The 40,822-nt window shown below is 64.8% G+C and carries 37 protein-coding genes, 1 tRNA gene and 4 pseudogenes (2 of these 42 running past the window's edge); 15 read left to right on the forward strand and 27 right to left on the reverse strand.

Annotated elements, in window-relative coordinates; genetic code table 11:
* The 3 genes from PE061_RS04580 to PE061_RS04590 form a co-directional block, all read left to right on the forward strand.
* Positions 1 to 1,155, forward strand: partial view of an LLM class flavin-dependent oxidoreductase gene (locus tag PE061_RS04580; protein WP_271257985.1) — the 3' portion only. 174 nt of this gene lie to the left of the window's left edge; 1,155 of the gene's 1,329 nt are visible here — the last part of the coding sequence; its start codon lies beyond the left edge, outside the window; its stop codon occupies positions 1,153 to 1,155.
* Between the two features lie 12 nt (positions 1,156 to 1,167).
* Positions 1,168 to 2,055 (forward strand): alpha/beta hydrolase, encoded by an 888-nt coding sequence (locus tag PE061_RS04585; RefSeq protein ID WP_271257986.1) that lies wholly within the window; start codon positions 1,168 to 1,170, stop codon positions 2,053 to 2,055.
* Between the two features lie 113 nt (positions 2,056 to 2,168).
* A complete protein-coding gene (locus PE061_RS04590) occupies positions 2,169 to 3,323 on the forward strand; it encodes a homogentisate 1,2-dioxygenase (protein WP_271257987.1) in 1,155 nt (384 codons plus the stop codon).
* A 99-nt stretch (positions 3,324 to 3,422) separates the two neighbouring features.
* Here PE061_RS04590 and PE061_RS04595 read toward each other — a convergent pair.
* Positions 3,423 to 4,782, reverse strand: a pseudogene (locus PE061_RS04595) (IS3 family transposase).
* Between the two features lie 44 nt (positions 4,783 to 4,826).
* Entirely contained in the window at positions 4,827 to 5,678 is an 852-nt protein-coding gene (locus PE061_RS04600) for an aldehyde dehydrogenase family protein (protein WP_271257988.1), read from the reverse strand.
* A 574-nt stretch (positions 5,679 to 6,252) separates the two neighbouring features.
* On the opposite strand from PE061_RS04600, the gene PE061_RS04605 reads away from it, so the two are divergent.
* Together PE061_RS04605 and PE061_RS04610 are read left to right on the forward strand one after the other, a co-directional pair.
* Positions 6,253 to 6,687, forward strand: a complete 435-nt coding sequence (locus tag PE061_RS04605) for a hypothetical protein (RefSeq protein WP_271257989.1) — start codon at positions 6,253 to 6,255, stop codon at positions 6,685 to 6,687.
* Between the two features lie 59 nt (positions 6,688 to 6,746).
* On the forward strand, positions 6,747 to 8,114 hold the full coding sequence (locus PE061_RS04610) for an FAD-dependent oxidoreductase (RefSeq protein ID WP_271257990.1): 1,368 nt from the start codon (positions 6,747 to 6,749) through the stop codon (positions 8,112 to 8,114).
* A 35-nt stretch (positions 8,115 to 8,149) separates the two neighbouring features.
* On the opposite strand, the pseudogene PE061_RS04615 reads toward PE061_RS04610, so the two are convergent.
* Positions 8,150 to 9,509, reverse strand: a pseudogene (locus PE061_RS04615) (IS3 family transposase).
* 178 nt (positions 9,510 to 9,687) lie between these two features.
* Between PE061_RS04615 and PE061_RS04620 the strand changes: the two are divergent.
* Complete coding sequence (locus PE061_RS04620) at positions 9,688 to 10,134, forward strand: cupin domain-containing protein (protein ID WP_271257991.1); 447 nt, start codon at positions 9,688 to 9,690, stop codon at positions 10,132 to 10,134.
* Between the two features lie 422 nt (positions 10,135 to 10,556).
* Positions 10,557 to 12,428 carry a sigma-54-dependent Fis family transcriptional regulator gene (locus PE061_RS04625; protein WP_271257992.1) on the forward strand — a complete coding sequence of 624 codons (1,872 nt, stop codon included), beginning with the start codon at positions 10,557 to 10,559 and terminating at the stop codon, positions 12,426 to 12,428.
* Positions 12,429 to 12,809: 381 nt separating this feature from the next.
* Here PE061_RS04625 and PE061_RS04630 read toward each other — a convergent pair.
* A pseudogene (locus PE061_RS04630) lies at positions 12,810 to 13,052 on the reverse strand (ATP-binding protein); the annotation flags it as partial.
* A gap of 179 nt (positions 13,053 to 13,231) precedes the next feature.
* Positions 13,232 to 13,552: pseudogene (locus tag PE061_RS04635) on the reverse strand (ATP-binding protein); the annotation flags it as partial.
* On the opposite strand from PE061_RS04635, the gene PE061_RS04640 reads away from it, so the two are divergent.
* Positions 13,551 to 14,429 (forward strand): hypothetical protein, encoded by an 879-nt coding sequence (locus tag PE061_RS04640; protein WP_271257994.1) that lies wholly within the window; start codon positions 13,551 to 13,553, stop codon positions 14,427 to 14,429. The pseudogene PE061_RS04635 and the gene PE061_RS04640 overlap by 2 nt on opposite strands.
* A gap of 216 nt (positions 14,430 to 14,645) precedes the next feature.
* On the opposite strand, the gene PE061_RS04645 is transcribed toward PE061_RS04640, so the two are convergent.
* The 5 genes from PE061_RS04645 to PE061_RS04665 all read right to left on the reverse strand — a co-directional run bounded on the left by PE061_RS04645 (position 14,646) and on the right by PE061_RS04665 (position 18,907).
* Positions 14,646 to 14,732, reverse strand: a tRNA-Leu gene (locus PE061_RS04645).
* A gap of 159 nt (positions 14,733 to 14,891) precedes the next feature.
* On the reverse strand, positions 14,892 to 15,428 hold the full coding sequence (locus PE061_RS04650) for a CarD family transcriptional regulator (RefSeq protein WP_271257995.1): 537 nt from the start codon (positions 15,426 to 15,428) through the stop codon (positions 14,892 to 14,894).
* Between the two features lie 270 nt (positions 15,429 to 15,698).
* On the reverse strand, positions 15,699 to 16,028 hold the full coding sequence (fdxA, locus tag PE061_RS04655) for a ferredoxin FdxA (protein ID WP_271257996.1): 330 nt from the start codon (positions 16,026 to 16,028) through the stop codon (positions 15,699 to 15,701).
* A gap of 51 nt (positions 16,029 to 16,079) precedes the next feature.
* The gene (locus PE061_RS04660) at positions 16,080 to 16,391 is read right to left on the reverse strand and encodes an RNA-binding S4 domain-containing protein (RefSeq protein ID WP_271257997.1); all 312 of its coding nucleotides are present in this window, start codon (positions 16,389 to 16,391) and stop codon (positions 16,080 to 16,082) included.
* Positions 16,388 to 18,907 (reverse strand): helicase-related protein, encoded by a 2,520-nt coding sequence (locus PE061_RS04665; RefSeq protein ID WP_271257998.1) that lies wholly within the window; start codon positions 18,905 to 18,907, stop codon positions 16,388 to 16,390. Before PE061_RS04665 ends, PE061_RS04660 begins: the two co-directional genes overlap by 4 nt.
* Before the next feature lie 362 nt (positions 18,908 to 19,269).
* Between PE061_RS04665 and PE061_RS04670 the strand changes: the two genes are divergently transcribed.
* Together PE061_RS04670 and PE061_RS04675 are read left to right on the forward strand one after the other, a co-directional pair.
* On the forward strand, positions 19,270 to 20,736 hold the full coding sequence (locus PE061_RS04670; RefSeq protein WP_271257999.1) for a M23 family metallopeptidase: 1,467 nt from the start codon (positions 19,270 to 19,272) through the stop codon (positions 20,734 to 20,736).
* A 174-nt stretch (positions 20,737 to 20,910) separates the two neighbouring features.
* A complete protein-coding gene (locus PE061_RS04675; RefSeq protein ID WP_271258000.1) occupies positions 20,911 to 21,174 on the forward strand; it encodes a GIY-YIG nuclease family protein in 264 nt (87 codons plus the stop codon).
* A 53-nt stretch (positions 21,175 to 21,227) separates the two neighbouring features.
* On the opposite strand, the gene PE061_RS04680 is transcribed toward PE061_RS04675, so the two are convergent.
* The 3 genes from PE061_RS04680 to thrC are packed head-to-tail and all read right to left on the reverse strand — an operon-like array spanning position 21,228 to position 24,708.
* Positions 21,228 to 22,088 carry a class I SAM-dependent methyltransferase gene (locus PE061_RS04680; RefSeq protein ID WP_271258001.1) on the reverse strand — a complete coding sequence of 287 codons (861 nt, stop codon included), beginning with the start codon at positions 22,086 to 22,088 and terminating at the stop codon, positions 21,228 to 21,230.
* Complete coding sequence (locus tag PE061_RS04685; protein ID WP_271258002.1) at positions 22,088 to 23,314, reverse strand: M16 family metallopeptidase; 1,227 nt, start codon at positions 23,312 to 23,314, stop codon at positions 22,088 to 22,090. Before PE061_RS04685 ends, PE061_RS04680 begins: the two co-directional genes overlap by 1 nt.
* Positions 23,311 to 24,708 carry a threonine synthase gene (gene thrC / locus PE061_RS04690; protein ID WP_271258003.1) on the reverse strand — a complete coding sequence of 466 codons (1,398 nt, stop codon included), beginning with the start codon at positions 24,706 to 24,708 and terminating at the stop codon, positions 23,311 to 23,313. Before thrC ends, PE061_RS04685 begins: the two co-directional genes overlap by 4 nt.
* A 154-nt stretch (positions 24,709 to 24,862) precedes the next feature.
* On the opposite strand from thrC, the gene PE061_RS04695 reads away from it, so the two are divergent.
* The gene (locus PE061_RS04695; protein ID WP_271258004.1) at positions 24,863 to 25,270 is read left to right on the forward strand and encodes a hypothetical protein; all 408 of its coding nucleotides are present in this window, start codon (positions 24,863 to 24,865) and stop codon (positions 25,268 to 25,270) included.
* A 58-nt stretch (positions 25,271 to 25,328) separates the two neighbouring features.
* The gene (locus tag PE061_RS04700; RefSeq protein WP_271258005.1) at positions 25,329 to 26,345 is read left to right on the forward strand and encodes a DUF421 domain-containing protein; all 1,017 of its coding nucleotides are present in this window, start codon (positions 25,329 to 25,331) and stop codon (positions 26,343 to 26,345) included.
* Here the strand turns inward: PE061_RS04700 and PE061_RS04705 are convergent.
* The 10 genes from PE061_RS04705 to PE061_RS04750 all read right to left on the reverse strand — a co-directional run bounded on the left by PE061_RS04705 (position 26,342) and on the right by PE061_RS04750 (position 34,135).
* Positions 26,342 to 27,019, reverse strand: coding sequence for a fumarylacetoacetate hydrolase family protein (locus PE061_RS04705; protein ID WP_271258006.1), 678 nt, complete (start codon positions 27,017 to 27,019; stop codon positions 26,342 to 26,344). The two genes, PE061_RS04700 and PE061_RS04705, sit on opposite strands and share 4 nt — an antisense overlap.
* A complete protein-coding gene (locus PE061_RS04710) occupies positions 27,016 to 27,612 on the reverse strand; it encodes an SURF1 family protein (RefSeq protein WP_271258007.1) in 597 nt (198 codons plus the stop codon). The genes PE061_RS04705 and PE061_RS04710 overlap by 4 nt, the downstream gene beginning before the upstream one ends.
* Positions 27,612 to 28,004: a DUF983 domain-containing protein gene (locus tag PE061_RS04715; protein ID WP_271258008.1), complete on the reverse strand. Its 393-nt coding sequence runs from the start codon at positions 28,002 to 28,004 to the stop codon at positions 27,612 to 27,614. The genes PE061_RS04710 and PE061_RS04715 overlap by 1 nt, the downstream gene beginning before the upstream one ends.
* A complete protein-coding gene (locus PE061_RS04720) occupies positions 28,004 to 28,831 on the reverse strand; it encodes a cytochrome c oxidase subunit 3 (RefSeq protein ID WP_271258009.1) in 828 nt (275 codons plus the stop codon). Before PE061_RS04720 ends, PE061_RS04715 begins: the two co-directional genes overlap by 1 nt.
* 3 nt (positions 28,832 to 28,834) lie before the next feature.
* Positions 28,835 to 29,425, reverse strand: a complete 591-nt coding sequence (locus PE061_RS04725) for a cytochrome c oxidase assembly protein (protein ID WP_271258010.1) — start codon at positions 29,423 to 29,425, stop codon at positions 28,835 to 28,837.
* The gene (locus PE061_RS04730; RefSeq protein WP_271258011.1) at positions 29,422 to 29,544 is read right to left on the reverse strand and encodes a hypothetical protein; all 123 of its coding nucleotides are present in this window, start codon (positions 29,542 to 29,544) and stop codon (positions 29,422 to 29,424) included. The genes PE061_RS04725 and PE061_RS04730 overlap by 4 nt, the downstream gene beginning before the upstream one ends.
* Positions 29,541 to 30,458, reverse strand: coding sequence for a heme o synthase (locus tag PE061_RS04735; protein ID WP_271258012.1), 918 nt, complete (start codon positions 30,456 to 30,458; stop codon positions 29,541 to 29,543). The genes PE061_RS04730 and PE061_RS04735 overlap by 4 nt, the downstream gene beginning before the upstream one ends.
* 7 nt (positions 30,459 to 30,465) lie before the next feature.
* Entirely contained in the window at positions 30,466 to 32,127 is a 1,662-nt protein-coding gene (gene ctaD / locus PE061_RS04740; RefSeq protein WP_271258013.1) for a cytochrome c oxidase subunit I, read from the reverse strand.
* Between the two features lie 27 nt (positions 32,128 to 32,154).
* Entirely contained in the window at positions 32,155 to 33,174 is a 1,020-nt protein-coding gene (gene coxB / locus PE061_RS04745) for a cytochrome c oxidase subunit II (protein ID WP_271258014.1), read from the reverse strand.
* 142 nt (positions 33,175 to 33,316) lie between these two features.
* Entirely contained in the window at positions 33,317 to 34,135 is an 819-nt protein-coding gene (locus tag PE061_RS04750; protein ID WP_271258015.1) for a crotonase/enoyl-CoA hydratase family protein, read from the reverse strand.
* Between the two features lie 33 nt (positions 34,136 to 34,168).
* Here PE061_RS04750 and PE061_RS04755 point away from each other — a divergent pair, with 33 nt between their 5' ends.
* Together PE061_RS04755 and PE061_RS04760 are read left to right on the forward strand one after the other, a co-directional pair.
* Positions 34,169 to 34,627, forward strand: a complete 459-nt coding sequence (locus PE061_RS04755; RefSeq protein WP_271258016.1) for a (2Fe-2S)-binding protein — start codon at positions 34,169 to 34,171, stop codon at positions 34,625 to 34,627.
* A 112-nt stretch (positions 34,628 to 34,739) separates the two neighbouring features.
* Complete coding sequence (locus PE061_RS04760; RefSeq protein WP_271258017.1) at positions 34,740 to 36,392, forward strand: SulP family inorganic anion transporter; 1,653 nt, start codon at positions 34,740 to 34,742, stop codon at positions 36,390 to 36,392.
* 40 nt (positions 36,393 to 36,432) lie between these two features.
* Here the strand turns inward: PE061_RS04760 and PE061_RS04765 are convergent, their stop codons facing one another.
* Together PE061_RS04765 and PE061_RS04770 are read right to left on the reverse strand one after the other, a co-directional pair.
* Positions 36,433 to 37,395: an NAD(P)H-dependent flavin oxidoreductase gene (locus PE061_RS04765; RefSeq protein ID WP_271258018.1), complete on the reverse strand. Its 963-nt coding sequence runs from the start codon at positions 37,393 to 37,395 to the stop codon at positions 36,433 to 36,435.
* Between the two features lie 146 nt (positions 37,396 to 37,541).
* On the reverse strand, positions 37,542 to 38,129 hold the full coding sequence (locus tag PE061_RS04770) for a PEP-CTERM sorting domain-containing protein (RefSeq protein WP_271258019.1): 588 nt from the start codon (positions 38,127 to 38,129) through the stop codon (positions 37,542 to 37,544).
* A gap of 168 nt (positions 38,130 to 38,297) precedes the next feature.
* Here PE061_RS04770 and PE061_RS04775 point away from each other — a divergent pair, with 168 nt between their 5' ends.
* Positions 38,298 to 38,735 (forward strand): MgtC/SapB family protein, encoded by a 438-nt coding sequence (locus tag PE061_RS04775; protein ID WP_271258020.1) that lies wholly within the window; start codon positions 38,298 to 38,300, stop codon positions 38,733 to 38,735.
* Here the strand turns inward: PE061_RS04775 and PE061_RS04780 are convergent, their stop codons facing one another.
* Positions 38,736 to 40,178, reverse strand: a complete 1,443-nt coding sequence (locus tag PE061_RS04780; RefSeq protein WP_271258021.1) for an aldehyde dehydrogenase family protein — start codon at positions 40,176 to 40,178, stop codon at positions 38,736 to 38,738.
* Positions 40,179 to 40,259: 81 nt separating this feature from the next.
* Positions 40,260 to 40,822, reverse strand: the end of a protein-coding gene (locus tag PE061_RS04785) for a tryptophanase (protein ID WP_271258022.1). It continues 805 nt past the right edge of the window; only the last 563 of its 1,368 coding nucleotides appear in the window; its start codon lies off the right edge, out of view; the stop codon is at positions 40,260 to 40,262.

The following is a 40,822-nucleotide window of genomic DNA, read 5'->3' on the forward strand; positions in this document are numbered from 1 at the left end:
ACTGCCCCTTTAGCCGACATGATGCCACCAGCGGTTGGCCAAATATTTCAGGAGAAGTCGATGGAAGTCGGATATGCCCCAGTTTTCCAGAATCTGGACGACAAAATGTCCGATCGCGATGTTTATCGGGAAGAACTTCGCCTGTGTGACATGGCCGAACCGCTCGGCTTTGATTCGATCTGGGAGCCAGAGCATCATTTCACAAATTATGAAATGACACCCGACGTCCTGCAGTTTCTGACTTATATGGCCGGACGCACCACGCGGGTGAAGCTCGGATCAATGGTCGTCGTGCTGCCCTGGCACGATCCCGTACGCGTGGCCGAACAGATTAGCCTGCTCGACCATTTCTCGAACGGGCGCGCCATACTCGGCATGGGCCGCGGACTTGGAGCCGTCGAGTTCGACGGCTTTCGTCTGGACATGACCCAATCGCGTCAACAGTTCACGGAATACGCTGAGGCGATCGTCAATGCACTCGCAACCGGCAAGATCGAGTTCGACGGCGAATTGTACAAGCAACCGCCTCGCTATCTGCGCCCGGCTCCTTTCAAATCATTCGAGGGAAGGCTGTACGGTGCCGGCCTTTCGCCGGAAACCGGCCCGCTTCTCGCACGCCTGGGACTCGGCATGATGATCATTCCGCTCAAGGCATGGCAAGAGGTCGAGGAAAACCTGCGTCAATACAACGTGCTTTGGGCCGACCAGCGTGGCGGCTCGGCCCCACCCTGCGCAGCGGTCGGCTTTACAATCGTCCACCACGATGCCGAAAAGGCGCGGGAAATGGCTTACAAGTACATCGGTCGATACTTCGAATCGATTATCGATCATTATGATCTGGCGGGTGATCGCATCAAGGGAACCAAAGGATACGAATATTATTCGACAACGGTCGATGCCGAGCAGGACAAGCAGAATGAGACGATCCGCAATTTCGTCGAGCTCATGCCTTGGGGTACGCCAGAACAGGTGATTGATAAAATCCGCATGATTAATCGCCACACACGCAACGGCACGTACATCGCGCATTTTGCCTTCGGGGGGATGCCCTTTGCTGAGGCCGAGGAAAGCATGAGGCTGTTCGCTTCAGAGGTGATGCCGACGCTTCAAGAAATGCCGGTCACGTCCTTCGAGGTCGAACCGGTTGGCGCTTGAGAGATCGGAACGATGACGACCCCCGAATTTGACGCGATGGTCGCACGACTGCGCGATGTCCAGCGCGTCGGCACACCCACCGTAGCGGAAATGCGTGCGGGGTGGGAGGCGTTCGCTGGACAGTTCATCGTGCCGCCCGGCCTCGAAGTGACACCAGTCGATGCGGGTGGGGTAGCCGCTGAATGGAACGTCATGCCGGCCGCCGACAGCGGCAAGTGTATCCTTTACCTGCATGGCGGAGGGTATAATATCGGCTCGCCTGCCAGCTATCGGCAATTTACCGCCAGGCTTTCGGAAGCTACGGCCGCGCCTCTGCTTTCTGTCGATTATCGGCTCGCGCCGGAACATCGGTTTCCCGCAGCCGTCGAGGACGCCGTCACGGCCTATCGCTGGCTACTAGCTCAGGGATATGCGTCCGAACGCATCGTCTTCATGGGCGACTCCGGTGGCGGTGGGCTGGTTTTGACAGCCCTGATCGCGGCGCGCGAGCAAGGCTTGGCAATGCCCGCGGCCGGCGTGTGTTTTTCGCCGGTCACCGATCTTGCCAAGACGGGACCGTCGATGTTGACCAACGCAGAGGTGGATCCGATCGTGCGGCTCGATACCAGCGCTGCGCATGCCATCCGCTACATGGGCGAAGGCGCGGACCTGACGCACCCGCTCGCATCGCCGCTCTATGCGGACCTCGCGGGTCTGCCGCCACTGTTCCTGCTTGTCGGCACCCGCGAGACCCTGCTCGACGATTCAACCCGCTTCTCAGCCAGGGCCAAGGCCGCCGGCGTCGATGTCCGCCTGGAGATCTGGCCCGACATGATCCACATCTGGCCTTTCTTCGCGCAAATACTGCCCGAAGGGCGCCTCGCCATCGAAGCCGTGGGCGCCTATGTGCGTGCCGCATGACATTCCGCCGCGAAATCACGGGCCTGATATTCACAGCGAATATCTGGCCCTTCGCTTCCGCCCAGCCATCGCGGTGCATGTGGACGGTTGTACGGGCGAGGGAGAAACCAGCAATGAAGTCTTGGATCCATCATCAGCGCGGACGCGTGCTACGCCAGGCACATGTGGAGTTGGACGCTTTGGACGGGCTGAAGGAGGACGAACTCAGTCGACAGGGCTTCAGCGGACGAGTCGCGGAATTCTATCGCCGTAACGAGCCCACCGCCTGGACCCGGATCGAAGGCACTATACGCCCCTGGGACCTCGACGGCTTCATGCTGGAACCGGAGGATCTGCACGATCCGCGCGGCAAACCCCTACGCGTCTTCCACAACGCGGATGTTACCATTTCCATTAGCCGGCGTAGCGCGCCCATGCCCTATTACGCGCGCAGCGCAGAGGGCGACCAAGTGTTCTTTGTCCACGAAGGCACGGGCACTTTCGCTACCGAGTTCGGGCCCATCCCCTATGAACCCGGCGATTACATCATCATCCCCAAGGGCGTCACGTATTGCATCGTGCCAGACGACGATCGGAACTATTTCCTGATCATCGAGTCCGTGGGTGAGATCGAATGGTATGATTTCGGTCCACTCGGCAGGCATATGCCATTCGATCCGGCGCTGCTCTTCATCCCTTCGCCTACCGATGCCTCCCCTACCAAGGCGGACACCGGCCAGATAGAATGGGAAGTGCAGATACGTTACGATAACGAAACAAGTTCGATTTTCTATCCTTTCGACCCCTTCGACGTCGAGGGTTGGAAGGGCGATCTCTTCCCGACAAAGCTCAATATCCGCGACTATCGGCCAATCGTGAGCGACCGGATGCATCTCATGCCCAGCGCGCACGGCATTTTCCAGGCACCAGGCTTCATCATCTGCAACTTCCTGCCCCGCCCCGCCGAGGGCGAATATGAAGCCGAACGCATCCCACCATTTCATCGCAACATCGACTGCGACGAGATGATGTTCGTTCACGGCGCGAAGCTGCACAATTCTTCCATGGCGCCGGCGACGATGACGCTGCTACCGCAAGGGCTCCATCACGGCTTGCCGGATTCGCTCGCCAAACAGGTTCGCGCGAACTGGAAAAAGGATGACTATTACGATCAGAAACTGATCGCCGTCGACACAACGAAGCCGCTCAGGATCACCGAAGAAGCGAAATGCGCGCTGCGCGCAGTGGATCAGATACGCAATGCGAAGCTGATGGACCCCGACGCCTGAGGCGCAAGGACAGGAGAGAGGTTTTTGTCCGTCGTCAGAACATTTGGCGCAACTCGCGGCGTAAATTAGCGGAGCGCGGGCCTCGTCTGGGGGCTGATATTAGGCGGCGAGCTTGCGGTGCAGCAAGCGCCGATGTTCGATGGTCTGTCGTTTGATCCTTTCGCGCTGTTTGATGATGGCAGGTGCCCTGCCGAAGTAGGCGTCGGCTGGCGTCACGTTGCCGAGGCTTTCATGGTATCGGCGGTGATTATAGTGGTCGATGAAGGCCTCGATCTGGGCCTCCAGATCGCCGGGCAGGAAGTAATTTTCCAACAGGATGCGGTTCTTGAGGGTCTGGTGCCAGCGTTCGATCTTGCCCTGGGTCTGAGGATGCATCGGGGCACCGCGGACATGGCTCATGCCGTTGGCGCCGATCCATTCGGCCAGCTCTTCAGCGATATAACTGGGACCATTATCGCTGAGCAGCTTCGGTTTTTGCACGACCCTGGCCGAAGAACAACCCGAGGCTTCGAGCGCCAGCTCCAGCGTGTCGGTGACGTCCTCGGCACGCATGGTGGTGCACAGCTTCCAAGCGATGACGTAACGGGAGAAGTCGTCGAGCACGGTCGACAGATACACCCAGCCCCACCCGATGATCTTGAAGTAGGTGAAGTCGGTCTGCCACATCTCGTTCGGCCGTGTCGTCTTCGTGTGGAACGCATCGGCCGCCTTGATCACGATGAAGGCCGGGCTGGTGATCAGGTCATGGGCCTTCAACAGACGGTAGACCGTGGCTTCCGACACGAAGTAGCGCTTCTCGTCGGTGAAGCGCACCGCGAGCTCGCGGGGTGACAGATCGGTTGTATCCAACGCCATGTCGATGATTTGCTGCTGGATATCATCGCCGATGCGGTTCCACACTCGGCTTGGAGCCGATGGCCGATCCTCCAGTGCCTCCGGGCCGCCCTCGAGGTAACGGTCGTACCAGCGGTAGAAGGTTCTGCGCGGGATACCGAGCTGGTCCAGCGTGCGTTTAGCCGGCAGGTGCGATTGCTCGACGATCCTGAGGATCTCCAGCTTCTCGGATGCGGGATACCTCATTCGCCGCCTTCCCCATCCGCGATCATGCTTTTTTTGAGCAGACGGTTCTCCAGCGTCAGATCGGCGACGCATTCCTTCAGCGCACGGGCTTCGCGGCGCAGGTCATGCACCTCGCCGGTGGTCGCGGCACGGGCGGTGTCGCCCGCCAAGCGCCGCTTGCCCGCTTCCATGAACTCCTTCGACCAGGTATAGTACAGGCTCTGCGCTATGCCTTCCTTGCGGCACAGCTCGGCGATGCTGTCCTCGCCGCGCAGCCCTTCCAGTACGATCCGGATCTTGTCCTCTGCTGAGAAGTGCCGGCGTGTCGCGCGCCGGATATCCTTCACCACCCGTTCCGCAGGGGCTTGGCCGATTTTTTCAAGGAGGATTTGGGCTTCATCTTCGTTCCTTCGTCACTACGACGAAGCCCAAATCCTCCTTACTTCACAACCTCAAATCTGTGCCATTGGTGCTGACGGCGGACACCCAAAAAAGATCTTTTGCAATCTCCTTGGGCTCTACATCTGGAAGAACGATAGCTGGATCGTTCCCGCCAAGTTCGAGCGTAATGCGTTTCAGATTCACGGACGAGGATTCCATGATCTTTCGGCCAGTCGCCGTTGATCCGGTGAAACTGATTTTCGCAATGTCCGGGTGAGCGGTCATCCATGCACCAAGCTCGTTACCCCCGGATACAACGTTCAGGACGCCGGGCGGCAGCACATCCCGAAGCAACTCACCGAGCTTCAGCGTACAGAGCGGCGTGTACGGTGATGGCTTCAGAACCATTGTATTCCCGGCCACGAGCGCCGGCGCGATCTTCCAGATCGCAAGCAGAACAGGGAAATTCCAGGGCGTTATGGCGCCAACTACACCGAGCGGCACACGCCGGGTTTCTATGATGCGGCCGTCGGGCTCCGTCTTGATATGGGGCAGCAGTGATTGCTTTGCGATTTCCCGGCACCAAATGACAGAGCCCGCTATCTCCCACTCGGCTCCAGCTCGCGCCTTTCCCTGCTCGCGCGTCAACAACCTCATGAAATCTTCGGCATGCGCCTCTATAGTGTCGCCAATCTTCGCGACCAAAGCCTGCCGCTCAGCTATTGGTCGGGCGCTCCATAGCGGGAAGGCTGTCCGTGCTGCAGAAACGGCTTCGTCGAGCTGCACCCGGCTCGCCTGAGGTACTCGTGCTATGACCTCTTCCGTAGCCGGATTGAAAGCCTCGAATTCGGTTGCAGAGCTGACGCCCTCACCGTTGATCGTCATCGTATAGGATGCGAAGAAATCATTTGTCATAAATCGGACTTGAATCCCTCTGGCGCGAACGAATGCGAGTGGAAGTCAGCTGCAATTCACCCGCTATGCGAGTGCCGCTTTCCCATCTCCCGGAAGATCACACAGCAATACGCGTGCCAAATTTCCGCTTGGCAGGGAAAAGATAAAAATGAGCACAGGAATTGCTCATTCAGCCAGCGTATGAGCACAACAGCTTCAAGATTATCGCCATCACATCGAGAGACCGGACTGTTAAGTTTCAGCACAGAGGCTCAGCCGAGTGTTCAGCATGTGAACACAAAACGGCGGCCTGGAGGAAGGAGCGCGTGCAGGGATGGAAAATGAGATGATGCTGCGGCATTGATTTGAACGTGCATGACGAATCTCACTGCAGCGTTTAAAGCCCGCACAATCGGCAAGCCGACTGTGCATATTCCGCGCAGCATGGGCAGGTAGTGTACATATTCTGCACAATCTCGCGTTCACGTGTTGTAACAAAGCACGTAAAAACTCGGTGGCATAGTTATTGCTTAAGCAGCGATGGGGCAGCTGGCCAAAATTTGATTCCAGCGGAATTGGGAAGGAAACCGTGTTCATGAGTGACAAAAAGAAACGGAGGCTATCTTACGGTTTTACGTTACTAATTCTTCCCGCAGCTCTGGTGACCCTCTCGGCCGCAATAGGAGCAGATGCCGCCACATCTCCTCGCCAAGGCGAAGCGTTTTTCGACGACCGTGTCCTACCTGCTCTGGCAGAAAACGGCTGCGCGTTGTGCCACGGACAGAATTATGTCCGGCCTCGCGTGCTCGAGTATCGCGAGCTTCTGCCATTTCTTTCCATGGGTTCAGGGCCGGAGAACAATGTTCTCATCACGAAAATGGCGAATCTGCGCAGTATTCGTGCTGATAGACCAACACATCCCGGCGGCCAGCGCTGCAAATCCATTGATGCGGAACCTTGCAAGACTTTCCGGCTGTGGTGGGAAATCGAATTCGGAGAACCGAGCCGTCCAAGCGCTGGAGACAAATGATGAGCACCCATTTTAATGGACCCACCTGTGGTTCAACGCGCAGAGACGCGATAAAGCTAATGTCTGCCGCGTTGGTTGTGCCAGCCTTCTCCAGTTGCGCAGGATCAGAACGCAAGCGGACCGCGGTCGTCGTTGGTGCGGGGATTGCCGGACTTAGCGCTGCTTATGATCTGCGCAAGGCGGGATTCGACGTTACCATAATGGAAAAGTGGGATTTTGTAGGTGGACGAATGCGGGATGCCCAAATGGGCCCTTTGCATCTGATGCCACATGCGCTCGGTGTTCTGGAAGCAAATGCCGAGATGTTTGCGCTTGCCGATGAGCTGGGAATTCGGAATCAACTCGAAGGTGATAAGGAAAGCGATGCATATGTCGTGGAAAATGGCCACGGTCAGTATCAAACCGCTCTACGGTTCATCGTTGATGAAGTGCAGCGTATTCCCGGTCTCTCCAGTGAAACGGCCAGACGAATTCCTCTGCTGCAGCCTGACCTTGACGAGATTCGCGCAAACGTAAATCCTTGCTTGGTTTCCACCGGTGTCCAGTACGATGACGAGACGGTCGCGGCATACTATGAACGGAAACTTGGTAAGGACGCTGCACGCGAGGTTCTGGACAATTGGATCGATGTCGTCTTGCAGGCTTGGGGGTGGCCTTCGGCTGAAACCTCAAGGATCGCTATCCTGAGTTGGCTAGCGCAACAGCAGGCCCTTACAGTTACACCGAAGGGCGGTATCGGCGTTCTGACGCGGAAGCTTGGTGATGTCATGCCGGTTCGCACTCAGACAACTGTTCGATACATCACTCCCCCTGATGCGAGCGGTAGGCATACAATCCACTATCTCAACTCAAGACTCGAGCGGCTTACGGTGACACCGGATGTCGTCGTCTGCGCAACAGAGGGAAAGTTCATTCCGGAACTTGTACAGGGCCTAAGTCCCAAACAATCGCACTTCTTCAGAAGTATCGATTTTACGAAGGCTGTCGGAGTGAGCTTTATTATTTCTGACGATATGGTTCCAGATAAACCGGTCGGTGGCGCGTACATTCCGGCCCATCCAGATCCCATCAAACGCCGTGTTTCCGGCTGGTCAATACAGCCTGCAGGGGTCGGGCATCCCGACAACCCTGCAACGGCAAACATAAGCCTCTCACGGAATGAGGCATTCGCGTGGCAGGCGAGCGGAGAGTCACAGCCTGACTACTGTTTGCCTTTCCTTAAATCATTGCATCCTGCGCTTGATGAAAGTCGAATCCGCGACGCTGTTACGCGTGGATGTGATGACCTCATTTACATGCCACTCGGTTACATCAGGACTATGACGGACGTGCTGCGCGAGCAGGAAAAGGAACGCCGCGGATTATACTTTGCGGGAGAGTACATGGCCTGTCCGTCGTCAGAACATTTGGCGCAACTCGCGGCGTAAATTAGCGGAGCGCGGGCCTCGTCTGGGGGCTGATATTAGGCGGCGAGCTTGCGGTGCAGCAAGCGCCGATGTTCGATGGTCTGTCGTTTGATCCTTTCGCGCTGTTTGATGATGGCAGGTGCCCTGCCGAAGTAGGCGTCGGCTGGCGTCACGTTGCCGAGGCTTTCATGGTATCGGCGGTGATTATAGTGGTCGATGAAGGCCTCGATCTGGGCCTCCAGATCGCCGGGCAGGAAGTAATTTTCCAACAGGATGCGGTTCTTGAGGGTCTGGTGCCAGCGTTCGATCTTGCCCTGGGTCTGAGGATGCATCGGGGCACCGCGGACATGGCTCATGCCGTTGGCGCCGATCCATTCGGCCAGCTCTTCAGCGATATAACTGGGACCATTATCGCTGAGCAGCTTCGGTTTTTGCACGACCCTGGCCGAAGAACAACCCGAGGCTTCGAGCGCCAGCTCCAGCGTGTCGGTGACGTCCTCGGCACGCATGGTGGTGCACAGCTTCCAAGCGATGACGTAACGGGAGAAGTCGTCGAGCACGGTCGACAGATACACCCAGCCCCACCCGATGATCTTGAAGTAGGTGAAGTCGGTCTGCCACATCTCGTTCGGCCGTGTCGTCTTCGTGTGGAACGCATCGGCCGCCTTGATCACGATGAAGGCCGGGCTGGTGATCAGGTCATGGGCCTTCAACAGACGGTAGACCGTGGCTTCCGACACGAAGTAGCGCTTCTCGTCGGTGAAGCGCACCGCGAGCTCGCGGGGTGACAGATCGGTTGTATCCAACGCCATGTCGATGATTTGCTGCTGGATATCATCGCCGATGCGGTTCCACACTCGGCTTGGAGCCGATGGCCGATCCTCCAGTGCCTCCGGGCCGCCCTCGAGGTAACGGTCGTACCAGCGGTAGAAGGTTCTGCGCGGGATACCGAGCTGGTCCAGCGTGCGTTTAGCCGGCAGGTGCGATTGCTCGACGATCCTGAGGATCTCCAGCTTCTCGGATGCGGGATACCTCATTCGCCGCCTTCCCCATCCGCGATCATGCTTTTTTTGAGCAGACGGTTCTCCAGCGTCAGATCGGCGACGCATTCCTTCAGCGCACGGGCTTCGCGGCGCAGGTCATGCACCTCGCCGGTGGTCGCGGCACGGGCGGTGTCGCCCGCCAAGCGCCGCTTGCCCGCTTCCATGAACTCCTTCGACCAGGTATAGTACAGGCTCTGCGCTATGCCTTCCTTGCGGCACAGCTCGGCGATGCTGTCCTCGCCGCGCAGCCCTTCCAGTACGATCCGGATCTTGTCCTCTGCTGAGAAGTGCCGGCGTGTCGCGCGCCGGATATCCTTCACCACCCGTTCCGCAGGGGGCTTGGCCGATTTTTCAAGGAGGATTTGGGCTTCATCTTCGTTCCTTCGTCACTACGACGAAGCCCAAATCCTCCTTACTTCACAACCTCAAATCTGTGCCATTGGTGCTGACGGCGGACACATGGCCGGTGCCCATACCGGAGCGGCTTGCGCAAGCGGGCGAAGCGTAGCCGCCAATATCATCGCTCACTGGATGACATGAAGGATACTGAAATGAAACCTATTGGACTTGGAGCTATTCTCATGACCTTGCCGATGGCTGCCATGGCGGGCGCACCTCCCGCGCCGGAGAACGGAATCATTTCCCTGGATACGTCAACACTGACCGCTGCCGCATCACAAGAAGTGAAAAGTGTTCCCTTCATGATCGTCATGGAAGGCAAAGGCGGGAAAGCCGGCGGAGTGAACGCGTTCCGGTCTAAAGACGGACGGTTTAGCGCAGGCCTTTCCAAATATGACAAGCTTACCCTCGAGTTGAAAGACTGGCCTGTCGATGAGTTTATGTACATTCTCGAGGGACAACTCGAAATTGGCGACACAAAAGGAAACGTCCGGTCCTATGGCCCTGGCGACGCCTTCGTTATGCCGAAGGGATTCAGCGGTACCTGGAGACAACTGACGCCGATAAGGAAGATCGCGGTGAGCTATGAGGCTCAGTAGGCTACATCACTCATGAAGCGCCTCGGTTGGGCGGGCCAGGTCGGGTGTGCTACCCGGCTTGGCCTATCTCGGTCGAGGCGGCCGACCTTTTGATCGGTTTGGCAAAAAGGCATTTCTCCAGGGTAGCCTAAAAACCAAGTGGGGAGGCCAATGTCGCCATCCTCCTTTCAGGCTGCAATGGCCATTTGTCTACGGGGCGAAGCACACTACAATTTTGAAGGAATTGGCTGCCTGCACGGTGAGAGATGCAACGAACAGCCCGATTGAACGATATGGCAAAGACGCAAGGAAAAAACTCTAATCGTTTCAATGCCTTCACAAGTACTGGATAAGCCGAACGGCTATTTGACCTCCGACCTTGCCTTACCTCTTATATAAAGTACTATCGGCGAAAGCTGAAATACGATCCATGGGGTGGATTAATGGGTTTGCTACCTGTGGAAAGCCGTCAAATACGGCATATTCAGTCGAAATTTCTCGACGGTCACGATCTGCCTCGAGGGCTGGTTGCGAGCGCTGTACAAAAATCGTGGACACGACTGCGCGAGTCCGGCGTAAAGCCTACGGACAGAGCCATTTTTGAAATACCGTCTTCGGATATTTCGCATAAAATCGAAGAAAATCGAAAACTGTTAACCGCTGCGCTGCCCCCTATGGAAGCTCTCTACCGGGCACTTAATGCACCAGCGTGGACGGTCTTGTGTGCCGATTTGTCTGGACTGATTATCCGCTCCATCTGCGACCCTTCAAGGGCACCTGCCAAAATCGCCGAACCGCTCCGACAGGGACGCACCATTCACGAGGCCCAGATTGGAACGAACGCGCCCGCATGTGTTCTGACGGAGGCCAAGCCTGTCATCGTCCGGCGTTCAGAGCATTTCCTGTTCGATCTTGACATCTATGTTTGTGCAGCAGCACCGATATTTGATGTGAGCGGGCGGCTGATGGCTGTCCTTGATGCGACAGGCGCCGACATCGAGCTACAGGAAAATATTTGCGACCAAGTTGAGCTCACGGCGCGCACTATCGAAAATCGCATGTTTCATCAGTTGGACGATGTTTATCTCATCGGCTTCCATTTCATGCCAAATTTTCTTGAAACGCCAGCTGAAGGGCTGATTGCAATATCTAAGTTAGATGGCTCGATCGTCGGCGTTAATCATGCCGCTCTCCGGATGCTCTGCCTGTCGTATGAGAACCTGCTCGGCAAGTCGATCGGTTTGGTTTTCGCCACTGATGTCCTGTCCAGCCGAGACAACCCATCCATCAGTTATAGCGTCGCTGGGCAGCTATTTTATTGCCGCCGCTATGGAAAGCACGATGTGCGCACTATTAGTCCGCGGGCACTAAAAAATCCGCCATCAAACAATATTGTTCATGACCCGTCCGCAATAGACCCAGCCATTGTACAGGCCGAAAACGCAGGCAGTCGTGCAATCATGAATGGGTTACCTATCCTGGTCCGGGGCGAAACGGGAAGTGGCAAGGAAGTTCTGGCGCGCCGATTGCACGACAGCCGCGGCGGCATAAGACCTTTCGTGGCGGTAAATTGTTCGGCAATCCCGGAATCACTTATTGAAGCTGAGATCTTCGGCTATGCGGACGGTGCATTTACAGGTGCGCGCAAGGGAGGATCAATCGGTGCGATTGAGCAGGCGCACGGGGGAACATTGTTCCTTGATGAGATCGGCGACGCTTCTGCAGCACTGCAGGCAAAGCTGCTACGCGTTCTTCAGGAAGGAACCCTCACAAGGGTCGGGAGTCGACAAGAGATCAAGGTTGAGTTTTCGGTAATTTCCGCAACACACCGTGATCTGAAGTCGATGGTATCGGAAGGACTATTTCGCGAGGATCTTTATTATCGCCTGAACGGATTGACTCTCTATGTTCCTCCGTTACGCGACAGGTCAGATGTCGCAGAGATTGTACGATCGATTTTGCGTCATCGCTCAACGTCGAACCTCGAACCGGAACTCAGTTCAGAGGCGTTTGAAGCACTTCTCAGATACAAATGGCCGGGTAATATCCGTCAGCTATCACAGGCACTTTCCGCCGCACGGGCTCTATCCTCGGATAGTGCGAAGATCGAGCTTTCCGATTTTCCCAAAGATTTCCGAGATGAACTGGAGGCTGATAGCTGTTGCAAAGATTCCACTGCAAAGCCGCTAGCATCCATACATGCTGAGATTATCCGAAAAACGCTTACTGAAAACCGCAATAACATTTCGAAGACAGCCAAGGCGCTGGACGTTTCGCGAACGACAGTCTACAAATACTTGAGATTAAAGCATTAATTTTCGCATTAGGCCCGTATTTTTTGGTGATGCTACCTCCGTAAAGGCGGTGATGGTTTCATAACTCGTCGACATCGGGATCATCAGTGAGAGTGTGATGGGCGCTGTGCTTACCGAGCGCTGGCTCGTCTGGAAATTGCTTTGCCGCCTCAACTTAGGGCTCCTAACACACCAAGCAAGCACATGTGCCGCATGCATCGCGCTCGATCAACGGCGGTTCTCCTTGGGCGCATTCCACAAGCTGCAGGCCGCTTTCGTGTCAACGGCGGTGGGATTCCGGGCCAGTGTGGCGGAGTAAAAGCAGTCCAGTTTCGGTGAGAGCATGAAGATATGAAGAGGGCCCCGATCGGGGCCCTCTTCATATCTTCGGTCCTGTTGTGATCAGGGGGCGATAATTTCGCCGGTGTCGGGATTGACGATCTCGGTGGCCTGGTTTTGCTCCGCCCCGGCCGCGGAGCGGCGGCGGCGGCCGGCGGACTGCTTGAGGCGATAGCTGTCGCCGTTCATGGTGAGGATGCTGACGTGGTGGGTGAGCCGGTCGAGCAGCGCGCCGGTGAGCCGCTCGGACCCCAGCACCTGCGTCCAGTCCTCGAACGGCAGGTTGGACGTGACGATGGTCGAGCCGTGTCAAACGGCGTTCAAAAGGGACCCCCGATCGGCGTCGAAGAGGGACCCCCTTTTCGGATAATATGATGCTGGTTTGTTGAAGATGGCCTTGCGCTGCGTGCGGCGGAGGGCGGGCGTAGCCCAACCGGAGGCGCGCGCAGCGCAAGATAGATTTTTGAAGGCGCCGAAGGTGGCTGTCAGCTGCGGTTTTTGAAGCGCCAGCTGTCGTTGCCCGTCTCGACGATATCGCAGTGGTGGGTGACGCGGTCGAGCAGCGCCGTGGTCATCTTGGGATCGCCGAACACGGTCGGCCATTCGCCGAAGGCGAGGTTCGTGGTGATGATGACGCTGGTCCGCTCATAAAGCTTGCTGATGAGGTGGAACAGCAACTGCCCTCCCGAGCGGGCGAACGGCAGATAACCGAGCTCGTCGAGCACGATCAGGTCGAGCCGCGACAGCTGCGCCGCCAGGGTCCCGCCTTTGCCGATCCGGGTCTCCTCTTCGAGGCGTGTCACCATGCACAAGGGCAATACGTATCCGGGTGAGCATGAGCCGATCGTCGACGAGGACCTCTGGAACGATGTGCAGGGCAAGCTCGCCGGGAATGCAGCAGCAAGAAAGACCAAGGTCAACATGCGGCACAGCGCTCTGCTCGCCGGGTTGCTGTTCGATGCAGAAGATCGGCTGATGGTGTTCAGCCACACCGCCAAGGGTCAGGTGCGGTATCGGTATTATGCATCGCGGCGTGAGCCGGATGACAAACGTCCTGCGACGCGCGTCACGGCAGAGACTATTGAACAGGTCGTGCTGGATCAGGTTGGCAAGTGGTTGCGCGTTCCATCGAACCATCAGTCCAGCATGCACGCAGACGAACTCTCAGATGCACTCTCCGATGATGGCCGCAGGCACGACGTCCTGCGCCGCACCGTTGGCAGCATCACCATGGAGGATGACCGGCTTGCCCTTCGATTGCGGCAACCCATGCCAGAGCGCTGCACAGATCCCGATGAACATCGTGACGATATCATCTCGGAGATCATAGTTCCGTTCAGGCCAGAGCGATGGGTTCGGGACAGGCGTGATGTTTACGGCGCAGCACCAGCAGCGAGCCCGGACAGAAATACCCACGCGCTTCTGAAGCTGGTGCTCAAAGCATTTGATGCGCAGGCACTGGTTCTCGAAAATCCCGCGCTGTCGATTGCCGCCATTGCAGCATCGCGAAAGATGGACCGGCGCCAGCTTGGGCGGCTGGTCAAACTCTCGTGGTTATCGCCGTCGATCATCGAGCGCATACACGCCGGTGATATCCCGCGCGGCCTTACCCGTTCACGGCTGCTCGAAGCCGACCTTCCGCTCGACTGGGACGAGCAGGAGCGCGTGCTCGGCTTTTGCTGAGCACATCTTCCCACGCATCACCGCAGCATCACGAAAATGGCATTGCGCGAATTTAATGCGCCGCAGAGACACGCGGCGAAAATCGCACGAAATATGCAGGAGAGACGCGTCTCTGCAGGTGGGCCGCAACACGCGGTCCCGCAAACGCCGCAGAACTGCGGCCCTCTCGGGCCGCTGGCCCAGAGAACACAAAATCCAAAGTTTTCCAGAAATGTATGGTGCGGTCGAGAAGACTCGAACTTCCACGGCCTTTCGGCCACAGCGACCTCAACGCTGCGCGTCTACCAGTTCCGCCACGACCGCACGTGAAAAGCAGGGCGTATTTGCGCTCTGCCGACTGGCAAGGCGGGCGCTCTAGCAGGGAAAACCGGTGGCCGCAACAGGGGAAGCGCAAAGTCCGCAACGAAAAAGGGCGACCCCTTCGGATCGCCCTTTCATCGGCTTTTCGCGAGGTGCGCGCCGTCAGGCGGCGGCGGCTTCCGGCTGCGCCTTTCCGGCGAGCTTCTTCATCAGCACTTCCTCGATCTTGGTCTGCGCCGCGGCTTCGTCGACGCCTTCCATGGCGGCGAGTTCGCGCGCCAGGCGGCCGATCGCCGCCTCGTAGATCTGGCGCTCGGAGTAGCTCTGCTCGGGCTGGTCCTCGGCGCGGTGCAGGTCGCGGACCACCTCGGCGATCGAAACGAGGTCGCCCGAGTTGATCTTCGCTTCGTACTCCTGAGCGCGGCGCGACCACATGGTGCGCTTCACCTTGGGCTTGCCCTTCAGCGTCGTCATCGCGTCGGCGAGCGTCGCCTGGCTCGAGAGCTTGCGCATGCCCACGGCCTCGGCCTTGTTCATGGGAACGCGCAGCGTCATGCGCTCCTTTTCGAAGCGCAGCACGTAGAGCTCCAGCTTCGCGCCCGCGATCTCGGTCGCCTGGAGTTCGACAATCCGGCCGACGCCATGCTTCGGATAAACGACATGGTCGCCAATGCTGAAGCCAGGTGCCTTTGCTGCCATAGATTTGGTCCTTCGTCAGATGTTCAAAGAGCGCGAGCGTTCCGCCCCGAACCGGGCCGGGCGCGCGGAAAATCCAGATTGTCCTGCCTCGACCCTGCGTTCGGGCGGACGGCCGGCAGGTACGGCCGCGCGCGGTTGATTATACAAAGCAAGAGCGCCGTTCAGGGAGCTGAAAAGCCCGCAAAACTGCGCTCAACACGGCCTATATAACAGAAAAATGACGCCGGCGCTACGCCGAATCTGCGTCAATCTGGCGCAGAGCGGGCGGAATCAGCCCGGATTGGCCGAAAAATACTTCTCGAACTTGCCCGCTTCGCCCTTGTGCGCGTCCGCATCGTCGGGCGCGTCCTTCTTCGCCGTGATGTTCGGCCACTGCGCCGAATAGGTGGCGTTCAGCTCCAGCCACTGGTCGAGCCCGTCTTCCGTATCCGGCAGGATCGCCTCGGCCGGGCATTCCGGCTCGCACACGCCGCAGTCGATGCACTCGTTGGGGTTGATGACGAGCATGTTCTCGCCTTCGTAGAAGCAATCGACCGGGCAGACCTCCACGCAGTCCATGTACTTGCACTTGATGCAGGCCTCGGTCACCACATAGGTCATTGCGAATTACTTTCAAAAACAGAAGTCTGGCAGCGTGTTTCCTCCCGTCTGCTACACAGCCACGGTGGCCGGCGTCAATCCATCAGCGGGCGTGAGGTCCGTGTAGAGTTGTCGCGCCTCCGCATAGGGGCCGCGCCGTTCGGCGAGCGCTTCCACGCGCACGATATGGACCTCTCCGCAACGTGTGTAGCTGAGCACCGCGCCCGGCCGCACGCGCACGGAGGCGCGGTCGACGACGCGGCCGTCCATGCGCAGGCGACGGCTTTCGCAGAGGTCCTGCGCTTCGCTGCGGGACTTGGTGCAGCGTGCGTACCAGAGCCATTTGTCGAGACGAAGCGCGGGTCCGAATACCAAGGGCATCATCCTTTCTTCATGGTGGCGAGAACGGCGAAGGGCGAATGGTTCGGCGCGGGGGCGCGGCGCGCGGCGCGCTTCGCCGGCATGCCCCGCCAGGCGAAGGTGATGCGCCCGTCCTGCTGCACGCTGCGGTAGCCGAGCGCGCGCATCAACTGGCCGAAGCTCTTCTGCGAAAGGCCGAGGCTTTGCATCCACATCGCATCGGGCACGAACGGCGTCGCGCCGCGCCGCTGCCTGTGCATCGCCTTCACCAGCCGCTCGACCATGTCGACGCGGACGGCGTCGGTGACGATCGGCCAGAACCCCGCCACCTCGTAGAAGGCGCGCGGCGTGTTCTCGTCGATGGGCACGGAGACGCGCCCCGGCGCGGGCGGCGGCGGCGCGGCCTCGAGGCCTTGGGCGACGGCCCAGAGCGCAAGCCGCCAGCGCGTCGGCTCGGGCCGCAGCAGGTCGGGGATATAGACGTGCGTCGCGCCGATGCGGACGCCGCTCCGGTAGAGCAGCGCGTTGTCGGCCTCGCCGAGGTCGGAGAGCAGCGGCAGCGTGGGCGCGCGGGCGAGGCAGCCGAGGCCCTGCGTCAGCTGCACGACGAGGCCGCGCAGGGCGGGCGAGGCGTCTGCGCCGACACGCGCCTTCAGCTTCAGCAGCGACCCGAGGTGGCGCTCGACGAGGCGCTGGAACCACGCCTCCAGCCGGGCGCGCACGGCGTCGCGCGAGGCGGGATCGAGATCGGCGAGGCTGCGGTCGAGCCGCACCCGCGGGCTGAGCGGATCGGGCCCGCGCGACAGGTAGCCGACCCGCGCATCATTCCAGAGGATGCGCGGCGGCAGCGACCCGTCGAACTGGAGCGCGAGCGCCGCGTCCTCGCAGCCCGCGAGCTGCCGCGCGCGGCGCACCATCTCGCCCGCGAGGCGGCGCTCCGCGGCCGCGATCAGCCGGCGCTTCTCGCCCGCCCGCGCGGCGGGATCGGTCTCGAAGCGGAAGCCGGTCAAACGCCCGATCGCCTCGCCGCCCACCACGACTGCGCCGTCGTCGTCGATTTCCGTGGGCAGCAGGTGCCCGCGCGCCGAAAGCTCGCGCATCAGCACCGAGGTGCGGCGGTCGACGAAGCGCTGCGTGAGCCGCTGGTGGAGCGCGTCCGAAAGCCGGTCCTCGATCTCGCGCGAGCGCTGCGCCCAGTGCCCCGGATCGACGAGCCAGTCCGGCCGGTGCGCCGCGAACGTCCACGTGCGCGCCGCGGCGATGCGGTGGGCCAACGCCTCGATGTCGCCCTGCACGTCGTCGAGCCGCGCCAGCTCGCCCGCCACCCAGTCGGTCGGGATCCGCCCCGTGCCCTCGGTCAGGTGGCGGTAGACGCGCGCGATGAACCGCGCGTGCGTGTCCGGCCCCGTCTTGCGGTAGTCGGGCAGCCCGCACACCGCCCACAGGCGCTGCAGCCGCGCCGGCGTGTTCGCGCGCTCGATGATCCAGTCCTCGCGCGCGAGGCGCTTCAGCACCTGGAAATCGACCTCGTCGTCGGAGCGCGTGAGCCGCGCGTGCTCGGGCCGCACGCCGAGCGAGGCGACGAGCCGGCCGAGCGAGCCGAAATCGAGCCGCGCGTTGCGCCACACCAGCCGGTCAAGCGCCGGGAACGTGTGCGCCTCGATCGCCTCGATCTCGCCCGCCTCGAAGGTGGGGCCGTCGTCGTCGCTCATGGCGAGCGGCCCGAAGCTGCCGTCGGTCTGGTGGCGCCCGGCGCGGCCTGCGATCTGCGCCATCTCGGCGGGGCGCAGCCGCCGCACGCGCTTGCCGTCGAACTTCGAGAGCGCGGCGAAGGCGACATGCGAAATGTCCATGTTGAGGCCCATGCCGATGGCGTCGGTCGCCACCAGGTAATCGACCTCGCCCGACTGGTAGAGCTCCACCTGCGCGTTGCGCGTGCGCGGAGAAAGCCCGCCCATCACCACCGCCGCGCCGCCCTTCTGGCGGCGGATCATCTCGGCGAGGCCGTAGACGTCCTCGGCGCTGAACGCGACGACCGCGCTGCGTTTGGGCAGGCGCGAGAGCTTCTTCGGCCCCGCGTAGCTCAGCGTCGAATAGCGCGGGCGCCCGACGATCTCCGCATCGGGCAGCAGCGCGCGCACGATCGGCCGGATCGTGTCCGACCCCAGGATCATCGTCTCGTCGCGGCCGCGCACGTGGAGCAGCCGGTCCGTGAACACGTGCCCGCGCTCCGGGTCCGCGCCGAGCTGCGCCTCGTCGATCGCGACAAAGCCGACGTCCCTGCCCACCGGCATCGATTCCGCCGTGCACAGGAAATAGCGCGCGCCCTCGGGCACGATCTTTTCCTCGCCGGTGACGAGCGCGACCTGCGCGGCGCCCTTCATCTGCACCACGCGGTCGTAGACCTCGCGCGCCAGCAGGCGCAGCGGAAAGCCGATCATGCCGCTGGAATGGGCGCACATGCGCGTGACGGCGAGGTGGGTCTTGCCCGTGTTGGTGGGCCCGAGAACGGCAGTGACGGAGCGGTCAGTGCCGCTCATCGGCACGCGTCCTGACCGGGATGTCCGGGCGAGGGTTTCGGTTCGGTGCACTCACGAAACAGCACATCTCCTCAACACACAACATATGGTGTCACCGATCCCGTCGGCACGCAAGCGGCGAAACGACGAAGCGAATCGTTTCGGACGCGCTCAACGGTTCACCGCTCGAATCCTGTCGCTTCATCGCAGCCACGGCGCTTAACCTCCCGTGTTAAATTGACATTAAGTACCCTGAACGACACTTTGCCGGTCGCGGGGAAATGGTCGTTTATCGGCCAATTCCAAATTGATGGGTCGCACGCAGATTGGATGTCCGCTCCGGCGGCGCGGTCTCGCGTTTTGGAAATTGGGGCGGGGGCTTCGTGTTTCAACCCACCACGCGCGCCTTTGAAGGCGCAACGTTCTCGATCCCGGCGCCGACCGCGCAGGTTCCGTTCGCGTCCGTGAAACCGGCCCGGCGCGTGCCCGATATCGTCGTCGATCTCGGTGCCGACATCGGCTCGAAGCGCTGGTGGCGCGGCATGGGCACGCTCGGCGCGATGCTCGGCGTCGCCGTCACCGTCGCGCTGAACCCGGCGCCGCTCGTGAAGCCCGCCCAGCCCGAACTCGCGCCCGCGCAGCTCGCCGCGCTCGACACCGTTTCCATCGCCCCGCTCGCCCTCAAACCGCAGGGTCTCGCCTTCCATCAGCCGACCGCCCGCGTCAGCGCGCTCGCCGAGCCGCCGGAGCGCCCGCGCATCGAGGTCGCCGCGCGCCTGCGCGAGGTCGACAGCTTCAACGGCGCGCTGCGCCGCGCCGGCGTCTCCGCCGCGGACGTCGCCAACGTGTCGCTGCTCGTCGCCGCGCACACCGACGTGAAGACGCTGAAGCCCGGCGCGACGATCGACCTCGTGCTCGGCCGCCGCACCGACAAGTCGCAGCCCCGTCCGCTCGAATCGCTGGCGTTCCGCGCCGCGTTCGACCTGCGCCTCGAAGTGAACCGCAGCGCGGCGGGCGACCTCGTCGTGACGCGCGACGAGATCGCGGTCGACAACAGCCCGCTCGTCGTCGCCGGCGACGTCGGCGGCAGCCTCTACCAGTCCGCGCGCGCCTTCGGCCTGCCGAGCCGCGTCGTCGCGAGCTACATCAAGGCGCTGAGCCCCAAGGTGAACTTCCAGCGCGACGTCAGCTCGAGCGACAGCTTCCAGATGGTCGTCGAGCACCGCCGCGCCGAAACCGGCGAGACCGAGACCGGAAACCTCATCTACGCGAAGCTCGGCGGCAAGCGCGACGTCGAGCTCATGCGCTGGAACCACAACGGCCGCACCAAGTTCTTCCTCGCCGACGGCTCCTCGGCGGTCGAGGGCATGATCAAGTCGCCCGTGGCGGGCGCCCGCTTCAGCTCCGGCTTCGGCTCGCGCTTCCACCCGATCCTGAAGCGCGCGCGGATGCACGCGGGCGTCGACTTCGCGGCGCGCAGCGGCACGCCGGTGATGTCCACCGCGCCGGGCACCGTGATCTTCGCGGGCCGCAACGGCGGCTACGGCAACCAGGTGCAGGTGCGCCACGCCAACGGTATCGTCACCACCTACAGCCACCTCTCGCGCATCGCCTCCCGCAGCGGCCAGCGCGTCGGCGCGGGCGAGGTGATCGGGAATGTCGGCTCCACCGGGCTCTCGACGGGCCCGCACCTCCACTACGAGGTCCACATCGCCGGAAAGGCCGTGAACCCGCGCTCGGCGAAGCTGCCCATCCAGGAGCAACTGGAAGGCCAGGAACTCGCCCGCTTCAAGGCCGAACTGCAACGGATGCGGCAGATGAAGCCGATCGCGGTGAGCCACGACGCCTGAGGACCGAGGGTTTTCGGACGGCTTGGCCTTTTCGGCACCCTCCTTGTTCCATTGAAACGTGGTCATGGGCCCCGGCCTGCGCCGGGGTGACGGGAGGGTATACATGCGTTCTTAACCGTCACCCCGGCGAAGGCCGGGGCCCATACACCGGTGAAGACACGAGGATGGGTGTACATGATGGCGAGCCGCAAGGGCGGCACGCTCTACATCGGCGTCACCAACGATCTCGCGCGAAGGGTGCACGAACACCGTGAAGGCCTCGTACCCGGCTTCACGAAGCGGTACGGCGTCAAGGTACTCGTCTGGTACGAGGCGCACGACGACTTCCGCGAGGCCATCGCCCGCGAGAAAGCGCTCAAGGAATGGAACCGCGCGTGGAAGCTGCGGCTCATCAACGATGTGAACCCGGAGTGGAGTGACCTCTACCCGTCCTTGTAGGCGGACAGGGCCTTATGGGCCCCGGCCTATGTCGGGTGACGAAGGGGGTCGTATCAGCGCGACCAGCGCGCGAAGATCGCCGTCGGCAGCAGCAGCCCCCGCGCTTCCTCGCGGATCGTCATTTCGCCCGCCTCCACGCTGCCGCCGAGCGGGCGTGTGACCTCCTCGGCGAGGTTCGCGATGGCGATGGCGGAGAGGCGCACGGCGTAGGCGGTGAGCACGAGGAACTTCGAGCGGTCGTCGAGCAGCGCCGCGCACGCCGCCATCAGCGCGGCGAGCTTTTCGTCGAGCTCCCACACCTCGCCCTTGGGCCCGCGGCCGTACTTCGGCGGGTCGAGGATGATGCCCGCGTAGCGGCGGCCGCGGCGCACCTCGCGTTCCACGAACTTCAGCGCATCGTCGACGATCCAGCGGATGGGCGCATCGCCGAGGCCGGAAAGCTTCTGGTTCTCCACCGCCGCGCCGATCGCCTTCTTAGACGCATCGACATGCGTGACGCGCGCGCCCTTCTCCGCCATCACGAGGCTGGCGACGCCGGTGTAGCCGAACAGGTTCAGCACCTCGTCGCCCGGCGCGGCGCGAGCCTCGATCCAGTCCCACTGCGGCGCCATGTCCGGGAAGAAGGCGAGGTGGCGGAACGGCGTGTTCGAGGCCCAGAACTTCACGCTCCCGCGCGCGAGCGGCCAGCTCGCCGGGACCTTCGGCGACAGCGTCCAGCGGCCGCCGCCGTCCGCATCCGAGCCGCCGACGAACTCGCCGTCCGCGCGCCAGTCGGATGTGGCGGGCGTCCACATCGCCTGCGGCTCCGGGCGGATGAAGCGGAAGCGCCCGTAGCGTTCGAGCTTGCGGCCGCCTCCGCTGTCGACGAGGCCGAAGTCGGCCCACGGCTCGGTGACGAGCGTCGCGAGCGCCATCAGGCGGCGAGCGCCTTCTCGGCCGCCCCCACGGACGCGCGCGCGGACGGTCCGGCGAGCATCCGCGCGCCCGCCGCGCGGGCCTCGTCGAGCGTCACCGCGTCGATCTCCGCCACGACCTCGGCAGGCTCGACGAGGCGGCCGTAGAGGGCGAGCTGGCGGGCGACATAGCTCGCCTGCCCTTCGGTGCTTTCGAGGCTCATGAGCAGCCCCGCCTTCACCAGCGCGCGGGCGCGCTCCAGCTCGGCGGGCTGGAGATCGCGCACGGCGCGCGCCAGCTCCTCGCGGACGAGCGCCATCGCCGCCGCCGCCTCGCGCCGCTCGGTGGCGAGATAGATGTAGAACAGGCCCGCATCGTCGAACGCCTGCACCGCCGCGTAGATGCTGTAGGCAAGCCCCCGCTCCTCGCGCACCGACTGGAACAGCCGAGAGGACATGCCGCCGCCGATGGCCTCCGCGAACAGCCGCGCGGCGAAATAATCGGCCGCGAGCGCGCGCGGCGCGGCGAAGCCGAGCGCGAGGTGCGCCTGCTCGAACCGGCGCGGGTCCGCCGAAAGGCCGCCGACGAACTGCGCGGGCTCGGGAAGCGCGGCCTCGGCATGGCGAAGATCGCCGAAGCGCACGGCGGCGAGATCGACGAGCATGTCGTGATCGACCTTCCCGGCCGCGACGAGGATCAGCCCGTCCGGCCGATAGCGCTGCTGCCAGCGGGTGAGGTCGGCGCGGTCGAGACCGCCGACGCTCGCCTCGTCGCCGAGGATCGAGCGGCCGAGCGGCTGGCCCGGGAAGGCGACGGACTGGAGATTGTCGAAGATGATGTCGCCCGGCGTGTCGCGCGCCTCGCCGAGTTCCTGCAGCACGACGCGCTTCTCGCGCTCCAGCTCCTCGCCGTCGAAATGCGGCAGGCGCACGAGGTCCGCGATGATGCCGGTGCCGAGCGCGAGGTCGTCCGCGAGCAGCCGCGCGGAGAACACGGTCGTCTCGCGGCTCGTCGCGGCATTGAGTTCGCCGCCGACGTCCTCGATCGCCTCGGCGATGGCGCGCGCCGAGCGGCCGCCCGCGCCCTTGAACACCATGTGCTCGAACAGATGCGCGAGGCCGTTCTCCCGCGCGCGCTCGTGGCGCGAGCCGATGTCCGCGAACAGGCCCACCGACACCGTCTCGACGCCCGTCATCTCCCGCGTCGCCACGCGAAGCCCGTTCGCGAGCGTCGAGAGGCGCATCATCTGGGCGTTGCCCTCGCGGTGACGAAATCGCGGACGGCGGCGTAGTCGCCGGGGAGCGCGGTGAAGCTTTCCTCCCGGTCGAACAGGCCGGAGACGCGCGCGGGCAGCACCGGGCGCACGCCGGTCGCGCGCTCCACCGCGTCGCGGAACTTCGCCGGGTGCGCGGTCGCCAGCGTCACCACGGGAACCGCGGGGTCGAGGTCCGCCGCGCGCGCGGCGGCAAGGCCGATCGCGGTGTGCGGGTCGATGACGTTGCCGGCCTTTTCGGACGCCCAGCGCAGGGTGAGCGCCATCTCGTCCTCGTCCACCCGGTGGCTGGCGAAACGCTCCGCCGCACGCGCGCGCATGTCGGCGGGAATCTCCAGCACCTTCGATGCGTCGAACGCCTGCATCATCGCCGTGAGCTTCGCGCCGTCGCGGTCCGCGAGGTCGAACAGCAGGCGCTCGAAGTTGCTCGACACCTGTATGTCCATCGAGGGCGCCGCCGTCGGCGTCACCGTCCCGGCGGAATAGTCTCCGGCGGAAAGCGCCCGGTGCAGGATGTCGTTGATGTTGGTCGCCACGATCAGCCGCGCCACCGGCAGCCCCATGCGCGCTGCGACATAACCCGCGAACACGTCGCCGAAATTGCCCGTGGGCACCGAGAAGGCGACCGCGCGGTGCGGCGCGCCGAGGCGGACGGCGGCGTAGAAATAATAGACGACCTGCGCCATCAGGCGCGCCCAGTTGATCGAGTTGACCGCGCTCACCTCGAAGCGGCTCGTCACGTCGGTGTCGCCGAACATGCGCTTCACCATCGCCTGCGCGTCGTCGAACGTGCCGGAAATCGCGATGTTGTGGATGTTGGGCGCCATCACCGTCGTCATCTGGCGGCGCTGCACGTCGCTGACGCGGCCCTCGGGGTGCAGCATGAACACGTCGACATGCTCGCGGCCCGCGAGCGCCTGGATCGCCGCGGAACCGGTGTCGCCGGACGTGGCGCCGACGATGGTGAGATGCCGCCCCGCGTCTTTCAGGAAATGCTCGAACAGCAGGCCGAGCAGTTGCAGCGCCACGTCCTTGAAGGCCAGCGTCGGGCCGTGGAACAGCTCGAGCAGGAAGTGGCGTTCGTCGAGCTGCACGAGCGGCGTCACCGCCGCGTGGCTGAAGCCCGCATAGGCCTCGTCGATCAGGCGTTTGAGGTCGGCATCGGCGATCGAATCGCCCGTGAAGCGGCGGCAGATCGCGAAGGCCGTGTCGGCGTAGCTGAGGCCGGACAGCGCGGCGATCTCGTCCTTCGAAAAGACCGGCCATTCCTCCGGCACGTAGAGGCCGCCGTCCGACGCGAGACCGGCGAGCGTGACGCCCCGAAAATCGAGTGCGGGTGCCCCCCCGCGCGTGCTGATGTACCGCATGACCGCGCGGGCTTATCGGGAAGCGGCGGGCATCGCAACATATAGCGCACAAACCGGCGCTATTCCCGATCGGCATGGCCCGGGAAACGGAAAATATGGGCGGGCGCGGGCTCACGGCTTTCAAATGGGCCGAGCGGAGGGGAGGAGAGCGGATTTGGAGCGCGGCAAACCCCGGATGTGCATCGTCAACCCGGCGCTGGTGGAAGACATCGCACCCCTTGCCGGGTCGCAGAGCAAGATCATGCGCCGCGCCGGCATCAGCTGGAACAGCTGGATCAAGGTGTCGGCGGGCCTGCCGATCCGCGTTTCGGTCGGCCGCCGCCTCAAGGAGCGCATCCTCCAGCGCGCGCACGAGAGCGACGGCCTGCGCCGCAAGTTCCCGGCGGAGACGGCGGACGGCCTCGACCGCGCCGCGCTCGACGCGGCCTTCCTGCGCCCCGCCGCGCCCGCGATTGCGGCGGACCTTATCCACCTGCCGCCGATCCGCTCGATCCGGCGTGCGCGGCAACTGCGCGCCCGGCGCTATCCCGCCGCGCGCGGGGACGCCGCCGCGTTTTCCTGAGGCCGGCCCGCAGGGGAACCTTCCGTCCGCTCCGGGATTGTGCCCCCGGAAGGGAAACATGGGCGAGCGCTATCCGGACGGTATCGAGGAACAGCACGTCGGCATCCATCGCTGGCATCGCAGCGCCAGTCCGCTGTCCTTCCTCGTCCTTGCCGCCGTCATCCTGATCGCGGTTTCGGGCGCGCTCGGCGGCTTTCCGAACCCGTCGCGGAGCGCGGACGCGCCGAAGGCCCGCCTGACGCTGGAAGCCCCCGAGATCGCCCGCAGCGGCATGGTCTTCGAAATGCGCCTGCGCGTCGACGCCGCGGACGCCATCGCCCGCCCCGTCGTCGCCGTGTCCCCCGGCTACTGGCACGAGCTGACGATCAACACGATGATCCCGGCCGCGTCCGCCGAAGCCTACGGGAACGGCGGCTACCGCTTCGAGTACGCGCCGCTGGCGGCGGGGAGCACGCTTCTCGTCAAGGTGGACGGGCAGATCAACCCGGCACTCGTCGGCGGCACGGCGGGCCGCATCACGCTGTTCGACGGCGAGACGCCGCTCGTCTCGCTCCCCGCCCGCATCGCTCCCCGCCCGCATGGCGGTGCGCCCCTGATGGACATCGTGCTGCGCGCCTCGGCGGTCTTCGTCATCCTCTACCTGCTGCTGCGCCTGCTCGGGAAGCGCGAGCTCGGCCAGCTGACGCCGTTCGAGCTGCTGGTGATGATCGTGATGGGCGATCTCATCCAGCAAGGCGTCACACACAACGACTTCAGCCTCACCGGCGCGCTGCTCGCCGTCGCCACCTTCGGCTTCCTCGCGCTGCTGCTCAGCTGGATCACCTATTTGTTTCCCGCGATGGAGCGCCTGCTCGACGGCAAGCCGCGCGTCGTCGTCCGCGGCGGCACGATCATCGCCGACAACCTGCGGCGCGACCGCGTGACCCGTGCCGAGCTCGAATCCGAAATGCGCCTCGCAGGCATCGCCTCGCTGAGGGACGTGGCGTGGGCGATCATCGAGCCGCAGGGCAAGATCAGCTTCATCAAGGCCGAAGGCGGCGCTGCGGAGCAGCAGGACCGCGGCGATCCCGTCTAGGCCAAGAAACGGACCTCGACGGGCGCGGTGCCCGCGATTTCGGCAAGCACCGTCTCGCCCGGCAGGATCGGACCGACGCCCGCGGGCGTGCCCGTGAACACGAGATCGCCGGGGGCGAGCGCCACGTAGGCGGAGAGCTTCGAAATCACCTCGGCGACGTTCCAGATCATCTGCGACAGGTCGCCGTCCTGCCGGAGCGCGCCGTCCACGCGGAGCGTGATCGCGCCGGACGCGGGCGGCGCGCCCGGCGTCAGCGCGCCGACCGGCGCGGAACGGTCGAAGCCCTTCGCCATGTCCCACGGGCGGCCCTTCTGCTTCGCCTCCGCCTGAAGGTCGCGGCGGGTGAGGTCGATGCCGACGGCATGGCCGAAGATCAGGCCCTCCGCATCCGCGACCGGCACGGCGGTGCCGCCCGCGCCGAGCGCGACGACCAGCTCGACCTCGTGGTGCAGGTTGCTGGTCAGGCTCGGAAACGGCAGCACCGCGCCGCTCTCGACGACCGCATCGGCGGGCTTCGAAAAGAAGAACGGCTGCTCGCGGTCCGGGTTCGATCCCATCTCGCGCGCATGGTCGGCATAGTTCTGGCCGACGCAGAAGATGCGCCGCACCGGGAAGCGCTCCGTGCGGCCCGCGATCGCGATCGTCGGCACCTCGACCTTCGGCACGTCCATCATTTCCCCCGTCTCAGGCGCAGAACGTAGACCGCATAGATGATGCCGAGCGTGGCCGCAAAGGCGAACCACTGCACGGCATAGGCCATGTGGTTGTTGGAGATGGTCTCGGGCGAGGGCGGCGCGAGACGCAGCAGCGGCGCCGGGGCGGTTTCGAGAACCAGCACGTAGCGCGGGCCCTTGCCGCTGCTCAGGACGAGCGTTCCCGTCATCTCCGTGGGCCGCGCCGGCGGCCAGTAGGGGTTCATCAGCGTCCAGCCGTCGGGCCGGTCCGACCAGCCCGTCTCCACCCACAGGTCGCCGCCCGCCGCGCGGCAGAGCAGCACGGTGGAAAACCCCGCGCGGCCGTCGACGCTCTTGCCGCTGCGCCCGTTCGGAAGCTGATCCGGGCAAGCGACGTCGAGACGGATGCGGCGGAATTCCATGTCATCGGTCAGCCGCTCCGGGCGATCGAGCGCGGGCATGTCGGCGCGCGCTTCCAGCCGCGCGAGCAGATCGGTTTTCCAGTTCGCGCGGTGCAGCTGCCAGACGCCGAGGCCGATCATCACCGGCACCATCGCGGCGACCATCAGCGTCGGCAGGAGCGGCAGGCGCATCAGTGGTCGGTCTTGTCGCTGAGCCGCCCCTCCGCCGCCTCGTTCCGGAATTCGAGCGCGAGCAGGATCGCCTTCCCCACCCGCAAGCCCCAGACGGTGAGTACGACGAGGATCGGCGGCCAGAGCAGCGCGTGGACCCACCACGGCGGATGCACGCCGAACTCCAGCCACATGGCGAGACCGACGACGAGGAAACCGAGCAGGAAGATCAGGAACGCCGCCGGACCGTCGCCGACGTTGAAGCCCGCGATGTCGAGCCCGCACGCCGGACAGCGATCCGTGAATTCAAGGAGGTTGCGGTAGAGCTTGCCCTTGCCGCAGCGCGGACAGTGCCCTTTGAGCGCGGCCCGGAGCGGGTCGACAGCGCCGACGCCGTCCGGGCCGGACGTCATCAATGCCCCGCGACGACCGCCGCGCCGAAGTCGCTGCCCCACACGTAGATCGCCACGAACAGGAACAGCCAGACGACGTCGACGAAGTGCCAGTACCACGCCGCCGCCTCGAAGCCGAAGTGCTGCTTCGGCGTGAAGTCGCCCTTGTAGGTGCGGATCAGGCAGATGGCCAGGAAGATGGTGCCGACGATGACGTGGAAGCCGTGGAAGCCGGTCGCCATGTAGAAGGTCGAGCCGTAGATGTTGCCCGCCATGCCGAAGGCGGCGTGGCTGTATTCATACGCCTGCACGCACGAGAAGATGAAGCCGAGGATGATGGTGAGCCACAGGCCCTTCTTCAGCCCCTCGCGGTCGCCGTGGATCAGCGCGTGGTGCGCCCACGTGACCGTGGTGCCCGAAAGCAGCAGGATCAGCGTGTTGAGCAGCGGATAGACGAACGGATCGAGCACCTCGATCCCCTGCGGCGGCCAGACGCCGCCGACCGCCTCGCCCGTGTCCGGGTAGAGCGCCGCGTCGAAATAGGCCCAGAACCACGCGACGAAGAACATCACTTCCGACGCGATGAACAGGATCATGCCGTAGCGGTGGTGGAGCTGCACGACCGGCGTGTGGTCGCCCGTGTTCGCCTCGTGCACGACGTCCGACCACCACGAATACATGGTGAACAGCACGCCCGCGAAGCCGAGGAAGAAGACCCACATGCCCCACGCCTGCTCGTGCATCCAGCCGACGCCGCCAGCCGTCATGGTGAGCGCGGCCGTCGCGCCGATGAGCGGCCACGGGCTCGGCGACAGGATGTGGAAATCGTGGTTCTTGGCACCGGCCATGTCTTACCCCTGTGTTCCCTCGGCCGCCTTCGCGGTCGTATTGGCTGCTGTCTTATTCGTCTCTTCCTCGCGTGGGAAGAAGGTATAGCTGAGCGTGATCTCGTCGATGCGGCGGGCGCTCGCGTCTTCCAGAATCGCCGGGTCGATATAGTAGCTGACCGGCATGTCCACCGTCTCGCCGGGCTGCAATGTCTGCTCGTCGAAGCAGAAGCAGTGGATCTTCATGAAATAGCCGCCTGCCGTGTCGGGCGAGACGTTGTAGGTCGCCATGCCGGTGATCGGCTTGTCGGTGAGATTCGTCGCCTGGTAGAAGGCCAGCTTGCGCTCGCCGATGCGGATCGTCGCCTGCGTCTCGACGGGCTTGAAGGTCCACGCGAGGCCGGGCGCGACGTTCGCGTCGAAGCGCACCTTGATGAGCCTGTCGACGGCGTTCGGCGCGGCGGTCTCGTCCACGCGCATGGTGGTGCCGCCGAAGCCGGTGACCTGACAGAACAGGCGGTAGAGCGGCACGCTCGCGTAGGCGAGGCCGAGCATCGCGACTGCGACGCCCGCGGCGATGAAGCCGGTGCGGCGGATACCCTTCCCGTCGCTCATCCCATCCTCGCGATAGTGATGGCGTAGAACAGCACGGCAAGGCCGACGAGAACCGCGCCGAGCACGAGGTTGCGGCTGCGCCGCCTCTTCTGGAAGTCGTCGTCGTCCGCCACGATCATGCCGAAAGCCAGCGGTCGGCGACGAGCGCGCCGAACAGGATGAAGAGGTAGAGGACCGAGAAGGCGAACAGGCGGCGTTCCGGGCGCATGGCAGCCGGATCGGTCGCATCGTTGCGGTACACCGCCACGGCGAGCGCCATGAACACCGCGCCGAGCGCGGCGGCCGTCAGGCCGTAGAGCGCGCCGGTGAGGCGCATCGCCCACGGCAGCACGCTGACGCCGACGAGGAGCGGCGTGTAGGCGAGGATCTGGACGCGCGTCGCGCGCTCGCCGTGCGTCACGGGCAGCATCGGCACGCCCGCGTTCGCATAGTCGCCGCGCACGAACAGCGCGAGGCTCCAGAAATGCGGCGGCGTCCACAGGAAGATGAGCGCGAACAGCAGGATCGGCAGCGCCGTCACGTCGCCCGTCACCGCCGCCCAGCCGATCACCGGCGGGAACGCGCCCGCGGCGCCGCCGATGACGATGTTCTGCGGCGTGCGGCGTTTCAGCCAGACCGTGTAGACGAACACGTAGAACAGGATCGAGGCGGTGAGGAGAGCCGCGGCCGCGACGTTCACGGCGAGCGCCATCACGGCGACCGCGCCGACCGCGAGGCTCACCGCGAAGCCGAACGCCGAGGCCGGGTCGATGCGCCCCGCCGGGATCGGCCGGTTCGCCGTGCGCTTCATGCGCGCGTCGAGATCGGCCTCGTACCACATGTTGAGCGCGCCCGAGGCGCCCGCCGCGACCGCGATGCAGAGCACCGCCGTGAAGCCGATCACCGGGTGGATGTGGCCGGGCGCCGCCAGCAGGCCGCAAAGCCCCGTGAAGACGACGAGCGTCATCACGCGCGGCTTCAGCAGCGCGAAATAGTCGCGCCAGTCAGCGAAATCGCTGACCGGCGTGACGGAGACGGCGGGTACGCTGGCCACGAACGTCCTACTTGATTTCCGGCAGGGTCTCGAACTGGTGGAACGGCGGCGGCGAGGACAGCGTCCACTCGAGCGTCGTCGCACCCTCGCCCCACGGATTGTCGGCGGCCTTCTTGCCGCTCAGCAGCGAGACGATGATGTTCACGAAGAAGAACACCAGGCCGACCGCCATGATCACGTAGCCGAGCGAGGCGATGTGGTTCCAGTAGGCGAACGCATCCGGGTAGTCCGGGTAGCGGCGCGGCATGCCGTCCTGGCCGAGGAAGTGCATCGGGAAGAACAGCACGTTCACGCCGATGAAGAACACCCAGAAGTGCAGCTTGCCGAGCAGCTCGTTGTACATCCGGCCCGACATCTTCGGGAACCAGTAGTAGAAGCCCGCGAACAGCGCGAACACGGCGCCCAGCGACAGCACGTAGTGGAAGTGCGCCACCACGTAGTAGGTGTCGTGCATGATCGTGTCGACGCCGGCGTTCGAGAGAACGACGCCGGTGACGCCGCCCAATGTGAACATGATGATGAAGCCGATCGCCCACAGCATCGGCGTCTCGAAGCTGATCGAGCCGCCCCACATGGTGGCGATCCACGAGAAGATCTTGATGCCGGTGGGCACCGCGATGATCATCGTCGCCGCCGTGAAATAGAGCTTCACGTTCACGTCGAGGCCGACCGTGTACATGTGGTGCGCCCACACGATGAAGCCGATGAAGCCGATCGCCACCATCGCGTAGGCCATGCCGAGGTAGCCGAAGGCGGGCTTGCGGCTGAACGTCGCCACGACCTGGCTGACGATGCCGAAGCCGGGCAGGATCATGATGTACACCTCGGGGTGTCCGAAGAACCAGAACAGGTGCTGGTAGAGGATCGGATCGCCGCCGCCGGCCGGATCGAAGAAGGTGGTGCCGAAGTTGCGGTCGGTGAGCAGCATGGTGATCGCGCCCGCCAGCACCGGCAGCGAGAGCAGCAGCAGCCACGCCGTCACCAGCACCGACCAGCAGAACAGCGGCATCTTGTGCAGGGTCATGCCCGGCGCGCGCATGTTGAAGATGGTGGTGATGAAGTTGATCGCGCCGAGGATCGACGAGGCGCCCGCGAGGTGCAGCGAGAAGATCGCGAGATCGACCGCCGGCCCCGGATGGCCGCTCGTCGACAGCGTCGGATAGACCGTCCAGCCCGTGCCCGCGCCCGGGAAGCCCGCCGGCCCCTCGACGAACATCGAGGCGAGCAGCAGCAGGAAGGCGGGCACCAGCAGCCAGAACGAGATGTTGTTCATGCGCGGGAACGCCATGTCCGGCGCGCCGATCATGATCGGCACGAACCAGTTGCCGAAGCCGCCGATCATCGCCGGCATCACCATGAAGAACACCATGATGAGGCCGTGCGCGGTGATGAACGCGTTCCACATGTGATAGGCGGCATCGACGTTGCCGCCCACCCACGCCGGCAGGTACTGCATGCCCGGCTCGGCGAGTTCGAGGCGCATCACGCCCGAGATCGCGCCGCCGATGATGCCCGCGACGATCGCGAAGATCAGGTACAGCGTGCCGATGTCCTTGTGGTTGGTCGACAGGAACCAGCGGGCGAAGAAGCCCGGCACGTGATGATCGTCGTGATGCGCGTGCGCGTCGTCGCCGTGGGCGTCGAAATGGGCGGCGGTGGTCTCGGCCATGAGTGTCGTTCCTACCCGAACTTGATCTTAAAGCGTTGTGGCGGCGGCGGGCGCCGCTTCCGGTGCAGCGGCGGCATCAGCTGCGGGCGCCGCGGCGGCGACCTCGATGCCGGCATCGGCCTGCCGGGCCGCGACCCACGCGTCGAACTTGTCTTTCGAGACGACCTCGACGGCGATCGGCATGAAGCCGTGCTTGGTGCCGCAAAGCTCCGAGCACTGGCCGTAGTAGAGGCCTTCGCGGTCGGTCTTGAACCAGGTTTCGTTGATGCGGCCCGGAACGGCGTCCATCTTCACCCAGAAGGCGGGGACCGCCCAGCTGTGGATGACGTCCGACGCCGTCACCAGCACCTTCACGACGGCGCCAGCCGGAACGACGATGCGATTGTCGACCGCGAGCAGCTTGGGTTCGCCGGCCTTCTCGGCCTCCTCGTTCGACAGGATCACCGAATCGAAGCCGAAGCCGCCCTGATCGGGGTATTCGTAGCTCCAGTACCACTGGTGGCCGGTCGCCTTGATCGTGAGATCGGCCTTCGGCGGGTCGTACTGCGCGGCGAGCAGCTTGAACGAGGGGATGGCGATGCCGACGAGCACGAGCACCGGCATCAGCGTCCACACCACCTCGACGAGCACGTTGTGCGTCGTCTTCGAAGGCACCGGGTTGGCGCCGCGGCGATAGCGGATGATCGACCAGATCAGCAGCGCGAAAACGAAAACGGTGATGACGCCCATGATGAGCAGCAGCGCGGTGTTGAAGTCCGAGCCGCGCTGGCCGAGTTCGGTCACCTGCGGCTGGATCTGCCAGCCGCCCAGCGGCTGACCCACGGCGGGATCGGGCGCCGTGCCCATGTTGGCGAGGTTGACCGCGGGCGCAGCCGCCGCGTCGGCCGCAGGCGCCGCATCAGCCGGGACCGCCGCAGCCTGCCCGGCCGTGACGGCGGCCGGCGCTGCCGCATCCGTTGCCGCGTCCTGCGCCTGTGCCTGAACGGCGCCGAACGTGAGCGCCGCAGCGACCGCCAATGCCCTGAAACGGGTGTCAAATCCGCGCATCAAACCCCCACTTGCTCCAATACGGACTGCCGGCGCGCGAACGCACCGACGGAATCAATTTTGCGCGCCTTATAGATGCGCCCCGATTCGCGAACAAGCGATAGCTTGCCGCACCCGTGCGCGCGACCGGTCGATGCGCCTTTCAAACCGCGTCCTCGAAACGCGGCGGGCGTTTCTGCAGGTGCGCGCCCATCGCCTCGCCGAGATCGGCGCCCGGCAGGAAGGCCGAATTCCAGGTCGCGACATAGTCGAGCCCCTCCGCGATGCCCTGGTCGCGGCCCCGGTTCAGCACCGCCTTGGTGCCCTGCACGGCGACGGGCGATTTCGACGCGATCTCGCGCGCCAGCGCCTCCCCCGCCGCGATCGCCTCGCCGTGGGCGGGCAGCACGCGGTTCAGGAAGCCGTGGCGCGCCGCCTCGTCGGCCGTGAAGCGCCGCCCCGTGTAGGCAAGCTCGCGCACCAGCCCCTGCGGCAGCAGGTGCGGAATGCGTTGCAGCGTGCCGACGTCCGCGACGATGCCGACGTTGATCTCCTGGATGCTGAAAAAGCAGTCGGCGGTGCCGATGCGGATGTCGCAGGCCGTGACGAGATCGACGCCGCCGCCGATGCAGCCGCCCTGCACCACCGCGATCACCGGCGCCTTGCACTGGTCGACGACGGTGAAGCTCTGCTGCATCGCCTTCACCTTGCGGCGCAGCGCCAGCCGCTGCCGGGCAACCTCGCCGCTGCGCGCCGCAAGCAGGTCCGCGCCCGCCCACGCGAGGTCGAGCCCCGCCGTGAAGTGCTTGCCCGTAGACACGATCAGCACCGCGCGCACCGCCGGGTCGGCCTCGATCGCCCCGAACACGGTGACGATCTCCGTCCAGAACGCCTCCGTCATGGTGTTGAGCGCCTGCCCCCGCGTCATCGTCACGCGGGCGATGCCGTCCGCCACGGCGAGCGACAGCGTTTGCAGTTCCATTCGGCCCTCTCCCCGTCTACATCTCGGCCTGTCATGACCCGCTTCACGATCAACGGCAATCCTGTCGCTTTTGACCTGCCGCCCGAGACGCCGCTGCTCTGGGCGCTGCGCGACGCCATGAACCTCACCGGCACCAAGTTCGGCTGCGGCGCGGGGCTGTGCGGCGCGTGCACCGTGCACATCGACGGGCAGGCGCAGCGCAGCTGCCAGGTGAACATCGGCGACATCGAGGGCACCTTCGTCACCACCATCGAGGGGCTGTCGAAGGACGGCGGCCACCCCGTGCAGGAGGCATGGATCGCCGAGCAGGTGCCGCAGTGCGGCTATTGCCAGCCCGGCATGATCATGGCGGCGGCGGCGTTCCTCAAAGACACGCCGAACCCGACCGAGGACGACATCAAGGCCGGGATCACCAACCTCTGCCGCTGCGGCACCTATCCCCGCATCAAGAAGGCGATCCTGCGCGCGGCGGCGGAGGCGAGGAAGGGATAGCGCAGGCGCGGCGGCCGCGCCCGCCCTGCCGCGATTTCCGGAACATTCCGGGATGATTTCGCCACAATTTGCGGCTAGCCAGCGGCGTTCCCACAAGCGCCCGAAGGTTGCCATGCGCGACGTTCTGCCCATCCAGTTCACGCCGAAGCTCGTGACCGCGCTTCGCGAAGGCTACGACATGGCGCGGCTGCGCGCCGACGCGCTCGCCGGGATCACCGTCGCCATCGTCGCGCTGCCGCTCGCGATGGCGCTCGGCATCGCCAGCGGCGCCTCGCCCGACAAGGGGCTGGTGACGGCGGTCGTCGCCGGGTTCCTGATCTCGGCGCTCGGCGGCTCGCGCACGCAGATCGGCGGGCCGACCGGCGCCTTCGTCGTCGTCGTGTTCAACATCATCGCGCAGCATGGCTACGACGGGCTCGTGCTGGCGACGCTGATGGCGGGCCTGATCCTGCTCGTGGCGGGCTACGCGCGGCTCGGCAGCCTCATCAAGTTCATCCCGCACCCGGTCGTCACCGGCTTCACGGCGGGGATCGCCGTCATCATCGCCGCGAGCCAGATCAAGGACTTCCTCGGCCTCCGCATGGCGGAGGTGCCCGCCGACTTCCTGCCCAAGATCGCCGCCTACTGGCAGGCGATCGGCACCACCCACCTCGCGACGCTCGGCGTCGGCGCGGCGGCGCTCGCCATCATCATCGTGCTGCGCCGCACCGCGCCGAAGGTGCCCGGCTTCCTCGTCGCCGTGGTCGTCTCGGCGCTGGCCGTCTCGCTGCTCGGCCTCCCGGTGGACACGGTCGGCTCGCGCTTCCCGGACATCCCCTCCGGCCTTCCGGCGCCGCATATTCCGGCGCTCAGCCTCGAAAAGATGACGGCGGTGCTTCCGGCCGCCTTCACCATCGCCTTCCTCGCGGGCATCGAGGCGCTGCTCTCCGCCGTCGTCGCCGACGGCATGACCGGCTATCGCCACCGCTCCAACCAGGAGCTTGTCGGGCAGGGCGCGGCGAACCTCGTCTCCGCCCTCTTCGGCGGGCTTCCGGCGACGGGCGCCATCGCGCGCACCGCCACCAACATCCGCGCGGGCGGGCGCACGCCGCTGGCGGGCATGTTCCACGCGCTGTTCCTGCTGCTGTTCATGGCCTTCGGCACCGACCTCATGGGCTACATCCCGATGGCGGCGCTGGCGGCGATCCTGTTCATGGTGGCGTGGGGCATGAGCGAGTACGAGCGCCTGCTCCGCCTCCGCGCCATGCCGATGGGCGACCGCGTCGTGCTGCTGCTGACCTTCGCGCTCACCGTGCTCGTCGATCTCACCGTCGCCATCGGCGTCGGCGTCACGCTCGCCAGCCTGATGTTCATGGAACGGATGAGCCGCACCGTCGCCATCGAGGTTCATCAGGAGACGGAAACCGAGGAGGCGGGCCAGCGCGATGCGCTGCCGCCGGGTGTCGAGGTGTTCCGCATCACCGGCCCCTTCTTCTTCGGCGTCGCCGCCGATCTCGTCGAGACGCTGCGCCGCATGGGGCAGCCGCCGCGCGTCGTCATCCTCAGGATGCGCGAGGTGCCGCTGCTCGACGCGAGCGGCGTCGAAGGCATCAAGGACTTCGTCAGCATGGCGCACAGGAACGGCGCGGAGGTGATCTTCTCGAACGTGCAGCCGCTGCCCGCGCAGGTGCTGCGGCGGAACGGGCTCGGCCCGAGAAGCGGCAAGGTGCGCTTCGCGCCCGACTACGCCGCCGCGCTGGCGATGGCGGCCTTGCCCGAGGTGTAGCCGCGGTTCGCGGGCAGGGCGGCGCACCGAAACCGCCGGATCAGCGCGCGATAGCCCCCAGCCGCGCCATCGCCGCCTTCGCCTCGGCGAGCGTCCGTTCCACGATCTCCGCCGCCCCGAGGATCGCGTCGACGCCGCCGCCGCCCTGCCCCGCCGCGAGGCACTGCGTCGTCGGATCGACATCGAGGAGGCCCGCGATCGGCCCCAGCCGGTTCGCCTGCGCCGACTCCATCGCCTGCAGCGGGAACGGCTTCAGGTCCTCGGGATGCCGATCGAAATGCTCCGTCGTCTCGTTGGCGATGGCGCGCAGCGTCTTGCCGGTGAAGCCCCGGCTGATCGTCGTCGAATCGTCGCGCATGGCGACGATGGCGTCCTTGTAGGCCTGCCCCGCGTGCGCCTCGCGGCTGGCGATGAAGCGCGTGCCCATCCACACGCCCTGGCAGCCGAAGGCGAGCGCCGCCGCGAGGCCGCGCCCGTCATAGACGCCGCCCGCCGCGATCACCGGCACGTCCACCGCATCGACGCACTGCGGCCAGAGCGCCGCGCTCGCCACCTTGCCTGTGTGGCCGCCGCCCTCGGTCCCTTGCGCGATCACCGCGTCGCAGCCCGCCGCCGCGGCCTTCACTGCATGGCCGACCGTGCCGCACATCGACATGACGACAAGGCCCGCCGCCTTCAGCTCGTCGAGGATCGGCGTCGGCACGCCGAGCCCGGCGACGAAGGCCTTCGCCCCCTCCGCGATGATCACGTCGACGCTCGCGGTGAGCGTTTCGGGCTGCGCGGCGAGAAGATCGACGCCGAACGGCCTCTCGGTCAGGTCCTTCACGCGCTTCATCTGCTCGCGGATGAAGGCGGGGCTGGTGCCCGCCATGCCGAGCGTGCCGAATCCGCCCGCGTTCGAGACCGCCGCGCAGACCTCCGCATAGGAAACACCGCCCATGCCGGCGAGCAGGATCGGGTGTTCGATGCCGAGCAGGTCGCAGATCGGTGTGCGAAGGGACATTCGGGGAGCCTCCCGTCAGTGGCGCAGGCGGAGACTATGGGCGCAGCACCGCGCGGTGGGCACCTCGCGTTCCTGATAAGCTCCCGAAAGCACGTGCCCGCCCGGGGCGATCCCGGACGGGCACGATGCGCAAGATCGCGGACGCGTCAGGCGCGGCGGCGGCGAAGGCCGAGCGCCAGCACGCCGAGGCCGAGCAGCGCGATCGCGCCGGGCTCCGGCACCGGCGTCGGGTCGGATGGTGCGGCCTTGGTGTTCTTGAACGAGAAGCTGAGGTCGTTGAAATCAAACGGGCCGTTGTAGAGGTCTTCGAAGCTGACGAGCGTGGTCGCTTCTTCCCATTCGTTCTGGACGCGGGCGTGAATGTTGGCGTCCGGGTTCCGCGAAGCCGCGCCGGTGTAGAAGTCGTAGCCGGTGTTGTTCACATGCAGGCGGAAGACGAGTTCCGTGCCGATGCCGAACGCGCCGAGATCGACGGTGCTGCCCACCACCGAGAGATGGTTGTTGAAAATGTAAAGGTCGTTCGACGTGTCGCCATCGAGACCGGGCGTGCCGTCGGCGAGCAACTCGAGATAGAGATCGTTGCTGTAGGCCGCCGAGTTGCCCTCGTACCGCGCGATGACGTTTTCGGTCGACGAAACGATGACGCTGAGGCCGTCGCCCGACGAAGCGATCGGGAACGCAGCGGCGGCGGTCGCGATCAGCGACAGGGCGATGGAAAGTCCGATAGTGCGCATGTGACCCTCTGTATTTGCAATTCGCAAAAATATGAGCAAGGGCTATGCCAAATTCTCAACACACTGATGAGAATGGATTTTTTCGAGAAGTCGCAAAATGCGATTTTCAATTTGTAAATCCTGCCGACAGCGCAGGAACCTTTGTGCGTACCGGCCATTCTGGCTGTCATGACATGGGAGGACATCGCCATCCGGCTCGGCGCCGCGACCGCGATCGGGCTGGCGTTCGGTTTCGACCGCGAGATGCGCGGACACGAGGCGGGGCTGCGCACGCACGCGCTGGTGGCGCTCAGCTCTGCCATGATCGTGATTTCGGCGCTGCTGCTGTTCGAGGAGTACCGCGGCGAGAACGCGCAGCCGGACCCGCTGCGCGCCATCGAGGGCCTCGCGCAGGCGGTCGGCTTCATCGCCGCGGGCCTCATCTTCGTCAGCGGCGACAAGGTGAAGAACCTGACGACGGCGGCGAACATCTGGCTGTGCGCCGCCCTCGGCATCGCCTGCGGGGCGGGGCAGGTGCCGCTCGTGGTGATCGGCACGCTGCTCGGGCTTACCGTACTGGTCGTGCTGCGCGTCCTCTACCGGGCGGTGCCGGATGCGCAGGACTGATCACTCGGCGGCAATCGCCTCGCCGTAGCCGATCATCGCCTTCGTCTCGAGGAACTCGCCGAAGGCATGGTCGCCCCACTCGCGGCCGTTGCCGGACTGCTTGTAGCCGCCGAACGGCGCCATCAGGTCGCTGCCCGCGCCGTTGATGATGACCTGCCCGGCGCGAAGCTGCGCGGCGATCTCGCGCGCCTTCCCGATGTCCGTCGCCTGCACGTAGGCGGCGAGGCCGTAGACGGTGTCGTTGCCCTCGTCGATGGCGCGGTCGAGGCTGTCGTAGCCGAGGATCGAAACGACCGGCCCGAAGATCTCCTCGCGCGCGACCGTCATGTCGTTGGTGACGTTCGCGAACACCGTGGGCTTCGCGTAATAGCCGGTTTCCAGCCCCTCGGGCTTGCCGGTGCCGCCCGCGACGAGTTCGGCGCCCTCGTCGATGCCCTTCTGGATCAGGCCCTGGATCTTCGTCCACTGGAGCTCGGAGACGACCGGCCCCATGCGCGCGTTGCCGTTCGGGTCGCCCGGCGCCCACGCGTCGGCGGTCGCCTTCGCCACCGCCTTCGCCTCGTCCATGCGGCCGGCGGGCACGAACATGCGCGTCGGCGCGTTGCAGGACTGGCCGGAGTTGTTCATCACGTGCGCGACGCCGCGCTTCACCGCGTCGCCGAAGCCCGCGTCGTCGACGAGGATGTTGGGCGACTTGCCGCCGAGTTCCTGCGCGACGCGCTTCACGGTCGGCGCCGCCGCCCGCGCGACCTCCACGCCCGCGCGCGTCGATCCGGTGAAGCTCACCATGTCGACGTCCGGGTGCGACGAGATCGCCGCGCCCACGGTCGGCCCGTCGCCGTTCACGAGGTTGTAGACGCCTGCGGGCACGCCCGCCGCGTGCAGGATCTCCGTCCACAGCCACCCCGAGAACGGCGCGATCTCGGAGGGCTTCAGCACCATCGTGCAGCCGGTCGCGAGCGCGGGCGCCACCTTGCAGGCGATCTGGTTGATCGGCCAGTTCCACGGCGTGATGAAGCCGCACACGCCGATCGGCTCCTTGGCGATCATCGTCGTGCCGCGCGGCTCGTGGAACCTGTAGGTCTTCAGCACCTCGATCGCCGTGTGCAGATGCCCCGCGCCGATCGCGGCCTGCGCGCTCTTCGCGAGCCACGCGGGCGCGCCCATCTCCTCAGTGATCGCCTCGGCGACCTCGCCGCTGCGCTTCGTGTATTCCGCGAGGATGGACTGGAGCAGTTCGAGCCGTTCGGCGCGGCTGGTGCGCGAGAAGCTGCGGAACGCCGCCTTCGCGGCCTTCACCGCGCGGTCCACGTCCTCCGCCGCGCCGAGGCTGATGCGCCCGGCGACGGCCTCGGTCGCCGGGTTGAGCACATCGAGCGTCTTCGCCCCCGCGGCCGGATCGACCCATTCGCCGTTGATGTAGAATTTCAGATAGTCACGCATGGCTCGCTCCATCGCATTTGTGGATTTGCACAAGCCTTAGCGCGATTCGGGGGCGGGACGCACCCCCGAACGGCAGGTCTTTCAATCGAGGCGCGCGAACTTCGCCGTGAAGTGGCGCATGAACCGCGGCTGCTCCACGATGCGGAAGCCTTTCAGCCGCGGCCGCAGGCGGTGCACCTCCTCGAAGGTCTCGGCGACATAGTCGGCGTGGGACTGGGTATAGACCCGGCGCGGCAGCGCCAGCCGGACGAGGTCCATCGCCGCGGCCGCCTCGGTTCCGTCCGGCTTGCGGCCGAACATCACCGTGCCGATCTCGCAGGTCCGGATGCCGCCCAGCTCGTAGAGCGCCACCGCCGCCGCCTGCCCGGGATAGGACAGCGGCGGGATATGATCGAGCCACGCGCGCGCGTCGACGAAGACCGCGTGCCCGCCCGCCGGGCGCATCACGGGCACGCCGAGCGCGTGCAGCTTTTCCGTGAGGTAAGCCGCGGTGCGGACGCGGTAGCGCAGATAGTCCTCGTCGACGATCTCGCGCAGCCCTTGCGCGATGGCGTCGAGGTCGCGGCCGGCCATGCCGCCGTAGGTCGGGAATCCCTCGGTCAGGATCAGCCGGTTGCGGGCCTGCAGGGCGAGGTCGTCGTCGT

It is taken from the genome of Sphingosinicella microcystinivorans (assembly GCF_027941835.1).
Lineage (GTDB): Bacteria > Pseudomonadota > Alphaproteobacteria > Sphingomonadales > Sphingomonadaceae > Sphingosinicella.

Excerpts from the sequence above, each read along its gene's own strand:
- PE061_RS04585 (WP_271257986.1), top strand. The coding sequence starts at position 1,168 with ATGACGACCCCCGAATTTGACGCGATGGTCGCACGACTGCGCGATGTC.
- PE061_RS04590 (WP_271257987.1), top strand. The coding sequence starts at position 2,169 with ATGAAGTCTTGGATCCATCATCAGCGCGGACGCGTGCTACGCCAGGCA.
- PE061_RS04600 (WP_271257988.1), bottom strand. The coding sequence starts at position 5,678 with ATGACAAATGATTTCTTCGCATCCTATACGATGACGATCAACGGTGAG.
- PE061_RS04605 (WP_271257989.1), top strand. The coding sequence starts at position 6,253 with ATGAGTGACAAAAAGAAACGGAGGCTATCTTACGGTTTTACGTTACTA.
- PE061_RS04610 (WP_271257990.1), top strand. The coding sequence starts at position 6,747 with ATGTCTGCCGCGTTGGTTGTGCCAGCCTTCTCCAGTTGCGCAGGATCA.
- PE061_RS04620 (WP_271257991.1), top strand. The coding sequence starts at position 9,688 with ATGAAACCTATTGGACTTGGAGCTATTCTCATGACCTTGCCGATGGCT.
- PE061_RS04625 (WP_271257992.1), top strand. The coding sequence starts at position 10,557 with ATGGGTTTGCTACCTGTGGAAAGCCGTCAAATACGGCATATTCAGTCG.
- PE061_RS04640 (WP_271257994.1), top strand. The coding sequence starts at position 13,551 with ATGCACAAGGGCAATACGTATCCGGGTGAGCATGAGCCGATCGTCGAC.
- PE061_RS04650 (WP_271257995.1), bottom strand. The coding sequence starts at position 15,428 with ATGGCAGCAAAGGCACCTGGCTTCAGCATTGGCGACCATGTCGTTTAT.
- fdxA (WP_271257996.1), bottom strand. The coding sequence starts at position 16,028 with ATGACCTATGTGGTGACCGAGGCCTGCATCAAGTGCAAGTACATGGAC.
- PE061_RS04660 (WP_271257997.1), bottom strand. The coding sequence starts at position 16,391 with ATGATGCCCTTGGTATTCGGACCCGCGCTTCGTCTCGACAAATGGCTC.
- PE061_RS04665 (WP_271257998.1), bottom strand. The coding sequence starts at position 18,907 with ATGAGCGGCACTGACCGCTCCGTCACTGCCGTTCTCGGGCCCACCAAC.
- PE061_RS04675 (WP_271258000.1), top strand. The coding sequence starts at position 20,911 with ATGATGGCGAGCCGCAAGGGCGGCACGCTCTACATCGGCGTCACCAAC.
- PE061_RS04680 (WP_271258001.1), bottom strand. The coding sequence starts at position 22,088 with ATGGCGCTCGCGACGCTCGTCACCGAGCCGTGGGCCGACTTCGGCCTC.
- PE061_RS04685 (WP_271258002.1), bottom strand. The coding sequence starts at position 23,314 with ATGATGCGCCTCTCGACGCTCGCGAACGGGCTTCGCGTGGCGACGCGG.
- thrC (WP_271258003.1), bottom strand. The coding sequence starts at position 24,708 with ATGCGGTACATCAGCACGCGCGGGGGGGCACCCGCACTCGATTTTCGG.
- PE061_RS04700 (WP_271258005.1), top strand. The coding sequence starts at position 25,329 with ATGGGCGAGCGCTATCCGGACGGTATCGAGGAACAGCACGTCGGCATC.
- PE061_RS04705 (WP_271258006.1), bottom strand. The coding sequence starts at position 27,019 with ATGATGGACGTGCCGAAGGTCGAGGTGCCGACGATCGCGATCGCGGGC.
- PE061_RS04710 (WP_271258007.1), bottom strand. The coding sequence starts at position 27,612 with ATGCGCCTGCCGCTCCTGCCGACGCTGATGGTCGCCGCGATGGTGCCG.
- PE061_RS04715 (WP_271258008.1), bottom strand. The coding sequence starts at position 28,004 with ATGACGTCCGGCCCGGACGGCGTCGGCGCTGTCGACCCGCTCCGGGCC.
- PE061_RS04720 (WP_271258009.1), bottom strand. The coding sequence starts at position 28,831 with ATGGCCGGTGCCAAGAACCACGATTTCCACATCCTGTCGCCGAGCCCG.
- PE061_RS04725 (WP_271258010.1), bottom strand. The coding sequence starts at position 29,425 with ATGAGCGACGGGAAGGGTATCCGCCGCACCGGCTTCATCGCCGCGGGC.
- PE061_RS04730 (WP_271258011.1), bottom strand. The coding sequence starts at position 29,544 with ATGATCGTGGCGGACGACGACGACTTCCAGAAGAGGCGGCGCAGCCGC.
- ctaD (WP_271258013.1), bottom strand. The coding sequence starts at position 32,127 with ATGGCCGAGACCACCGCCGCCCATTTCGACGCCCACGGCGACGACGCG.
- coxB (WP_271258014.1), bottom strand. The coding sequence starts at position 33,174 with ATGCGCGGATTTGACACCCGTTTCAGGGCATTGGCGGTCGCTGCGGCG.
- PE061_RS04750 (WP_271258015.1), bottom strand. The coding sequence starts at position 34,135 with ATGGAACTGCAAACGCTGTCGCTCGCCGTGGCGGACGGCATCGCCCGC.
- PE061_RS04755 (WP_271258016.1), top strand. The coding sequence starts at position 34,169 with ATGACCCGCTTCACGATCAACGGCAATCCTGTCGCTTTTGACCTGCCG.
- PE061_RS04760 (WP_271258017.1), top strand. The coding sequence starts at position 34,740 with ATGCGCGACGTTCTGCCCATCCAGTTCACGCCGAAGCTCGTGACCGCG.
- PE061_RS04765 (WP_271258018.1), bottom strand. The coding sequence starts at position 37,395 with ATGTCCCTTCGCACACCGATCTGCGACCTGCTCGGCATCGAACACCCG.
- PE061_RS04770 (WP_271258019.1), bottom strand. The coding sequence starts at position 38,129 with ATGCGCACTATCGGACTTTCCATCGCCCTGTCGCTGATCGCGACCGCC.
- PE061_RS04775 (WP_271258020.1), top strand. The coding sequence starts at position 38,298 with ATGACATGGGAGGACATCGCCATCCGGCTCGGCGCCGCGACCGCGATC.
- PE061_RS04780 (WP_271258021.1), bottom strand. The coding sequence starts at position 40,178 with ATGCGTGACTATCTGAAATTCTACATCAACGGCGAATGGGTCGATCCG.